This is a genomic window from Kribbella yunnanensis, from assembly GCF_039529655.1.
In the GTDB taxonomy this organism is placed as follows: Bacteria; Actinomycetota; Actinomycetes; order Propionibacteriales; family Kribbellaceae; genus Kribbella; species Kribbella yunnanensis.
In genome coordinates this window covers 1-50,948 of the sequence record NZ_BAAANF010000016.1, presented here as the reverse complement: position 1 = coordinate 50,948, position 50,948 = coordinate 1, and the positions used below count along the sequence as shown (strand labels likewise).

Below are 50,948 nucleotides of genomic sequence, written 5' to 3'. Positions count from 1 at the left end.
GGCGGGCCGTCACGCGGCCGGACTGGTGGACATACCCCCACTGGGAGTGTGGTCTCAGAACTCCTGAGTGCGAGGCCGTCCTGGGTCAGCCTGGAAGCATGACAGTTCTCGTACGCCCCCAAGCACCGCTGACCGCGCGGTGGGCCACTCTGCTGTGGCTGCTCGCGGTCGTCGCCGGAGTGGCGGAGTCAGTGGTCGGAGTCATCGGTGCGGTCCGTGACGACGTCCCGATGGGCAGCATCGCCGCCCAGATCGCCATCCGCGCCCTTGTCTACGGCGGCCTGTTCGTCGTCATCGAGCGCTACTTCCAGCACGGCGTCAGGTGGTCCCGCTACCTGCTGGCCGGCCTACTAGGCACCGTCGGCACCGCCTCACTCGTCATCGGCCCGATCGGCTGGCTACTCGACCACGACCTCGCCAGCATCGATTGGAGCGCACAGTTCGTGCTGACCGCGCTGCTGCGCAGTGTGCACCTCACCGCAGTCATCACTGCTCTCGTGCTGAGCTTCCACCCCGAAACCAACCGCTGGTTCCGTCGCAACGCAAAGACCGCCTGACCACGTCGGTGGTCAGGCGGTCTTCGGCGACAACTACTGGCCCTGCTGCTTCGGGGCCGGGAAGGCGTTCAGGATGTCGATGACCGCGAACGCGTTCACCGCCTTGCCCTTGGCGTCCTTGGTCGGCGGGAGCTCGACCAGCACGCGGCTGCCGATCGGGATGCCGGCGATACCGTCCAGGGCACCCTTCTGACCGCCCGGGCCGGGGCCGACCTGGAGCTGGTCGGTCGGCGCACCCGGCTGGGCCGGGCCGGTCTGGCTGGCGGGCTGGCCGTCCCAGGTGCTGGCCTGCTTCTTACCGGTGTAGTCGAAGACGACGTAGCGGCCGATCAGCTGGCTGCCCGCTGCGACCGGCTTGCCCTTGCCGAGCGCGATCACGACCGGCTTGCCCGGCTTCGCCGGCGGCTTGGTGCCGGCCGGAACGGTGACCTTCGGCTCGCCGTTCAGCTCGCCGGTGACCTTGATCTTGGAGTTCGCCGAGGTGGCCGGCTCCGCGTCCAGCTTGGTGTCGTTGGCGGCCGCGCCGACCAGGTCGACGACGAAGATCAGGGTGTCGTCGCCCTTGATACCGGCCTGCTCGTTGCCCTTCTCCTTGTAGCCCTTGTCGGACGGGATGGAGAGCATCACGCGGCTGCCGATCTTCTTGCCGACCAGCCCTTCGTCCCAGCCGCCGATGACGCCGCCGACGCCGATCGGGAACGACGACGGCGCACCGCGGTCGTAGGAGTTGTCGAAGACCTTGCCGTCGCGCCAGATCTGGCCGAGGTAGTTCGCGGTGAGCAGCTCACCCTTCTTCACCTCGGGACCGTCGCCCTCCTTGAGGACCTCGGTCACCAGGGCCTTGTCCGGCTCACCCTCGCGGTGCGTGATGGTCGGCTTCTGACCGAAGTCCGACGTCACCTTGATCCCACCGGCTCCGAACTCGGACTTCTTGTCGGAACCGCAGGCCGCCATCGAGGCCCCCAGGGCCACGACTGCAACCAGACTCAGCAACTTGCGCACGAACCAGCACCTCGAAACATCCCGGCGCGGTCTGCGCCATTCGATCGACGGGCAACAACGCGGACCACCCTAGCCTGCACACGCAACCACGCCAGCGGCCACCTGCGTCACCGTTAGGTCACACCACGTACAGTCACGCCGCTCAGAAGGCCATGGCGTTGTGGGGAGCCCGATCCGCGTCAGGCCGAGTCACTGCTCCAGATGTGTGCTCTGCCGTCCGCCTCTAGGGCGAGCGCGTCGGTTGCTGCGTAGGTGCGGGCTTCGAGTGCACGTTGTACGTCGAGGATGTTGAGCCAGAGGTTGTCACGCGTTCGGGCAAGCTTGAGTGCCCGTGGGTTCGCGAGCATCCAGCGCAGCGGCTCGTCCACTGGTCGCCGTGCGGCGACTACGCGTTTGGTGAGGTCGAAGTCGAGTAGTAGACCCCACAGTGCGCGATAGGCATCGACGGTGAGCGCCTCAATGGACGCCACGGCCAGTACGCCGGCGTCAGCTGGGTCCGGCGCCCACGGCACCTTGAAGATCGCTGCGCCGTCCACCTGACCAGCAGCGTTGCGATGCACGAGGTGGTGTGCCGGTCCGGAGCCGTCGGCCGGCAGTGCGCCCGCAGCGAGCCCGTCCCACCTGCCTGGCAGCGGACTGATCTCCCCGACCCGCTGTGCCCGCACCTGCTCATGCAGCACCGGCCAAATCGCCGCAGCGGTCGCACCGTCCACCAGATCAAGCGTGCCGGGGTCGGTGAACGGCGTACGGAACGCAGCGTCGGTACGGCGAACCTCCCACCGGTGCTGGAATGTCGCCGTACCGAATCCGTAGCGGCCGTAGATCGTGCCCTCACTCGCATGGAGGCCCGCCAAGAACTCACCGCGTTCGCGGCAGTCGTCGAGCAGCGCGCCCATCATCTGCCGCAGCAGACCGCGTCGCCGGTACGTCGGGAGCACGCCCGACCAGGTGAGTCCGCCCATCGGTACTTGCCGACCGCCGGGCAAGGTGATGTCCACCGACACGATCGCGGAACCGCCTGCCAGCTTGCCGTCCACGAAGGCTGCCTGCGGACGGAACCAGTCGGTCAGCAGACCAGCGGCGGCCTGTTCCAGCCGCTCGGCCGTGGGCTGCACGAGTGGCGGGAAGGCAGTGCGACCGGTGTACCAGGCGACCGGCTCGGGCTCCTCTTGCGGGAAGCCGCTCACCCACGGCATCACCCGCATGTACTCGACAGCCTCGCCCTGGGTGATCGGCCGGATCTCGATGGTCATCTCACCTTTATAGGCAGCCGAGACCGGCCTCGCGCTCGACTTGCCCCTTCGGGCCGTTCAGAAGCCCACTGCGTTGTGCGGTGCGCGGTCCAACTGCAGCAGCGCGTCAAGCCGAGTCGCTGCACCGCTCGTGTGCTCTACGATCCGCCCGGCGTCACGGAACTCGCTGGCGCGGACTCCGCCCAGGTACAGCGATCCCAGTTCGTTGACGGTCAGACTGACGTCCGCGGCCACCCCCGGCGCCGCCGTACAGGCTGCTCCATCGGGAGACGCGTCTAGCCGCCAGGTGACGCCGTCGACCCCCAGAACGAGCGCATCGGTTGCTGCGTACGTGCGGGCTTCCAATGCGCGTTGTACGTCGAGGATGTTGAGCCAGAGGTTGTCACGCGTCCGGGCGAGCTTGAGTGCCCGCGGATTCGTCAGCATCCAGCGCAGCGGCTCATCCACCGGCCGCCGTGCCGCCACCACTCGTTTGGTGAGGTCGAAATCGAGCAGTAGTCCCAGAGCGCCCGGTACGCATCGTGGTTGAGCGCCTCGAAGGCGTCGACCTGCAGCTCGCCCGCATAGTCCGGATCCGGCGACCAGGGCAGCCGGAAGATCGCTGCGCCGTCTACCTGGCCACCAGCGTCGCGGTGGATGAGGTGGTGCGCCGGTCCACGACCATCTGCCGGCAGTCCGCCGTCAGCGAGACCACTCCACTTCCCTGGCAGCGGGCTGACCTCACCAACCCGCACTGCCCGCACCTGCTCGTGCAGGACCGGCCAAATCGCCGCAGCGCTCGCGCCGTCCACCACATCGAGCGTGCCGGGGTCGGTGAACGGCGTACGGAACGCAACATCAGTACGGCGAACCTCCCACCGGTGCTGGAAGGTCGCCGGAGCGAACCCGTACCGCCCGTAGATCGTCGCCTCACTCGCACTCAACCCAGCCAGGAACTCACCGCGCTCCCGACAGTCGTCGAGCATCGCAGCCATGACCTTCCGGAGCAGACCGCGCCGCCGGTACGTCGGGAGCACGCCCGTCGACGTGACTCCGCCCATCGGGACCTGCCGACCACCCGGGAGAGTCAGGTCCACCGACACGATCGCGGAACCACCGGCGATCTTGCCGTCCACGAACGCCGCCTGCGGACGGAACCAGTCGGTCAGCAGCTCATCGGCGTACCGGTCCAGCTGCTCGGGCGTTGCCTTGCGCTGCGGCGGGTTGGCCGCGCGACCGGCGTACCAAGCCGAGGGCTCGGGCTCCTCCTGCGGAAGGCCGTTCGCCCACGGCAGGACCCTTAAGTAGTCCTTGGCCTCCGCGCGGGTGATCGGCCGGATCTCGATCGTCATGCCCTCTTTCTAGAAGGCATGACGCGACCGGTCACCCGATTTAGCAGCGGGCTACATGCTGGCGATGAGCTTCTCGACGCGCTCGTCGTGGGACTTGAACGGGTCCTTGCAGAGCACAGTGCGCTGCGCCTGGTCGTTCAGCTTCAGGTGCACCCAGTCGACAGTGAAGTCGCGGCGGCGCTCCTGAGCCCGCTTGATGAACTCACCACGCAGCCGCGCCCGCGTGGTCTGCGGCGGCACCGACTTGGCCTCGAAGACCCGCAGGTCGTCGACCACCCGGGTCACCGCACCGCGGCGCTCGAGCAGGTAGTAGAGCCCGCGCGGCCGGTGGATGTCGTGGTACGCCAGGTCGAGCTGCGCGACCCGCGGGCTGGCCAGGCCGAGGTTGTTCTGCTGGCGGTAACGCTCGATCAACCGGTACTTGATCACCCAGTCGATCTCACGCTCGATCCCGGACAGGTCGCCGGACTCGATCGCCTTCAGGCAGCGCTCCCACAGGTTCAGCGCGCGCTCGACAGCCGGCGTACCGAGCTCGCGGCGGTCGACGAAATCACGCGCCTTCGACAGGTACTCCCCCTGGATGTCCAGGGCGCTGGCCTCGCGGCCGTTCGCCAGCCGGACCTCGCGGCGGCCGGTCATGTCGTGGCTGATCTCCCGGATCGCCCGGATCGGGTTGTCCAGCGTCAGGTCGCGCATCACGATGCCGGCCTCGATCATCCGCAGCACGAGATCGGTGCTGGCCACCTTCAGCAGCATCGTCGTCTCGGACATGTTCGAGTCGCCGACGATCACATGCAGCCGGCGGAACCGCTCGGCATCCGCATGCGGCTCGTCACGCGTGTTGATGATCGGCCGGGACCGCGTCGTCGCGCTGGAGACGCCCTCCCAGATGTGCTCGGCCCGCTGGCTGACGCTGTACACCGCACCACGCGGCGTCTGCAGCACCTTGCCGGCCCCGCAGATCAGCTGCCGGGTGACCAGGAACGGAATCAGCACATCCGCCAGCTTGGCGAAGTCGCCGTGCCGGCTGACCAGGTAGTTCTCGTGGCAACCGTAGCTGTTCCCGGCCGAGTCGGTGTTGTTCTTGAACAGGTAGACGTCACCGAAGATGCCCTCGTCGTGCAGCCGCTTCTGCGCGTCGACCAGCAGCCCTTCGAGAATCCGCTCACCGGCCTTGTCGTGCGCGATCAGGTCGGTGACCGAGTCGCACTCGCCGGTCGCGTACTCCGGGTGGGAGCCCACGTCGAGGTAGAGGCGTGCCCCGTTGCGGAGAAACACGTTACTGCTCCGCCCCCAGGACACAACCCGCCGAAACAGGTACCGCGCCACCTCGTCGGGAGTCAGTCGGCGCTGACCGCGAAAGGTACACGTGACGCCGTACTCGTTCTCCAGTCCGAAGATTCGCCGGTTCACATCCACCACACTACGTCCCGCCTCCGACAACCGTGCGCTGTCTCAGGCGCGCCGCCGCCGGGCGTTACCCCTTTGTGGTCTCTTCAGAACCGGACACCGGACTCGCGCCACACGACCGAACGAGCAGGCCACCAACTCAGGGCGGCTTCGATTTTGCATACTCGAACAGTTGTTCTAATATAGGCGCATGACTCCGAGCCCAGCCTGCGTACCCGACGAGCACCAGCTCGCCGCGCGCACCGTCACGCAGACGAGGACACTCGGGGCCTACGAACAGCGGCCGGCCTTCACTCCGTGGACTGAGCCCGGGCCGCCGGACGACCTCATCGAGATCCCGGACGAGTTCGACATCACCGAGGACGACCTGTACGACGACCTTCCGCCGATGTCCAAGGTCGATGCGCTGGAGTGGGAACTGTGGTCCGGTGTGGACCAGGACGAGGCGGAGCGAGAGATGCTGCGCCGCGAGGCACCGGCCTGGGTGTTCCTTCCCCCGGGTGCTGACCTGGCTGCCGCGCTCGAGACCGTGCGTCCACAGTGCCTGTCCCCGATGGCCCTGATCGAGTTCATCAAAGCTACCGAGCGGCTGGCCGCCTGGTCCGCAGCAATGAAGGCCTCGGGTATGGCGTCGTTCTATCGTCAACGCAAGGCCGAAGCCGCCGAGCTGAGCCGCCCGGCCGTGATCGACTCCTCCGGCCGGCCCGTCGACCCCGAGCGTTCCTGGGCTGCGGAGATCGGAGCCGCCCTCCATCTCTCCACGAACACCACATTTCGGCACATGGAGACCGCCCTGCACTTGACCGGTCCCCTGGGCGCAACGCTCACCGCAGTGCGTACCGGTTCGCTGACCTGGTCCAAGGCCCTCGCAATCTCCGAGAGCACCCGTGGCCTGACCGACCAAGACGCACAAGCCGTCGAGTCCCACGTCCTCCGCCGTGCGTCCTCACAGACCAACGCCAACCTCCGCAAGTCGTTGCGCACCCAGGTTGCCAAACACAGCGCCGACACCGAGGCCGACGGCCACCGCGCCGCAGTCCAGGAGCGAACCTGCAAGATCGTGCCACTGGCCAACGGCATGGCCGGCCTGTGGATCGTGCACACCGCCGACAAGATCCAGGAGATGTACGTCGCCGTCCGGGCAATGGCCGACCTCGCCAAACGAGACGACTCCGTCAGCCGCGCCGACTCAGTTGACACCGTCGGCGCACCGACCGGTCCCCCGAGTCAGCGCGCCACCTCTCAGCCCGCCGCCTTGCAGCCGGCCCCCACCGACAACGGCGATCCCCAGCCGCCCGAGGACACCAACGGGCCCGATGAGCAGCAACCACCGAAGCGGACCGCCGAGCAATACCGCGCAGATGCAGTCGCCGACCTGTTCGGCCACATCCTGTCCAACGGCCTCGACTGGCTCGGCCGCCGACTACCTGATCAGCACCGACGCAAACCACACATCGAAGTCCTGATCCCAGCGAGCACCCTGCTCGGTCTGGACGACGACCCGTGCGAACTGTCGGGCTACGGTCCGATCCCCGCATCGTTGGCGCGGCAGATCTCGGCGGATGGCACCTGGCGTCGGCTCCTCACCGACCCGATGAACGGAACCGTTCTCGAGGCCTCCACCACCAGGCACGACCCGGGCGCACTGGTGAGCGAAACCCTGCTCGCCCGCCACCCCGTATGTGCCTGGCCCGGATGCAACCGGCCCTCCCGCGAATGCGACCGTGACCACGGCACCCCATTCGCAGCGAGCGGTCAGACCAGCCTCGCCGGTCTCGCACCCTTCTGCGAGTACCACCACGTCATCAAGGACACCCCCGAGTGGGGTTGGACCACCACCAACCATCCCGACGGATCCGTCACCCTGACAACCCCCACCGGACACCGCTACACCACGGTCCCACCTGCCCGCGGTCCCGTTGTCGGATCCGGACCGCCTGCCCGCGGCTCCCTTGTCGAGTCCGGATCGCCACCGTCGACCGGTACCGACCCGCCGCCCTTCTAGTACACGCCAGCAACCGGCGGCAGCCCGAACCAGCCGCCCAACCAGCCACACAGTCAGCCGCACGGTCGGAGACCGATCACCTGGCCACACTCTCCCCGGATCGGCCTCTGGCCACATCGCCAGAGGCCGGACTCAGAGATCGGCTCAGAGGTCGACGATGTCGAGGAGCTGACCGAGTTCCTTGGGGTCGAGTTCGCGGAGTTCGCCGGTGTGCAGGTTGCCGCGGCGGACCGGGCCGATCGCCGTCCGGGTCAGTCGCTTGACCGGGTGACCGATCGCGTCGAACATCCGCCGGACGATCCGGTTGCGGCCCTCGTGCAGGGTGATCTGGACAAGCGTGCGGCCGCGGATGCTGGACATTTCCTTGACGGTGTCCGCCTGGGCGGGACCGTCGTCGAGGTTGACACCGTCGAGGAGGCGGCGGAGGTTCCCCGGCTTCACGTTGCCTTCGACCTCGGCGACGTACGTCTTGGAGACCTCGTACGACGGGTGCGCGAGGCGGTGCGCGAACTCACCGTGGTTGGTGAGCAGCAAAAGTCCTTCGGTGTCAGTGTCGAGCCGGCCGATGTGGAACAGTCGTTCTGTCCGGTCCTGCACGTAGTCCGCGATACACGGGCGACCCTCGGGATCGGACATCGTGGTCACGACACCACGCGGTTTGTTCAGCACGAGGTAGGCGTGCGCACTGGTCGGCGGAATCCGCTCCCCGTCCACCCGAATAACCGAAACCGCCGGATCCACCCGAGTCCCGAACTCGGTCACCACGGCGCCATCCACCTCGACGCGTCCCTGCTCGATCAGAATCTCAGCATTCCGCCGACTGGCCACCCCAGCCTGAGCCAACGCCTTCTGCAGCCGGATCCCCTCGTCCTCACTCACCCCGCTCACGCAACTCTCCACCACTAGATACCGCGCCCGAGGACTCAATCTCCTCAGCCGTCTGGTCATACGGATACCACCGACTAGCTGCCTCACCAGCCCCGACCACGGAGTCGTCGGACACCACCTGCTCGGTCGCGGGGGCGTCGTCGTCTGCCTCGCCCGCCGAAACGTCCTCCGCGGACACGTCGGCTTCAGCCGACTCGTGCTCGGGGCGCGCGTGCTCAGACGACTCGGCTGCGGACTCGTAGGACTCCACCTGCCCAGTCGCGAAGGCGTCGTACTCGGACTCGCCGGACTCGCCGGACTCGACCTGCTCGGTCGCGTGGGCGGCGTACTCAGGCTCGCCTGCCTCGTCCGCCGTGACGTCGTCCCCGGACTCCTCAGCCTGGACCGGATCGTGCTCGGGGCGCTCGCCCTCGGACTCGACCTGCTCAGTCGCACGTGCGTCGTACTCCGACTCGACGGGCTCGCGTGCCGCGTCCGCCGACATGTCCTCCGCGGACACGTCGGCTTCAACCGACTCGTGCTCGGGGCGCGCGTGCTCAGACGACTCGGCTGCGGACTCGTAGGACTCCACCTGCCCAGTCGCGAAGGCGTCGTACTCGGACTCGACGGGCTCGGTCGCGGTGGCGGCGTACTCGGACTCGTCGTCCTCGTCGTCGTCTTCCGGGTCGGTCGGGGTGGCGACGGGCGGGGCCAGGTCGTTTTCGAGGGGGCCGCTCTCGTCTTCCGCCGGCTCGGCGGGGGCTGGTTCCTCGGGGACGGGCGGGAGGGACTGGGCGGCGAGTTCGTCCTCGATGTCGTCCATGTCGGGGAGGTACGGCGCGAGTTCGGGGAGGTCGTCGAGGGACTGCATGCCCATTCGTTCGAGGAAGAACGAGGTGGTGCGGTAGAGCGTCGCTTGGGATTCGGTGTCGGCGCCGGCCTCCTCGACCAGCCCGCGTGCGATCAGGGTGCGCATGACGCCGTCGACGTTCACGCCACGGATGGCGGAGACGCGGGCCCGGCTGACCGGCTGCTTGTAGGCGACGACGGACAGTGTCTCGAGTGCCGCCTGGGTGAGCCGCGCCTGCTGCCCGTCGAGCACGAACCGCTCCACGAACGCAGCCGCCTCCGGGCGCGTGTAGTACCGCCACCCACCACCGATCTCACGCAGGTCGAACCCACGCCCCTGTTCGGTGTACTCCCCCGACAACTCAGCCAGCGCCGCAGTCACATCCCCCGTCGGCCGCCCCACCGCCCGAGCCAACGTCAACACCGGCAACGGCTCATCCGTCACCATCAGAATCGCCTCGATAGCCCGCCGCATGGTGTCGTCATCGATCACCACCTCGTCCCCAACAGGCACCTCAGTCTGCCCCGGTGGCAAGTGATCCTCACCCCCCGGTACGTCGCCCTCTTCACCCAGTACGCCGCCCCTGTCGCCAGAAGCAGTCTCCGCCGGGGAGTCGTCGCCGTCCGAGGTGGTGTCCGCCGAGGTGGTGTCCGCCCTGGAGTCGTCCGCGGTGGTCGCATCTGGGGAGTCGCTCCCGGTGGTGTCTACCGAGGCGTCGTCCGAGGATGCGTTCTCCTGCGACTCCGCGTCCGCGCCCGAGGTGTCGTCCGCCGGCGCTTCGTCACCGGAGTCGGTGTCGACCGGCTCCGAGTTGACCGGTGGGGTGGACTCCAGGGTGGCGTCCGCGTCAGCTTCCGCAGCAGGGGTGGTGTCGACGCCGGAGTCGTCAGCCGACGAGTCCGTGGCGGCGGCGTCCTGAAGGTCGCGCTCGTCCGACGAGACGTCTGCGGCTGGGGTGGTGTCTGCTCCGGCGTCGACCGCCGACGTGGTGTCGTCGTCTGCGGTGGTGTCGACCGGCTCCGGGTCCGAGGGGGCGTCCACGTCGGAGTCGACCGCCGACGACGCGTCTACGGGAGTGGGGTTCTGGGGGTCCTGCTCGTCCGACGGGGCGGGGGTCGGGGTGGGGGGTTCGGTCACTGGGGCACCGTCTCGTGGGGTGGTTCGGGGTGGGTGGGGGCCTCAGGGTCTTCGGTGAGGGAGTCGCCGGGCTCCAGGAACGAGTCCTCGTCGGTGACTGTGGGGGCTTCGCCGTCGTCGGAGGGCGGGAGGTTCTCTTCGTCGAACTCGTCGCTGACGGCGATCTCGCCCTCGTCGGTTCCGGTCCAGCGGATGGTCAGCTCGCCTAGCGGGGTGACCTGGTCGAAGGAGACGTCGGCGGAGCGGAAGAGCTCCAGGAGCGCAAGAAAACGGCAGACCGTGGTCACGGTGTCGGGTGAATCCGCGACCAGCATGCGGAACGTCGTACTGCGCTGACGACGCAACCGGTCCACGATCACCAGCGCCTGCTCGCGGACCGTGACAGCCGGCGCGTGCAGGTGGGCGAGAGACACACCCTCGGGGATGTTGTCCTTCGGCGCGAGCGCCTTCTGTGCCAGCAGCATCAACCCATTCGGATCGATGCCCAGCAACACCTCAGGCAGCAACTCCGCGAACCGCGGCTCAACCCCAACCGACCGCGGGAAGCTCTTCGCCTGCTGCGCCATCCGCTCCTGCACCAGCGCCGCGATCTGCTTGAACGCCCGGTACTGCAACAGCCGGGCGAACAACAGATCCCGCGCCTCGAGCAGCGCCAGGTCCTCGTCGTCCTCGACCTCGCCCTTCGGCAGCAACCGCGCCGCCTTCAGGTCCAGCAGCGTCGCCGCGATCAGCAAAAACTCCGACGTCTGATCGAGATCCCACTCCGACCCCAGCGCCTTGATATGCGCGATGAAGTCGTCCGTGATCACCGACAACGCGATCTCGGTGATGTCCAGCTTGTGCTTGCTGATCAGCTGCAGCAGCAGATCGAACGGACCGTCGAAGTTCACCAGGTGAACCTCAAAACTCTTGCCCTCGGCAACAGTCGGTACGGCGGCGTCGCCACCACCACCGATGTCCAAGGGCAGGGAGTCCGCCACGGTCACTCCGACGCCTTGAGCCGCCGTACCAGCACCGAGTCCGGTCCGTGGTCGACGAAGTCGGCCAGCAGGACGTCGATCGCCTCCCGGACGATCCGGCCGCGGTCCGCGCTGAGGCCGTGTTCGGCCCGCAGCGCCAGCCGCACCTGTTCCAGTCCGAGCAGCTCTTCTTCCGTCACGTACACGGTGATCTTCGTGTCGTGACGGATCCGTCCACTGGACTTCCGGTCGTCGGCGACCGCCGTGCGGGAACGCACGGAGCTCGACGCCGGTCCGTCAGTGGTGGTGCGCTTCTCGGGTCTGGTCTGCTGCGGTGCCGCACCCCCGAAGAGTTCACTGGCACCTGGCAGGCTCACCCGGCGGGACAACGCGCCAGCACCTCCTTGGCAAGATCGCGGTACTGCGTGGCCGCGGACGAGGACGGGGCGTACGTCGTGATCGGTTCGCCGACGACCGTGGTCTCGGGGAACTTCACGGTACGCCGGATGACGGTGTGGAAAACGCGCTCGTCGAAAGCCTGGACGACGCGGTCGAGCACCTCACGCGCGTGCGTGGTGCGCCCGTCGAACATGGTGCCGAGGATGCCGACGATCTCCAGCTTCGGGTTCAGCCGGTCCTGCACCTTGCCAATCGTGTCGGTCAGCATGGCCAGGCCGCGGAGCGCGAAGAACTCGCACTCGAGCGGTACGACGATGCCGTTCGACGCGGTCAGCGCGTTCACCGTGAGCAGACCGAGCGACGGTGCGCAGTCGATCAGGATCACGTCGTAGTTGGGGATGATCGGCTCGAGGACGCGCTGCAGCGTGTACTCCCGGGCGACCTCCTGGACCAGCTGCACCTCGGCCGCGGACAGGTCGATGTTGGCCGGCAGCAGGTCGAGGTTCTCGACCCGGGTCGGCTGGATGACCTCGGCCGGCGTGATGTCGCGCTGCATCAGCAGGTTGTAGACCGACAGCTCCAGGTCGTGCGGCTGCACGCCGAGGCCGATCGAGGCCGAGCCCTGCGGGTCGAAGTCGATCAGCAGCACCTTGCGGCCGGTCTCGGCGATCGCGGCGCCGAGGTTGATCGTGGTCGTGGTCTTGCCCACGCCACCCTTCTGGTTGCACATCGCGATCACCTGCGCCGGACCGGTCTTGGTCGGCGGCAGGGGCTCCGGCAGGTCCGGCATCGGACGGCCGGTCGGCCCGATCTTCCTCGGGCCGCTGGGATCGCTCACAGGTGCAAGGTCCTCCGCGGTGAGCTTGGCCGTCGGCCTCGGCATCGCCGCATAGTTCTCGGGTGGGGTCAGGGTGCGCTGGGGCGGCGCGCTGGGTTCGGCAGGCGTCGCCGCCGGCCCAGACAGTTCGGTGCCGTGCTGTTCGGTACCGTGCTGGGCGCCGGCGTACTGCTCGAGATCATGCTGCTCGGTGCCCGGGAATGTCGACTCGTTCATGACTCGCCAAACCTTTCAACCGATACGGGCGACGCCTGCGACTGTAAGCGTGCATTCAAGCACTCTCAAGCGGCCACTCCGCACCCGGGTCGAGCGGTTTCCGGTCGGCATTCCACGGCAGGCCGATCACCTCGTTGCGGTGACCGACCGTGAGCAGATCATTGCACACCGTGCCGATCCGCCCTACACCGGGCCCTACCTTACGACAGTGCGCGCGGGTGGGACGTCGCATAGACCTCGCGCAGCTTGTCCACGGTGACAAGCGTGTAGACCTGCGTGGTGGTCACCGACGCGTGGCCGAGCAACTCTTGCACCACCCGTACGTCGGCTCCACCGTCCAGCAGGTGGGTGGCGAACGAGTGCCGCAACGTGTGCGGGGAGATCTCCTTGGCGATCCCGGCCCGCTGCGCCGCACGCCGCAGTACTGTCCAAGCACTCTGCCGCGAGAGCCGACCACCGCGCGCGTTCAGGAACAGTGCGTGCGTACCGCGACCCCGTGCGACCAGATCGGGCCGGCCACGCACCTGGTACGCCGACAGTGCGTTCAGCGCGTAGCTGCCGACTGGGACGACCCGCTCCTTGCTGCCCTTACCACGCAGCAGCACTGCACCGACCTCCAGGTCGATGTCGTCGACATCCAGCCCGACTGCCTCTGAGATGCGCGCACCGGTGCCATAGAGGAACTCGAGCAGCGCAGCGTCCCGAGTAGCCAGTACGGCGGGCTCCGCCTCCGCACCGGCGGCGGCAGCCAGAATCCTGGTCACCTCGTCCACGGAGAGTGCTTTCGGCAACCGCTGTGGCGGTGCCGGCGGTTTCACGGCAGCGGCCGGGTCGACCGCAGTCAGCCCTTCCCGCAGACAGAACTTGTGGAAACCGCGCACCGCGACGACTGTGCGCCCCGCACTGGACGCAGTGAGTGGCGGATGGTCCTCATCGCCCTCACGCAACCGCATCAGGAAATCGCTCACCACTGCCTCGGTGACGCGGCCTAGCTCGGAAATCCCGGTGGCGCTCAGATAACCGTCGTACCGGCGCAGATCACGCCGGTACGACGCCAGGGTGTTCGCGGCGAGGCCGCGTTCGACCGTCAAGTGGTCGAGGTAAGCACCAACCGCCCGGCTGATGCTCAGACCAGGACCTCGTCCAGCTTGAGCTGGGAGATGTCGTGGGCATCCGCAACCGGGCCGTAGGTGACGTGGCCGTCGTAGGTGTTCAGGCCGAGCGCCAGGCTGTGGTCCTGCTTCAGCGCCTCGCGCCAGCCGAGGTTGGCCAGCTCGATCGCGTACGGCAGCGTCACGTTGGTGAGCGCGTACGTCGACGTGTTCGGCACCGCGCCGGGCATGTTGGCGACGCAGTAGAACAACGAGTTGTGCACCTGGTAGACCGGGTCCGCGTGGGTGGTCGGACGCGAGTCCTCGAAGCAGCCGCCCTGGTCGATCGCGATGTCGACGAGCACACTGCCCGGCTTCATCCGGCTGACCAGCTCGTTGTCGATCAGCTTCGGCGCCTTCGCACCGGGGACCAGCACCGCGCCGATGACGAGGTCTGCCTCCAGGGCAGCGCGCTCGATCTCGTAGGCGTTCGAGGCGATCGTCAGCAGGTGACCCTGGTAGATCTGGTCGGCCTGGCGGAGCCGCGCGATGTTGCGGTCGAACAGCTGGACCTGGGCCTGCATCCCGAGCGCGATCGCGGCCGCGTTCATCCCGGAGACGCCGGCACCCAGGATGACCACACGGGCCGGGTGCGTACCGGAGACGCCGCCGAGCAGAACACCACGCCCACCACCGCTGCGCATCAGGTGGTAAGCGCCGGACTGCGGCGCGAGCCGGCCGGCGACCTCGCTCATCGGGGCCAGCAGCGGCAGTGAGCCGTCCGGCAGCTGAACCGTCTCGTAGGCGATACCGGTGACACCGGCGGTCAGCAGCGCGTCGGTGCACTCCTGACTGGCCGCGAGGTGCAGGTACGTGAACAGCACCTGGCCCCTGCGCATCCGGTGGTACTCCTCGGCGACCGGCTCCTTGACCTTCAGCACCAGGTCCGCTTCGCCCCACACCTCGTCGGCGGTGGGCACGATCCGCGCCCCGGCCGTGACGAACTCCTCGTCGGGGATCAGCGATCCGCTCCCCGCGTTCTGCTCGATCAGAACCTCGTGCCCGTGGCGCACGAACTCGTGCACACCGGACGGCGTGATGGCCACCCGGTACTCGTGGTTCTTGACTTCCTTCGGAACTCCGACCTTCACTGCTTGCCCTTCTTTCCTTCCAGGAGGACGGCGCACATCGTTGTGACCGCGGCCCGGCGGTGAGCGGATGATGCCAGGTCGCTGCCGAGTGTATGCCTGCCCAGGCCATACCACCTGACCGGTTGGTCTGATCTTCATGTAACTCGTAAGTAGGGTGCCCGAATGGACAGCGAGGAGCTTCTCCCCGGCGGCAACGTGGGCGGAGCAGTCCGTATCGGCACCACAGTTCGCCGCACCACCGGCCCCTGGACTCCAGCTGTGCACGCACTGTTGCGACACCTCGCCGACACCAACCTGACCGGCGTACCGCGGGTGCACGGCCTCGACGAAAAGGGTCGCGAGATCCTCGACTTCCTTCCGGGTACGGCGTACGGCCCGGAGGTCCCGGACGACGCACTGGCCGATGCGATGCGCTGGCTCGCGCAGTACCACCGCGTTGTCGCGTCGTACCGGCCTGTTGGTCCGGTGGTGTGGCGAGCCGGTACGGCGGCGCTCGCGGCCGGCGAGATCATCTGCATGCACGACTACGGGTACTACAACTGGATCGGCACGTCTGAGGGTTTCAGCGGAGTCATCGACTGGGATCTGGCCGGTCCGGGCGTTCCGCTCGACGACCTCGGCTTCACCGCGTGGAACACGGCTCCACTCGCCGTAGCGATGGACCCGGCGTACCAGGCTCATCGGCTGCGACTGATGGCCGAGGCGTACGGCGGCGGGGTCACAGCGCTCGAGATTTTGGAGCGTGCACCGGTTAGCGCGCGGCGGTCGGCGCGGGTGATTCGGGCGGGGCAGGCGGCTGGTGACGCGGGCATGGTGAATCTGGCGAAGGTGGATGAACCGGGGCGCACCGAGGCGCGACTACCGGGGCTGTTAGCACGCGTCACGCAGGTGGCTGGTCACCTTTGACGTGACAACCATCATTGACGTGACCACCGTGCCATCAGAGATGCTTCTCCTTGCAAGTACCGCCCGACCGCCCCGGGTGTGCGCCTGACAGTGGGATGACGAGAGGGGTACGACGTGGCGATCGAACTGGGACGCTTCGGGGTCTGGCACGGTGCGCAGCACTGGGGTCCGGAACTCGCGGCCGGGCTGGAGCAGGCCGGGTACGGCGCGCTGTGGCTGGGCGTGTCCCCGGGAGCCGGTCTGCGCGACGCCGAGGTGTTGCTGGCCGCAACGAATTCTGTTGCTGTCGGCACCAGCGTGGTGAACATGTGGAAGTCGCCGGCCGAGGAGGTGGCGGCTTCGTACCACCGGCTCGAGGAGTCTGCGCCGGGGCGGTTCCTGCTGGGGGTGGGCATCGGACACCGGGAACGCACCGCGGAGTACAAGTCGCCGTACGAGACGATCGTGTCCTACCTCGACGAACTGGACGACGCGAAGGTGCCGGCCGATCGACGCGCGCTCGCAGCGCTTGGTCCGAAGGTGCTGCAGCTGGCCGGTAGCCGCGCTGCGGGCGCACTGCCGTACCTGACCACTCCTGAGCACACTCGGGAAGCACGCCGGAGTCTCGGTGGTGGCGTGCTGCTCGCGCCAGAGCAGAAGGTGGTGCTCGAGACCGATGCGGACATCGCGCGGACCACGGCCCGCGACTACCTGGCGACGTACCTTGCGTTGGGCAACTACGTCACGAACCTGAAGCGCCTCGGGTTCACCGACGACGACATCGCCGACGGCGGCAGCGACCGGTTGATCGACGCGCTCGTCCTGCACGGGTCGGCGGTCGAGATCGCCGAGGGGCTGCAGGCCCACCTGGAGGCCGGGGCCGACCACGTCGCGATCCAGCAACTGGGTCGCGAGGGCATCGACCTGCTGCCCGGATACGAGGCCTTGGCAACCGTTCTCCAATAGGGGTTGACGACACCTCTTGACGGCTGGCCTAAGCGGAGGAATATCAGCAGTAGACGCACCACATTTCGTGGTGCGCACACTGGAGGTGTTTCCCCATGACTGAGCGACACGAGTTGCGGTGGGGTGGCTTCGCCGGGCTGGCTTTCGTCGTCCTGGCTCTCCTGGGCAGGTTCCTGCCCGGCAACCCACCGAACATCGACGAATCACAGAGCGCCATCACCGCCTGGATCGCCGACAACCGCGACATGCTGCTGACCAGTGCGCTGATGTGGGCCGCGGCCGGCGGGTTGGTGATCTGGTTCGCGTCCGCCTTCGCCGAGGCGATGCGGGAGCGGGACGAGCGCAGTGACGTGCATCTGGCGTTGCTGGCCGGCTCGGTCCTGGTCGGTGGTGCGATCTTCGTGAACGCGGCGATGTCCGGTGCGATGGCGTTCGGGATCGACGGCCGGGACGCCGCGCTCACGATGATGCTGTTCCAGATGACGTCGGTGATGACCACGATGATCGGGTTCGCGGCAGCACTGCCGTTGGCCGCGGCCGGCATCGGAGTCATGCGCACCCACCTGATGCCGAACTGGCTCGGCTACCTGGCCCTGCTGGCAGCAGTGGTGTCCATCGCCGGCTCGTTCGGCATCTTCGCCTCGACCGGCTCGTTCGCTGCCGGTGGCTTCCTGATGACAGGTGTCCCGTTGCTGCTCTCGGCACTGTGGATCGCCTGCGCCGGCGGCTACATGGTTCGCGAGCACCTGCCCGAAATGACGACCGGGGAGGCCGCCGTACCGCAGATGTGACGTCTCAGTCGCCCGGCAGCATCTCGAAGTCCGTGAAGTCGAAGCCGGGCGACACCACGCACGACACCAGCACTGCCTGATCTCCGGCCGGCCGCGCAGCCTGCCACGCGCCGGCCGGGATCACCACCTGCGGCTGCTCACCAGCCGCCACGTCCGGCCCCAGCGTGAAGGACTCGGCCTGCTCCGGACTGTCGCCGTACTGGAGTGTCAGCGGCCCACCGGAGTGCCACAGCCAGATCTCCGCCGACCGCACCCGGTGCCACTGCGACTCCTCCCCAGGTGCCAGCAGGAAGTAGATGGCCGTCGCACTGGCCCGCTTGCCGTCGTACCCCTCCGGCTCGAAGCTCACCTCGGACCGCCACGTCTCGCGGTACCACCCGCCCTCCGGATGCGCCTCGAGTCCCAGCAGCTCCGCCAAATCCGGTTTCGTCATGCCCCAATCCTCCGGCACAGTGCAAGGCATGACAGAACTGCCTTCTGACTACCACCGCAACCTCCCGTACGGCGAGCGGATGTCGGCCGAGCCATTCATCGGCGATCCGATGTTCCCGTTCGAAGGCGACCTGCAGGTCGACCCGCTGGATCGGTCGGCTCGATGCGGTGGGTCGCACGCACTTCAACCGGTGGGGCGATGGGAGCGAGCACTTCCACCTGTGGTTCCTGGCGCGGCCGGTGGGGCAGATGCAGTTGCGTGGCGCGATGATCGCGCTCTGGGACGACATGCTGCCGAACGTCCCGTCGGAGCAGCACAACGAGTACGTACGGGTGGTCGCCGCCGCCCTGGGTGAGGGCGGCGGCGAGGCGGTGCTACCGGCCGCCGAGTGAGCGGGCGATCAGGATGTCGGTCTTGCGAACCGGAGGACCGTCGAGGTTGTCCGGGTTGTCCTCGCTGACGACGGTGCCGCCGGCGGCGACCTTGTCGAGCGTCCTCAGGCCGGTGCGGTCGACGGTGCCGAAGACGGTGTAGTTGGGACGCAGCCGCGAGTCGGCGAAGACCAGGAAGAATTGGCTGCCGTTGGTGTTCGGGCCTGCGTTCGCCATGGCGAGCACACCGCGGGCGTAGACCTTGCGGGTGCCAGTGGTGTCGCCCGGCCAGTTCGGCAGGTCGGTCGGGAGCTCGTCCTTGTAGGAGTAGCCCGGACCGCCCTCACCGGTACCACTGGGGTCGCCGCACTGCAGGACCTTGAGAGTCGGGTACAGCGTTAGCCGGTGGCAGGTGGTGAAGTCGTAGAACCGGCTCTTGGCCAGGTGCAGGAAGCTCTGCACCGTGCACGGCGCCTTGGCGCGGTCCAGCGACAGAAGCATCGGCCCCTGGTTGGTGGCGATCAGCACCTTCACCACGCCCTTGTCCGGCGTGTGCTGCGGGTCAGGTGGCAGCGAGACCGGCCGGGCCGGCGGCTCGTCCGGAGTCGTCGTGTAACCGCACGGGCCCTTGGTGCTGGTCGGCGGTGCGGCGTGCGCCGGAGTGGCCACCAGCAAGCTGGCCACCAGCACCGTTGCACCTACGATCGCTGCCTTCATCAGTTTCCTCCCACTGCCACAGTGAACAGCCGCAGGTCGCGGTTCTTCGGAAGCGTCATACTCACCGGCGTCCGGGTCAAGCTCACAGGCGCCGTGGCAAAGATGTGCGTGGTCACGTTGTCGCGGCCGCCACCAGCCTCGTTCCGGTACGGCGTGGTGGCGACGATGACGTTGCCGAAGTGCACGGTGTCGCCGCCACCGCCGAGTGTCCAGTCGCTGAAGGACAGGTCGATCGGCTGCGTACTGCCGTCGCTGAAGTTCAGCGTGGCGGTGGTTTGCTGGTTCCCGTTCACCGCGCTGCCGATGAACGACAGCTTCGTCGTACCAGCCGGCAGGTTGAGGTTGAGCAACTGACCGTCGGCAGGCACGTTGTCAGGGTCGCCGACCGGTACGTCGGGCCAGGTGAACGTCAGCCCCTGCACGGTGCCACTGCCACCTGGTGTCAGACCGGCCGCGGCCAACGCCTGGCGCGAGTAGCTCACTCCCCCACCGTCGTAGTCGGCCTCGTTGTGGTCGCCTGCGTCGTCAGAAGCGGCCGTGCCCTCGCGCAGCACGAAGAACGAGTTCGGTAGTCCAACGACCACAGTGAAACCCACCTGCGGTAGCGCAGTGCCGTCCGCGGCCTTGACGGACACAGTGACCGGGTAGCGACCATCCGGCGTACCAGCCGCAGCCGTGATCGTCACCGGCGCACTGCCGTCCTGCTCGACGCGGAAGGAGCCAGTGGCCGGGTTCGGAGTCAGACCAGGCGGCGTCTTCACCGTGTAGGTGACGTCTTGCGGTGTGCCGCTCAGCCGGTGCGCCTTGATCGACACTGCGGCGCTCGTGGTGCCCGGTGCGACGACCACTCGGCTCTGATCGGTTGACGTCTGGAATGGGATCTCACCGGCACGCCACGACGGCGGTGCGTCCGACGGCTTCGAGCCCCACGACACGTTGGCCGACGTACCGAGTTTGAAGTCGAGAGTGCCGCCGTACCGGACGAAACTCTCCGGCAGCCACGGCTTGGTCGACGTACGCCCGTTGACCTTCAAGGACTGCACGTACGGCGCGTCTGCGCCCGGAGCGTTGATGCGGATCGCCCGACCGCCGTCGCGGTGGATGACAGCGCGCGGGAACAGCGGTGCGGCCACCTGGAGCTCAGAACGGCTCGGGACGTCGGGGTAGAGCCCGAGCGCGGTCCACACGTACCAGGACGACATGGCGCCCAGGTCGTCGTTTCCAGGGATGCCACCGGTGCTGGTGTTCCACAGCTGCGTCATGGCTTGGCGCAGCGTCTCCTGCGTCTGGTACGGCTTGCCGGTGAAGTTGTAGATCCACGGTGTGTTGATCGACGGCTCGTTGTCCATCTCGGCGTGCAGCTCACCGGCCCTGGTCAGCGCCCAGGTGCCATCCGGGTTCTTGAAGAACGCATCCAGCCGCTGGTTCGTCTTGTCGACTCCACCGATCGCATCGACCAGTCCGGCGCGGTTGTGCGGAACCATCCACGTGTACTGCGCACTACTGCCCTCAGCGAAGCCATCACCAGTCGACGGGGTGAACCCGGGCCAGGCGCCGTTGTCGTCGCGGTTCTGGATGTAGCCGCCGTTCTCCGGGTTGAACACGTTCTGCCAGTACTGCGACCTGTTCAGGAACCGCTTGTACGTCGACAAATCACCAGTCCGCTGAGCCAGCTGCGCCACCGCGAAGTCAGCAGTCACATCCTCGAGCGTTTCGACCGCACCGCCCCAGGCGTTGGACTTGGTCGGGATGTAGTGCAGCGCAAGGTACTTGTCGAGCGAAGGCCGCTGCCCGATCGACATCACTGGCTTACCGGCCGAGCTGAGGTCCTTCTCGGTCGGAACCGTCGCCGCCTGCACCAGCGACTTCAGCGCACTCCGTACGTCGAAGTTCGTGCCACCGAACGCGTAGATGCCAGCCACCGCCGGTGCGGCCGGGTCACCGGTCATCACCGCCGTACTGCCAGAGGCGTGGGTCCAGCGGTCCCAGACACCGCCGTTCTGATCGGCCTGGTTCAGCAGCGACTGCGCGACGTCACCTGCCTTGTCCGGTTCCAGCAACGCCAGCAACTGCACCTGCGACCGGTAAATGTCCCAACCCGAGAAGGTCGCGTACTGCGCCTGCTGACCACGCGCAACGCGATGCACCTTCTGGTCGAAACCCCAGTACTGGCCGTTGACGTCACTGAACACGTTCGGATGCAGCAGTGCGTGGTACAGCGCCGTGTAGAAGGTAGTGCGCTGGTCGGTGCTCCCACCGGTGATCTCGATCCGGTTGAGCTGCTTTCGCCAGTCCTGCTTGGCTTTCGCAGCAGTAGCGCTCACCGAAGTGCCACGCGGGTTCTCAGCACGCAGGTTGGCCAGTGCGTTCGCCTTGCTCACGTACGAGATGCCGATGCGCATCGTCACCGTGCTGCTGTCGAAACCGACGTACCCACCCGACCCCTTGTTCGCCGGCATCCACCCATCCGCGCCGTACGTCGTACCGCCGCGTGCGCTCGTGCTGTCCGGAGTGACCGTGCCGTCGGTCCAGGTGCCGGTGTTCTTGAAGGGCTGGTCGAATTCGGCGACGAAGTGCAGCTTGTAGTAGCTACGGCGACCAACACTCGCCAGGTAACCGCAGAAGTTGCCACTGGTCACCTCACCGGAGACGGTGCGCGTCTTCGCGTCGATACTGACCTGCGCATCACTAGAGCCGACCTCGGAGTTGGACGTCCGGAACAGCAGTGACTTCGCCTTGTCCGCCGGGAACGTGAATGCAGCCGACCCGGTCCGCGTCGTCGCACTCAGCTCCGCAGTGGCACCAGAGTCCAGTCCGACCTTGTAGTACCCGGCCTTGGCCACCTCATTGGCGTGGCTGAACGTGCTGGCGTAGACCTCGTCCTTCGCATCACTCTGCGGCGAACTGGTGACCTCACCGACGTACGGGAAGATCGGAATGTCCCCCGACCCACCAGCACACCCTGTGCCGCTCATGTGCGTCAGGCTGAACCCACGGATCTTGCTGGCCGAGTACAAGTACCCACCGGGCGCGGCCGTCCGGTAGGCATTCCCCCGACTGGTCTCCGGACTGAACGAGAACATCCCGAACGGCGACACCGCCCCAGGGAACACATTCCCCAGGTTCGACGTCCCGATCAGCGGATCCACGTGCTCAGCCGGGTCAACCGACGTACTAGCGATCCGGGTGGGTCCAACCACCTCCCGGATATCCAGCGGAGGCTGCGGCGTCGCCTGAGCCGACAGGCTCGTTCCAAGACCAGCAGCCAGCGTTGCGAGCACAGCAGGCAGAGTTATGAGCACAGCAGTACGGCGGCGCAGGGCGGTGCGCGACATAGGTGTTCCCCACCTTCGACATCAAAATTGGGCGGCGTGACATCGTTGTCAGCAAGAAATACCTGTAGTGACCGCACCTCGTCAAGCGTTACGGCAGAGTCCAGCTCTGGGCCGGGCTGCTGTTGCAGTCGAACAGCTGCAGCTGGACGCTGCTGTCAGGCTTGCCGCCCGGCACGTCCAGGCAACGGCCGGACGGAACGTTCATCAGCACCCCACCCGGCCGCGGCCACCACTGCTGTGCCCCACTGCCGTTGCACGACCACAGCTGGATCTTCGTGCCGTTTGCTCGGCCGCTCGAGGAGGCGTCGAGACAGTGGCCGCGTGCTCGCATGGTCCCGTCAGATGCCAGCGTCCAGGTCTGGTTGATCGTGGCGTTGCACTCCCACAGCGCCACTGGCGCTCCAACGCTCGGCGCGTCCCCCTGGGCGTCGAGACACTTCCCCGCGACCCCCTTCACCGCCGTACTGGTCCGCGGCTGCGTCGGCCCCACGTCGTACGACGGCGGCGCATCGGCCGCGGCGCTCGCCCACGTCGTACTGGCTGTCGCACCGAGGGCGTAGTCGAGCGTGCCGCCGGCCGCAACGAAGTCCTCTGACAGCCAGGCCCGGTTGGAGGCCTGCCCGTTGACTCGCAGGCTCTGGACGTACTTCACGCTGTCAGAAGCGTTCGGTGCGTTGATGGTGATCGTCTTGCCGTTGCCCCGGTCGATTCTGACGGTCGGAAACTGCGGACTGGCCAGCACGAGCTCAGACCGCCCCGGTACCTGCGGATACATCCCGATAGCCGCCCAGACCGCCCAGGACGACATCTGACCGAGGTCGTCGTTTCCGACCAGACCGTCCGGCGTCGGCTTGTACAGCGACGTCAGCACGCGCCGTACGACGTCCTGGGTCTTGTACGGCGTTCCGGCGTACAGGTAGGCCCACGGGATGTTCGCGGACGGCTCGTTACCCAGGTAGGCGAAGGCCTTGTGCGGACCGGCGTTGAGCTGGCTGAAGAAGTTGTCGAGGCGGGAGTTGACCGTGGCGTTGCCGCCCATCATGTCGAACAGACCGCGGTAGTTGTGCGGCACCATCCACGTGTACTGCGCAGCGTTCCCCTCGACGTAGGAGTCCTCCATTTCGGGGGAGAACGGCGGAAAGCTGAGGTCGGCGTTCCGCGGCTGGATGATCCCGTTGATGTGCAGGTTGCGCCAGCCCTGCGACCGGCGCAGGAACTTCTCCGCCTCGGGTTTGTGCCCGAGCCGCGACGCCAGCTGGGCCACAGCGAAGTCGGCGACGTCGTACTCGAGGGTGCTGGCCGTCGCGCCCAGCACACCCGGCTGGCCGTGCGGGACGTAGCCGATCGCGTTGTACTGCTCGAATCCCGGCCGCTGTTTCGGGTCGGCAGCGCCGGCGACCATCCGCCACCAGCCCTCGTTCGCGTCGAACGACGTCGCGCCGAACGCGTACAAGGTCGACAGCACGACGGGTATCGGGTCGCCGTTCATCACATCGGTCGGGGAGTTCAGGAACGTCCAGCGATCGTAGTACCCGGTCTGCTCGGCCTGGTTCACCGCGGACTGTGCGATGTCCGACGCCTGCTCCGGCGCGATCAGCCCGAGCAGCGCGACCTGCGAGCGATAGATGTCCCACCCGGAGAAGTTCGCGTACTGCGTCTGTCCCGCCGGCGCGGTGTGCACCTCCTTGTCCATACCGACGTACTTGCCGTCGACATCACCGAAGACGTTCGGGTGCAGCAACGAGTGGTAGAGCGCGGTGTAGAAGGTCTTCAGCTGACTGTCCGTGCCACCACCGACGTCGATCCGGCCGAGCAGCGCATTCCAGTCGGCCCGAGTGCCGTCGCGCACAGCGTCGAAGCCCCGGGTCCCGGTCTCGGCCGCGAGGTTCGCCTTGGCACCGTCGAGGCTGACGAACGACACGCCAACCTTGGCGGCCACCGTGCGATTCGTGCTGGTGTCGAAGGAGACGAAGGCCGTGGCCCCGCTGGTGTTCACGGAACTGAACGGACGGTCGAAACTCAGGTGGAAGTAGAGCCGGTACCTGGTCGACGTGAAGCAGAACCCACCGCTGTCGGCCCACCCCGAGATCGTGTCGGTCCCAACCGTCACCGACCCCGTCCCGCCCATCGCAGATTTCGCCGCGTCCACCGACAGCGACGCCTGCTGACCGGCCGGATAGGTGAAGCGAGCACCGCCACTGCGCTGCGTGGCCGTCAGCTCGGTCCGCAGCCCGTTGTCGAACGTGACCGCGTAGGCACCAGGAGCGGCCGACTCGTTCGCATGACTGAACGTCGAATGCTCCACCGGAGCACTGCCGAGAACAGGCATGATCGGCACGTTCCCCAACGCCTTACAGCCGGCCCCGGACAGATGCGTGAGGCTGAATCCCGCGATCCGGTTGTCGCCGTACTTGTACCCGCCTTGCGTCGGCTCGGCGGTGTCAGGACTCCACTGCACCATCCCGAACGGCGCGACCGCCCCCGGGTACGTGTTGCCCGCTCCCCCACCATGCCCGAAGTCCGGCCCGCCGTCCTGCGTCCCCACGAACGGATTCACATACTGCGCAGGATCAGCAACCTGCGGTATCACCTGAACCACCGGCTGAGCCGCCTGCACGACCGGCGGAGCAACTGCGACAACGAGGGCGAGCGCGAGTGCACGAACGAACATGGCGGCCTCCGGGCGGTAGGCCGCCATGATTTCCCGCCCAGCCGACGCCAGCCACGCTTTCCATCCACGTCGAACCGGCCCGCGTTATCGTCGGCAAGTGATCAACGGAGCCCACGTCATCATCTACAGCCAGAACGCCGAAGCCGACCGAGCGTTCCTGAAAGACGTCCTCGGCTACCCCCACGTAGACGCCGGCCACGGCTGGCTGATCTTCAAACTCCCACCCGCCGAAGTCGCCGTACACCCAACCACCACCACCGAGTCCCACGAGCTCTACCTGATGTGCGACAACCTCGACCAAACAGTCGCCGACCTGACCGCCCAAGGCGTCGAGTTCCCCCACCCACCCGAAGACCAAGGCTGGGGCATCCTCACCACAATCCGCCTCCCCGGCGGCAGCAACCTAGGCCTCTACCAACCCCGCCACCAACCGGCCCACAACCTCTGACGAGCACTCGCCGACCCGCCGGTTCACGGGGTCGATCCGCCGGCCGTCAACGCATACGCGCCGGTCTCGCGCTTCAGGCGCGACGCCTTGGTTTCGCCACCTCCCACCGCACTCAGGTGGGCATGCGTCGGTACGACGATCACGGGGATGTCGCGACGGTTGACCACCTTCACAAGCGCGTCGAAGGCGGCCGGATCAGTGGCGAGGTGTTCCACGAAGACCTCGCGCAGGACGAGGCCTCGCCGGTGCGCGAAGAGCGCCAGTTGCTCTGCTGTCTGCTCGAGCTGCGCACAGGTCATCGATGGGTACTGCCGCAAGTAGCCGACCGCCGATGTGAGCTGGGCGGGACAACCGCTCGATCCAGTGCTGCTCATCGCTTACTCCCTCAGGGTGACATCGAGAGCGAATATTCCAGATTCAAGATGGAATATCAATCCAAAAGATGCGTCTCTTGATGAGATATTCCATCTCGACCGGCATCGCGCTAGGCTTCCGCTGTCATCGCCCCTTGACCGAAGGAGAACCCCGATGTCTCAGCTACGGCGGATCGCTGGAGATTGCCCGGACAACAAGACATGTCCGGCGGCCTGGACGATGGACACCGACCCCGACTCGGTCTACGTCGTCGGCTCGATCGTCGAGGACCTTCAGGACCTGCTCGCGAAGGCCGGCCCGGGCGAAGCAGTGGTGCGCGTCCCTCGAAGCCTGTGGGAGCGCCGTTGATGTTGCCCGAAGAGCAGGTGGACGCGATCTTCGAAGGGTTCTCGCACAGCGCGTTTCGCCTTGAGACCCTTGACTATTACCACGTGGGGTCGGACGGCGGTGACGTCGCGCGCTATCTCGCCGGCGCACCCGAACCGGATCCGGATCGCAAGGGACCGTGGCTGAACCAGCTTCGCGCCGAACGGGCGGCCGGGAAGCTCAGGCACCGCGTCCACGTCCTCCGTACGCCGTTGAGCGACTACCTTCGCTACGAATGCGAGTGGGGGTATCTGCCGAACGCTGCCGCCGGGGAAGAGATCCACATCCTCGATCTCTCCGAGCACCCACTGCCGACCGAGGTCGAACGGCTCGAGGACTTCTGGCTCATGGACGACGAGACGGTCCTGCGTATGCACTACGACGAGCTGGGCGTGTATCTCGGCGCCAGCCTCGCCGAGGACGTCGTACCGTATCGTCGGAGCCGCGATGCCGCCCTCGCTGCCAGCACAACCTTTGGCACCTGGTGGAGCGATCATCCCGAGTACTGGCGTGCCAACCAACAAGAATCGGAGAAGCCGAGCCACGCATGACTGGTGCGGACGACACCTCGGGTGCTCTCGATCTGGCCGCGGTACTGCGTGAGTTCCGGCGCCGTGCCGGTCTCGGCGGTATCGAAGCCGCCCGCCGGGCCGGCGTCAGCCAGTCGAAGATCTCCAAGCTCGAGAACGGCGCGCTTCGAGCAAGTCCCGAGGACGTCCGCTCGCTGTGTGACATCTACAGTGTTCCCGCCGCTGAGCGCGAGAACCTGGTCAGGCTGGCCGCCGAGCTGAAGGCCGAGAGTCGCCTGTCCAGAGTCGTCATGACCCGAGGCGCTGCGCGGCTCCAGCATCACATCGGTCAGCTGGAAGCGAAGGCAACGCTACTGCGCAGCTACCAACCCGCGATGATTCCAGGCCTCCTGCAAACGCGCGCCTATGCGAGGCTCGTCTTCGGTGGTGGCCTGTCGGACGACGAACGCGACGCGGCAGTCGATGCCCGCTCGAACCGGAGCAGCGCCCTGGACGACGACACCAAACAGTTCAAGCTCGTAATCACTGAGGGCGCACTGCGATGGCAGGCCGGCAACCCGCAGGTGATGGCTGATCAGCTCGACGCCATCATCACCGCGTCGCGCCGCCCGAACGTACGTCTGGGTGTGGTTCCGTGGACGACGCCGGTCGAGGTCTTCTGCACGCACGCCTTCCACCTCTACGACTCCGCCGCCGTGCTCATCGGAACCGAGATCGCCTCAGCCATCCTCGATTCCAGCGACGACGTGAGCGTGTACGACGAACTCTTCGATCGACTCGAGCTCGTCTCGTCCACAGGTGACGACGCCCGCCGAGAACTACTTCGAATCAGAAGCGACTACCAGCTACTCGGCCGATGACAGGTAACCGCACTCTGCTACTCGTGACCTGTGGGGCTCCGCTTGCGGCGCGTCTCGAGGACGGCGTACGTGTTGCCCGTGAACTGGGCTGGACGCCGTACGTCGTTCCTACCGACTCGGCTATGCCGTGGCTCGACGAGCTGGACCTGGGTGATGTGCCGATTGTCGTGGGCAATCGAACGCCTCATGAGCCTAGGCGCACACCGCCTGCAGATGGTGTTGTCGTTGTCCCTGCAACGTTCCATACGCTCAATGCCTGGGCGAGTGGGATCGCCAGCTCGTATGCATTGACCACGCTGTGTGCGGCTCTTGGCTCTCGGACACCTACGGTTGCTGTGCCGTACGCCAGCGCCGAGCTCACCAACCACCCTGCCTGGTCCGTGTCGGTTGCCATGCTCCGGCAAGCAGGTGTGCGAATCGTTGACCCTCAGACTGGCTCGACCGAGTCGCTGGAACCAGTGGAATCAGGCACGCGTGGGCGAATCGTCGGGGAGTTCCGCTGGGACTGGGTGTTCGGCTGCCTCGCGCCGCGGAGGTAAGCAGGCATGGCCAGCCACCGGGGGTTCGGGCTGCGGGCGGTAGCCCGCAGGGTCCGGGCGGTAGCCCGGGAGGGAAGTAAGGGCGGGCGGGTGCGCGCGTAGCTGGCGCGACGAAGGAGCGACTGCGTAGCACGCGGGGGAAGAACTCCCTACAAATCCTTTGCCGGCCAGGGGGAGTCGGCTGGGCGGAGGGTTTCGAAGCCGGGGCCGTTGAGGGCGGTCCAGGCGGCTAGGGAGCCCATGACGAGGATGGGGTTCTGGAGGTGGCCGGCCAGGACTGCGCCTACTACTTCGACGAGGGGGGCCCAGACGGTTTCCATGTCCGCTTCCTCGTGGAGGCGGGTGTAGGCCTCGTCGGCGGGTGAGAGGTCGCGGGCCAGGAAGATGCGAACGGCCTCGTTCGTCAGGCCGGGTGACGTGAAGGCGTCGACGAGGATTCGCCAGTCGGCGGCCTTGGTGCCGGTTTCTTCCCAGAGTTCGCGTTCGCCACCTAGGCGGTACTGCTCGCCTTGTACGTCGAGGAGTCCGGCCGGCGGTTCGAGCAGCCGGTAGCCGACCGGGTGCCGGTACTGGCGGACCAGGAGCATGCGGTTCTTGTCGTCGAGGGCAACCACACCGACCGCACCTGGATGCACGACGACGTCGCGGACGAAGGCGTCGCCGCCCGGAGGTTCGATGGTGTCGCGACGGACCGAGATGACTCGGCCCGTCGAGTGCACCGTCTCGGACGACGAGACCGGCCACTTCTCCGGTACGTCGGCCAGTCCGGCGCCGAAACGCAGTTCGGGGTGGTCCATCAGGCCTTGACCGTCTCGGCCTTGGCCTTGGCAGCGGCGGGCTTCTTCGAAGGAGCAGGCTCTTCGACCGGGAGGCGGGACTCGCGCTGGCGGACCAGGGCGGCGGCGACCAGGCCGGCGAACAGCGGGTGCGGCTTGGTGGGGCGCGAGCGGAGCTCGGGGTGCGCCTGCGTGGCGACGAAGTACGGGTGCTGGGCGCGGTCGAGCTCGATGAACTCGACCAGCTCGCGGTCCGGGGACAGGCCGCTGAAGACCAGGCCGGCGGTTTCGAGCTTGTCGCGGTAGGCGTTGTTCACCTCGTAGCGGTGGCGGTGCCGCTCCTGGATCGTGGCGGCGCCGTACAGGCTGCGGACGATCGAGCCGTCCGCCAGGTTCGCCGGGTAGAGGCCGAGGCGCATCGTGCCGCCCATGTCGCCGCCACCGGCGACGATGTCCTTCTGCTCCTCCATGGTCGCGATCACCGGCTGCTCGGCATCCGGATCGAACTCGGTCGAGTTCGCCTCCGTCAGGCCGGCCAGGTCGCGCGCCACCTCGACGACCATGCACTGCAGGCCGAGACACAGACCAAGGATCGGTACGCCGTTCTCGCGGGCGAACCGGATCGCGCCGATCTTCCCCTCGATTCCACGCACCCCGAACCCACCCGGAATGCAGACCGCATCGACATCGCCGAGCAGCTTCGCAGCACCCTCCGGAGTCGCGCACTCGTCGGAAGCGATCCACCGCAGGTTGACCTTGGCGTCGTTGCCGAAACCGCCGGCCCGCAACGCCTCGGCGACCGACAGGTACGCGTCCGGGAGGTCGATGTACTTGCCGACGAGAGCGACCGTGACCTCGTCCTTCGGGTGGTGCACGACCTTCAGCAGCTCGTCCCAGCGGGTCCAGTCGACATCGCGGAACGGCATGTTCAGGCGACGGACGACGTACGCGTCCAGGCCCTCGGCGTGCAGCACCTTCGGGATGTCGTAGATGCTCGGCGCGTCGACGGCCGCGACCACGGCTTCCAGGTCGACGTCGCACATCAGCGAGATCTTCTTCTTCACACCCTCCGGGATCGGCCGGTCGGCGCGGCAGACGATCGCGTCGGGCTGGATACCGATCGAGCGCAGCGCGGCCACCGAGTGCTGGGTCGGCTTGGTCTTCAGCTCACCGCTCGGGGCCATGTAGGGCACCAGCGAGATGTGCAGGAAGAAAACGTTGTCGCGGCCGACGTCGTGCCGGACCTGCCGCGCCGCTTCGAGGAACGGCAGCGACTCGATGTCGCCGACCGTGCCGCCGATCTCGTGCAGGACGACGTCGACATCGGGGCCCGCCATCGCGAGCATCCGTTCCTTGATCTCGTTGGTGATGTGCGGGATCACCTGGACGGTGTCGCCCAGGTACTCACCGCGGCGCTCCTTGGCGATCACGCTGGAGTAGACCTGGCCGGTCGTCACGTTCGCGACCTGCGACAGGTCGCGGTCCAGGAACCGCTCGTAGTGGCCGATGTCGAGATCGGTCTCGGCACCGTCGTTGGTGATGAACACCTCGCCGTGCTGGAAGGGGTTCATGGTGCCGGGATCGACGTTGAGATACGGATCCAGCTTCTGCATGGTCACCCGGATGCCCCGTGCCGTCAGCAGACTGCCGAGGCTTGACGCCGTCAGCCCCTTGCCGAGACTGGAGGCCACGCCACCGGTGACGAAAACGTGCTTGGTCTGCTGCGAGCTCGAAACCCTGTCCACGGGCCTCCAGCCTACCTGTTGTCAAGGGGTGGTCGCGACGAGACCCGCGTAGATGTCGAGCAGATTCTTCGCAGCCCCGTCCTCGTCCGGCCACTTCGCGGCCAATTCCCGGCCACGCGTCCGCATAGCGTTCGCCGTACCGGGCTCGGCGAGGATCGCCCGGACCCCGTCGGCCAGTCCGTCCGCGTCCCCGGGGAACGCCAATACGGCGCAGTCCTCGACCAGCTCCGGGATACCGCCGACCGCGGTCGCCACCACCGGGACGCCGACCTGCATCGCCTCCTGTACGACGAGCGCCCGCGCCTCCCAGTGTGAAGTCAGCAGGAAGACGTCAGCCGCTCCGAGTAGGTTCGCCACGTCGCTGCGGTGTCCGAGCAGGCGCACCGGCAGTTGCTCGGCGTCGATCCGCGCCTGCAGGTTGTCACGCAGCGGACCGTCACCGACCACCACGAAGACCGCGTTCGGGGTCGACTCGTGCACTCGAGCGGCTACGGACAGCAGTGTCGGGTAGTCCTTCTGCGGGGCGAGTCGGCCGACGGTCAGAACCAGCGGCTGGTCAGTCAGGCCGAGTTCCGCCCGGATGTCAGCGGCTGGGACGGTCGGCTTCGACAGTGTGGGCGCAGCGACGGGTGCCAGGCGGACGTCGCGCGCTCCGAGGCTCTTGGCGAGCTCTACAAGGTCGCTGGAGGCTCCTAGGGTCACGTCCGCACCCCTGGCGACCAGACGCTGTCCCAGTCGCATCACGAGGCCTTTGGGGCCCGGAGCGATCACTGCGTTGTGCCAGGTGACGACCAGCGGGCGCAGCTTGGAGCGGTCACGCAGAGCGGTCATCCCAGCGCGGTAGCCGTGCGCATGGATCACGTCCGAGCCGCGCAGCGCCGGTGCCTGAGTGACGACAGTTGCCGCACCGAAGTCGAAGTGCTCGGCGGTACCGGGCGGTGCACAGACAACCACCTCGTGACCGGCTGCGAGGAACCGCGGTACCAGGGAAGCGACGTGCTGCCCGATCCCGCCGCGCGACTCTGCGAGCAGGAGACCGATCCTCATGCCACAACCTTTCGACGAAGCAGCGCGCGGGTGTCCGCACGATCCAGTACGACGGCGATCGCGGCGTACACGATGACGACGGCCAGGCCGGACAGCACGGCGTACAGGACCGCACTGCCCACCCCGGCGTCGTTGGCCGGCAGTGCGATGACCCAGCCTGCTGCACCGGCCAGTACGGCGCCGACTAGCGCAGCCAGCGTGGCACGGGTCAGCCCGGCCAGTGCGCCAGCCCCTGCGTCTCGGCGCAGCACCACGAGTAGCGCAACCGCTCCGAGGACCATGCCGATGGACATGGCGGCCGCTAGTGCGGGCACTGCGTCCCACTGCGCTGTCAGGACGACGGCTGACACAGCGACGAGGACCCAGGCAGCTGACGTGACGATCGCGACCTGCCGACCGGAGTGCCGCGCGTAGAGCACGCGGCCGATATGCATCAGTACGGCGAACCCGATGGCGGCTGGGGCGAACGCGATCAGCCCGTTGCCGAGTGAGGTCGCTTTCGCTTCCTGTACGGCGCCATCGTCGTACGCGAAGATCCGTGCGACCGGTACTGCGGTTCCGACGAGCAGTGCGGCACCAGCGCCGCCGGCCAGCATGACTGCGCGGGACGAAGCGGCGGCGTACAGGTCGAACCGCTCCCCTGCCTCGTACGCCGCAGCCAGCCGCGGGAACACCGCAGTGGTGATCGGTACGGCGAGGACCGCGTACGGAAGCAGGTAGACCGCGTTAGCCCAGGTGTAGACGGCGATACTGCCCGCAACACCGCGGTGATTGGCCAGGTATGTCGTGACGACGAAGGTGAGCTGCTGAGCGATCAGCACCGCCAGCCCGGCCAGTGCGAGCTTCCGCAGTACCGGTCCGACGCCGGGGTCGAGTCTGAGCGTCAGTCTGATCGGTAGTCGCAGTAGCAGCATCGGAATCAGCACTGTGAACGCCAGTGCAGCAACGCCTGCCGTGGTTCCCCAGGCGAGCAGGTCGTTGGCGCTACCCGACGCCCGATCCGCATCCGGAGCCATGGCCGCGAACACCAGGTAGGTGCCGACCACAACCAGGCTCGACACCAGCGGAGCCCACGCACCCGCCCCAAACTTCTTGTGTGACTGCAGTACTGCGGTGGCGATGACGGCCAGCGCGTACCCGAACACCTGCGGCACGAAGATCATCAGCATCCGAGTAGCAGCCGCCGCCGACCCACCACAGTCCGCACCGGGATCCAGCAACGCGTCCGTGTACTGCCCCGCCAGCAACCACGACAACACCGCAAAAGGCGCCAGCAACACAAACGACCACGACAACAGCGCGCCGATGATGCGCCCCTGCGCAACCCGATCCCCCCGAGCCACCGGCCCAGCCAGCACCGGAATCACCGCACCGGCCAACGCACCACCAGCCACGATCTCAAACAGGATGTTCGGCAACTGGTTAGCCGTCGTATAAGCCTCAGCCAAACACCCCGCACCCACAGTCTTAGAAAAGACAAGCCACCGCCCAAACCCAACCACCCGGGCAAGGACGGTGACACCGGCCACCAAGAGAGCGGCCTGCGCAATGCGCGATCTCACCGGGGGCGTCGGCCCCACTGGTCGATCTTGTCGAGGACGGGGGTGTCGGCGATGACCTTGGTGAAGCTGACTTTTTCGCTGGCCAGGTTGAGGCCTACGACACCGGCCAGGACGAGGGTCTTGAGCCAGCGCGGGAGGGAGGCGGCTAGCGCCGTACCAGTGATGGCGCCCAGGCCGTTGGCTCCGCAGTCGCCGAGCATGGAGCGTTCGCCTAGGTCGGAGGGCGCAGAGGCTACGGCTGCACCGACGACCGCACCGGCTGGGCCGTTGACTACGGCGAGGGGTGCGTTGACTGCGGCAACTGCCTTCAGCGCGCGGCCGGGGCGCAAGTCGAGCAGGTTGGTCAGGTTCGCCGTACCGGCGATGAGAGCGCCGTCAGCGACTACCCCGGCGAGTGCCTTCACTCCGGTTGACTTGCGCGGTAGCAGCGCCGCAGCGGCCAGGCCGGCGGCACCTACGCCGAGGATCTTGACCGCACCGCTCGTCACCTCACCGCGCTTCAACGCGGACAGGTGTCCGCGGAAGCCCTTGGCCTGCGTGGTTCCGCGCAGGTCGTCGTACGCGCCGACTGCACCCGACACCGAGCCGGCCAGCAGCGCAGCGGCCTTCACCTTGCTTGGAGTCGACGGTGCGGCGAGCACACCGGCCAGTGCGCCGAGGACCGCGACCGGGCCCTCCAGGAGCGTGACCGGCTCACCCCGGTGGTTGGTGCGCTCGAACGGCTGCCGGTTCTCCTTCGGCAGCTTCTCGGCGGCCTTCTCCAGTGCAGCAGTCGCAGCCGCCGCTACAGCAGCGCTCAGAATTCCCACGTCAGTTGTCCTTCACCTGTACGGCGGCCGGCGCGATGCCGTCCTTCGCGTCGAAGGCACCGTACTGGCCGGCCTTACCGGTCGTCTGCTCGACCAGCGCGAAGACGACGGTCATCTGCCCGGCGGGCAGATCGGCCACGTCCACCGAGGAAACGATCTTGGTCGCGTCGGAGTCACTCCGCAAGGCCTTCAGGAGTCCACCGTCCTTCGCGGTGTCCGGCGTACCGGCCACGACGACACCGCCGCTGCCCTGGTCCAGACCCTCGATGAAGTCCACCGCGTCCGTGTACGACGAGTTGGCCGGCGCGGGTACCGCCGGCTTGCCGGCGACCACCACGATCAGCGTGGCCCGGTCCTTGATCTGCGACGGCTTCAGCGACACCAGCTCGGAGCTGGTCAGACCGCTGAGGATCTTGTTCGCCTCGTCGTCGACTGTGCGCGCCGGGTCCTTGGCCGCGACGCCGCGGGCCAGGATCAGCCCGGCCCGCTGGTACGTCGTGGAGTCCTGCGGGACCGTGATGTCGGCCGTGATCAGCTGCGTGACGAGGGGTTCGACCAGCTGGCGCTGACCGGGGTCGAGCAGCTTGGCGTTCACCGAGACCCGCACGGTGACCTGCGCGCCGGCCTTCTGCAGCTCGTCGTTGACCGAGTTGACCAGGTCGCCGTCGGCGTTCGGCATCGTGACGAGCGCGACCTTGCGGTCGGTCAGCTTGCCGGTGGCCAGCCCGGCCGTCACCTTGGCCTCGTAGTCCTGGTGGTACTTGTTCAGCGCCTTCAGCTGGGTGATCTCGTCGCGCGCGGCGACGAGGTTGGCCCGGTCCACGTTCGCCTGGTTCTGGATCAGGTCGCTGCCGGTGCCCTTCAACGGGCCGGCGCCGAGCACCACCCCGGCGCCCAGGGCGAAGAAGATCGCCACGATCGAGACGATGTGGTAGCGAAAGTCGATCACGTGAACAGCTCCCGGATCCAGTAGACGAAGTCGCTCCAGCGCGCCCGCAGGATCGACCACAGCACTTCGTCGGCGTCGATGGCGACCATCGCCATCCCGAGCGCGAACAGGCCGGCCACGACCAGCGCGATGATCTGGAACGTCGACACCCGGCTGCGGTACAGCCGGCCGACGCCCTTGGCATCCACCAGCTTGGCGCCGACACGCAAGCGGGTGATGAAGGTGCTGGCCATTCCGGAACGGCCCTTGTCGAGGAACTCCACCAGCGAGTTGTGGGTGCCGACCGCAACGATCAGCTGAGCGCCCTTGGAGTCGGCCAGCAGCATCGCGACGTCCTCACTGGTACCGGTCGCGGGGAACTCGATCGACTCCACCCCGAGCCGCTCCAGCCGCTCCGATCCCGGCGCCCGGCCGTCGCGGTACGCATGCACGACCACCTCGGCGCCGCTCTTCAGCGTCTCGTCGCTGACCGAGTCCATGTCGCCGACGATCAGGTCGGGCGCGTAACCGTTCTCCACCAAGGCATCCGCGCCACCGTCGACACCGATCAGCACCGGCCGGTACTCGCGGATGTACGGCCGCAGCGCGACCAGGTCCTCGCGGTAGTCGTAGCCACGTACGACGATCAGCACGTGCCGGCCGTCCATCGGAGTGTGGATCTCAGGTACGCCGACACCGTCGAGCAGCAGGTCGCGTTCGCGGCGCAGGTACTCCAACGTGTTGGCGGTGAACGCCTCGAGCTGCGTCGACAACCCGGCCCGGGCGTCGTCCATCAACTCGGCCACCGTCTGGCTGTCCTGCGCAACACCCTTCGCGACGACCTCGTCACCGCGGTACAAGGAGCCTTCGTGCAACCGCACGCGCTCACCTTCGTGCAGGATCGAGAAGACCTCGCGACCGACACCGTCGACCAGCGGAATCCCGGCCGCGACCAGGATCTCCGGGCCGAGGTTCGGATAGCGGCCACTGATCGAGTCAGCGACATTCACCACCGCGGTGACCTTGCAGTTCACCAGCGCCTCGGCGCTCACCCGGTCCAGGTCGACATGATCGATCACCGCGATCTCACCCGGCTTCAGCCGTTTGGTGAGATTCTTGGTACGCCGATCGAGCCGGACCACACCGGTGGATCCGGGCAGTTCAGTCGGGCGTGCTCTCCGCAGGCTGGGCAGTCTCATCGCGCTCTCATCCTGCCACGTCACCAGCCCGGTTCCCGCCCAATACCCCTCCGCCCACCCGAATCATCCTTTGGAACGACCGTTTGACGTACATTTGCAGTCCATGAAACCTGCGCGTTTCCTGCTGTTGGTCATCGCCCTTGCCCACCTGGTGATTCCGGTGGTGATGTTCGCGCGCTCGAGCACGTTGCGTGCGGAGGTTGCGGCTCAGCACCCGGACTTCACGCCGAGCGAACTGGACGCCTCCGTCCGCGTTGCGCTGACGTCCGCAAGCGTCTTCCATCTCCTGCTAGCGGTGCTGTGCGTCGTTCTGGCCTGGAAGCTCCAACGGCGGTGGGCATCCCGGCTGACCGTCGTGTCTCAGGCGTTGTCGATCGTGTTCAGCGTGGTGTCGTGGTCGACGTCCGGGATGTTCCATGCGGTCATCCCGGTCGTCATCGCGCTGCAGCTCGCCGTGATCGCGCTGGTACTGCGATCCCGTCGTACCTAGCGCTTCTTCTTCTTGGGTTTGTTGTGACGTTCTGCCGCCAGCGCGAGTAGCTCCTCGGCGTGTGCCTGGGCGGCATCGGAGTTCTCCAGGCCGGCCATCATCCGCGACAGCTCCTTCAGCCGGGCGTCATCGTCCAGAGCGACCAGACCACTCGTGGTCACCGAACCGTCGTCACTCTTCAGTACGACGGCGTGCCGGTCGGCGAACGCGGCCACCTGCGGCAGGTGGGTTACCACGATCACCTGTGCCTTCTCGGCCAGCCGGGCGAGCCGTTTGCCGACCTCGACCGCAGCGCGACCGCCAATACCGGCGTCGATCTCGTCGAAGACCAGTGTGGGCACCTTGTGCGTGTCGGACAGGATCACCTCGAGTGCCAGCATCACGCGGGACAACTCACCACCGGACGCCGACTTCTGCAGCGGGCGAGCCGGGCTACCCGGGTTCGCCGCGAAGCAGAACTCGATCTCGTCGATACCGAACGGTCCAGCCGACGTCTCGTGCACCTCGACCGTCAGCGTCGCGTGCGGCATCGCCAGCCCAGTCAGCTCCTCGGACACCAGTACGCCGAGCCGCTGCGCCGCCTCGATCCGGGCCTCCCGCACCTGTCGGCCGAGCTCAGCCAACGACGCATCCAGCTCGGCCAGCTCACCGGTCAGCAGCTCGACGCGCTCATCGCTGCCATCCAGCTCGGCCAGTCGCTCGGCAGACCGCTTGGCCCAGTCGAGCACCTCATCGACAGTGCCCTGCTCGGCGCCGTACTTGCGGATCAGGTTGGTCAGCAGCGCCCGCCGCTCGCTCACTACGGACAGCCGGGCCGGATCGGTGTCCACATCGGCCGCGTACGACGAGAGCTCGCCAGCCAGGTCTGCAGCCAGGTACCCGAGCTCGCCGGCCCGGTCCGCCAGCTCAGCCAGCTTGGCGTCGTGCTCGCGTTCACCGTCGAGCAACTGCTTCGCCAACGCCAGCAAACCCAGTACGTCGCTCGGTCGCGTGGACTCGAGATCCTCGGACGCCAGTGCGTCAGCCGCGTTCGTGGCCGCGGTCCGCAGACCGTCGGCGTACGCGAGCCGCTCCTCCTCGGCCGCCAGCTCGGTGTCCTCACCGGGCAGCGGCTCCGCCTTTGCGACCTCCTCCAGCCCGAACCGCAGCCGGTCCGCCTCGGCGAGCCGATCGCGCTGCCTGGTGGTCAGCTCCGTCAGCTCAGCCTCGACCTCGCGGTGCCGCTTGTACGACGTCGAGTACTCCTGCAGCGGCACCAGAACCGGCTTACCCGCAAAGGTGTCCAGCGTCTCGCGCTGCCGGGCCGGCTGTAGCAGCCGCCACTGATCGGCCTGCCCATGAATCGCGACCAGGTCGCCGGAAACCTCACCAAGCACCGACACCGGCACCGACGCCCCGCCGAGGAACGCCCGCGAGCGACCCTCCGACGACAGCTCGCGCGCGATCAGCAGCTCTTCGTCGTCCAGCTCGCCGCCGCGGTCCTCGGCCTGCTGCACAATCGCCTTCGGCACGTTGGTCGCCCGCCCTTCGACGCGCGCCCGCCGCACCCCGTGCCGCACCAGCCCGCTGTCGGCGCGGCTGCCGAGCAGCATGTTCACACCGGTCACGACCATCGTCTTACCGGCACCGGTCTCACCGGTCACGGCGGTGAACCCGGGGTCGAGGTCCAGTGTCGCGTCCTCGATCACACCCAGGCCGATGATGCGGATTTCCGAAAGCATCAGGTCTCCTGTTGACCGTTGGGATTGCGTTTGCGTTCGGCGGCACCACGCCAGCCGAGCACCGGAAGGTCGAACTTGGCCACCAGCCGATCGGTGAACGGCGCCTCGTGCGCCCGGGCCAGCCGGACCGGACGAGCACCGCGCCGCACCACGATCTCAGCACCCGGCGGCACCTCGACCATCCGCCGGCCGTCGCACCACAGCACACCACGGCCGTTCCACGACGGCACCAGCTCGATCGACAGCCGTGACGAGGGCGCGACCACGATCGGCCGTGAGAACAGCGCGTGCGCACTCACCGGCACCAGCACAATCGCCTCGACCTCGGGCCAGACAATCGGGCCGCCGGCGGAGAACGCGTACGCCGTACTCCCGGTGGGCGTCGCGACCACGACACCGTCGCAGCCCCAGCGGGACAGCGGGCGGTCATCGACCTCGACCAGCACCTCGAGCATCTTCTCGCGGGCAGCCTTCTCGATACTCGCCTCGTTCAGCGCCCAGGTCTCGAAGATCAGCTGATCGTCGTGGCGGACATCGACGGCCAGCGTCATCCGCTCCTCGACCGTGTAGCTGCGGTCCACGACCACCTGGACGATCCGCTCCAGGTCGTCGACCTCGGCCTCGGCCAGGAAGCCGACATGCCCGAGATTGACGCCCAGCACCGGCGTACCGTGTGGTCGGGCCAGCTCGGCGCCGCGCAGGATCGAACCGTCGCCGCCGAGCACGATGATCAGCTCGACATCGAGCGCGGCCTTGTCGGGGTCGACGGCGATCTCGACCGGGTCGAGGTCGAGGTCGTCCGCCTCGATGGCGAGCAGCCGGACCAGCAGACCGGCATCCGTCAGCAGCCGGTGCGCCTCGCGCGCCACCCCGACCGCCTGCTCACGACCGGTGTGCGTCACCACCAGCACGCGCCGCGGCTCGGCGTCAGCCACTCCTACCGCTCCCTCCATACTTTTCCCACCCCACCGCCCCGGTCACTGCGGTCCACGCTCAATCGCGTCCTGCAGCATCGTCTCATCCAGCGGCGGCGCCGAACGCCGTATCCACAGGAAGTACTCGACATTTCCGGACGGTCCGGGCAGCGGACTGGCCGCCACCCCCGCAATCCCCCAGCCCAGCTGCTGCGCTTTTTGAGCAACTCCCCGTACGGCGTCCGCCCGCAGCTCGGGGTCGCGAACCACCCCGCCCTTGCCGAGCCGCTCCTTGCCGACCTCGAACTGCGGTTTCACCATCAGCATCAGCTCGCCGTCCGGTTTCACCACTTGGAGAAGTGCGGGGAGCACCAGCGTCAGGGAGATGAAGCTCAGGTCGCTGACCACGAGATCAACCGGTTCACCACCGATCTGCTCGACCGTGAGCGTGCGGACGTTGGTCCGGTCCAGCACCGTCACCCGCTCGTCGGTCTGCAACGCCCACACCAGTTGCCCGTAGCCGACATCGACCGCGAACACGTGCTTGGCCTCGTTGCGGAGCAGTACGTCGGTGAATCCGCCGGTGGACGCACCCGCGTCGAGCGCGACCCGGCTCTTCACCTGAACCTCGGGGAACGCCTCCAGCGCACCGATCAGCTTGTGCGCACCACGACTCGCATAGCCGGGGTCGTCGGTCTCGGAGGTGTCGACCACGATCGGCGCATCGGTCCCGACACCGGTCGCCGGCTTCGACGCGACCGCGCCGGACACCTTCACCTTGCCGGCCGCGATCAGCTCACTCGCCTGCTCACGCGACCGCGCCAGCCCACGCCGTACCAGCTCAGCGTCGAGCCGCGCGCGCTTCGCTGCTCCCTTGGCCACTTACCGGCTGTCGCCCTGGTCGGAGTCCGCCTCCACCAGCGCGGTCTGCAGCCGCTCGTGCAGGTCGGCGTACACCTCGGCGTGCTCACCGACCGGCTTCTCCCGCAGATCGTCCAGCCGAGACATCACCTCATCCACCAACGGATGCCCGGAGTCGTCCGCCGCCGATTCGGCCTCGAACGGCTGCTCATGCTGTTCAGCAGGCTCCCGAGCGAACTCCGGACCGAACTCAACTTCCGCCGGGTCCACCCGCGCCGGCTCCGGGTCGTACTCCGGCTCCGCCTGCTCTTGGGACTCCTCGCCGTACTCGAGGTTCTGGGAGCCGGGCTCGGCGTCGTAGTCGGGCTCGGCCGGGGGCTCCTCGCCCTGCTCCGGCGTGTAGTCCGGCTCCACGTCGGGGTCGACGTCCGGGGGGAACTGCTCGCCAGGGTGTTCGGTCACGTCAGGCCTTCTTCGCTGCCGTCTTCTTGGCCGGTGCCTTCTTCGCAGGTGCCTTCTTCGCGGGCGCCTTCTTGGCCGCAGCCTTCTTCACAGGTGCTTTCTTCACCGGCGCCTTCTTGGCGGGAGCCTTCTTCGCAGCTGCAACAGGTGCCGGTGCGGGGGCTGCAGCTTCGGCCTGGGCCTCGGCCAGCTCGGTCTCCAGCTGCTGGACGCGCCGGGTCAGCGCCGCGACCTCTTCGGAGCGGACGAACCCGAGCCGCGCGACCGCGCCCTCGACCTCGTTCGTCACGATCGCCGTCAGCAGCTGACGGTTGCTCTTGCTGGTGGCAACGATCTCGTCGGCCAGGTCGCCCACCTTCGTGGTCAGCCCGGACGTCAGCGCATCCGCACCCGTCTGCTGCAGCAAAGCCTTCGCCGCCGCCTCGGCCTTCTGCCTGCTGACCTCGGCCAGACCGTTCGCCAGCTGTACGTAGCCGCGCAGTGCGTCCATCACCATGACTGCCTCCTCGCTTCGTTCCAGCAACGGTAGCGCTTCGGGTTCACTTGTCCAGGCCGACCCGGTGGAGCGCACCGTTGATTGCGATCGTGCCGAGAGCCGGTGCGGGCTTCGGCAACGGACGGCGGCTGCTGCGAGTCGCTGACTTGGCAGTCTTGGTGGCCGTCTTCGCTGGTGCGTCGACAGCGGTCCAGACAGCAGACAGGATCGCGCGCAGCCCGTCGTACGGCTCGCCTTCGCCCTTGACCGCCACAGCGTTGTTCACGACCTCAGCAGTCCAGCCACCGCAGCTGTGCTTGCTGCCGTCAACCGTCACACCAGGCTGCTTCTGTGCCAGTGCAGCCAGGTCAGGTGCAATGTACGTCGGCCGCTGGTCCTTCGGCGCCTGTGCGAGGTCATGTGCGTCGTGGACACCGGTTGCCACCCACAGACTGGCGATTCCGACCGCGTGGGCCCCAGCGATGTCGGAGTCCAGCCGGTCACCGATCATCAACGGCTTCTTGGCGTTGAGCCGCTCAATACTCGTCTCCAGCAACGGAGGCTCCGGCTTGCCGGCCACTACCGGGTCCACCTCGACCGCAGCGCGGACTGCGGCCACCAGCGTGCCGTTCCCGGGCGCCATCCCGGCCGCAGTGGGGATTGTCAGGTCAAGGTTGGTCGCAAACCACTTGGCACCCTCGTTGATCGCGTGCGCACCATCCGCGAGCATCACCCAGTTCACATCCGGGTGGAAGCCCTGTACGACGGCCACCGGGTGCGCGTCGCTGCTGCGTACCGGCGTCAGCTCGTACTCCTCCAGGGCAGAAATCAGCCCCTCGCCGCCGATGACGAGCACCGGAGAGCCTTTCGGGTACTGCGACGCGATCAGCTTCGCTGCGGCCTGTGCGGACGTCACCACGTCGTCGGCGATCACATCCAGCCCGAACGACGCCAGGTGCTCGGCCACGATTCTGGCCGGCCGGCTGGCGTTGTTGGTGATGTAGCCGATCCGCATGCCTTCCTTGGCCGCCTTGCGCAGGTGCTCGGGCGCATCCGGTACCGGGTCCGGGCCGACGTACACGACGCCGTCCAGGTCCAGCAGGGCGACGTCGTACCGGCTCGCGAGCGGTTCATCACACTCCGACAGCGGCGCGGGCGCTTCGCGATGCGGGCTCATGAGCGCGCCCGTACGATGCGGCTCATGCGGGATTCGAGGGCGAGCGTGCTGCGGCTGGACCCGTTACGGGCCTGGCGGTTCGTGGCGGGCATGGTGAGCGGCCTGGGCGCGGTCACCTCACCGCCGTACGACGTGCTGGAACCCGCGCTGGTCCGGCGGCTGACTGCGTCTGATCTGCACAACATGGTGAGGCTCATCCTTCCACGCGACCCCAACCTCGGTCCGAGCCGGTACGACGAGCCTGCCGAGCGGCTGGCCGGGTGGCAGGCCGCCGGTGTGGTCATCCAGGACCCGCGGCCCGCGCTGTACGTGTACGAGCAGCGCCTGGGCGACGCCGTACTGTGCGGTCTGGTCGGTGCGCTGGCCCTGGATCCGCAGCGCCGCGTGGTGCTCCCCCACGAGAACGTGATGCCGCACTGGGTCGACGACCGCCTCGAACTGATGGAAGCCACCGATGCGGACCTGGAGCCCATCCTGCTCGCGTACGGCGACGGTGGCGCGGCCAGCGACGCAGTGGACGCCGCCCGGACCGGGGTGCCGTGGGTAGAGGCTGAAACCGAGAACGGCGCCGAACACCGCATCTGGCGGATCGAAGACCCCGAAACGCTCGCAGTGATCGCCACCGAGATCGCCAAGCACGAGGCGCTGATCGCCGACGGGCACCACCGCTACGCGGCGTACCTGGAGCGCAACCGCCGCGAACCGGACCGATCCAGTACGTCGGTCGGCCTGGCGATGCTGGTCGACTACAACCGGCACCCGCTGACCCTGGACCCGATTCACCGCGTGGTGCCCGGCCTGACGCTGGAGATGGTGCAGTCCCGGACCCCGTCCGGCTGGAACGTCCTGCCTGGGCGCTCGGAGCAGCTCCCCGTCCACCACCTCGTAGTGACAGACGGCACGGACTGGCTCACGATCCGCCCGGCCAACGGCCTGACCGTCCCCGTCGTCTCATCGCTCCACGAGCACCTCCTCCCCGCCTGGGGCGCTCCGGTCGACGACATCACCTTCCACCACACCTGGGCCGACGCGTTGGCCCTGGCCAGCCCTTCACAGGCAGCCATCGAGCTGACCGCTCCACACCTGGACCAGGTACTCGGCTCGGCGATCCAGGGCGTCGTACTGCCGCAGAAGGCGACCTCGTTCGGCCCGAAGCCGCGTGTCGGGCTGCTGTTCAGGATGCTCTAGCGTCAACCTCGCTACGCGTCGGCGCGGTCGCTGGCCCGCTGCGAGTCACCGCGATCGCCGCGGCGATGTTGGCCCGCCGGGCGGCCTCCAGAACATCGGTACCGCGGAGGAGCTCCGCAGCGAACCAACCGCAGTGCGCGTCACCGGCACCGTTGGTGTCCACCACGTCCACCGAGATGCTCGGCACCTCCTGCACTGTGCCGTCCTGAGCCACTACGCAGCCGCCTGCCCCGATCCGCACCACGACAACGGCTTGCGACGGCAGTCTGGTGGCCAGCTCCCGTGCTGCGTCCAGGGGATCCGAGAGGCCCGTCAGTAGCTGAGCCTCGCGGTCGTTGCAGCTCAGCACCGCAGTGCGGGCCAGCGTGCGGGCCCAGACGTCAGGATCGATGTCAGCGACCAGGGGTCCGGGGTCGACCAGTAGCGTTCCGCCCCGCATCGCCAGCACCTGCTCGGCTTTCTCCGCGACCACTAGGCTGTAGCCGGAGACGTATCCGATGTCAGAAGCGTCCAGATCAGGGAGCGGGTCGCCAACAGCAGTCTCGGCTCCGCTACCGGTGACGAACGTGCGCTCCCCAGTGTTGTCGAGCAGCACCACGCAGACGCCGGTGTCGATCGCAGTGGTGATCGGCTGGGCGACTTCGACTCCCTCAGCGGCGAGTTCGGCCCGCACCCGCTCGCCACGTGGTCCGGTGCCATGTCCACCTGCGTAGACAACAGTCGCACCAGCCCGGGCCGCGGCGGCCATCACGTTGAAGCCACCACCGACGTACTCGACTGTGGAGAGCGCCAGCATGTCACCGCCAACGGGTGGCAGAGCCGGCACCTGCATGACCAGGTCGATCAGCACCTGTCCGGTGTGCACAAGCCGCCCAGTCATTCACCCACCTCCAGCGGTACGCCCGGCACCGGACGAGCACCACCGAGTACGGCGTACGCCCCGGCTCCGACCACGAACGTGATCACCCACGCCAGCCCGTTCTCGCCGAACCAGGTGTCAGCGAGCGGTCCGGTGAACCATGGATCCGCTGCCGGCCCCACAGTCGCGAACAGGTAGCCGACCACGATCGCCAGCGCCCAAGCCCCAAACGCGCTCCAGGCAACGCCACCCCGGTACCAGTAGGCGCTGGTACGACGCGTGTCCAGCAGCGCGTCAGGGTCGTAGTGCCGGCGTCGCAGCATGTCGACGGCGAACACACCGACCCACGCAGTGATCGGTACCGCGAGCGCACTGATGAAGGCGATGAACGGACCGTAGAACCCGTCGGCGATGAGCAGGAAGTAGATCGCGCCGGCGAAGGTGACCGTCACGTCGACGACCACGGCGTACACGCGGCGCACCCGCACTCCGAGGGTCAGTGTGGTGAGTCCAGCGGAGTAGACCGAGAGGTGGTTGGACAGCAGCAGTCCGCCGAACGCTGCGATCAGATACGGAACAGCCATCCAGCTCGGCAGCATCGCGCGGATCGCTGCGACGGGATCACCCGCATCGGCGAGCGTTGGGTCACCTGCGGCGAGCAGACTGCCCAGCGAGATCAGCAGTACCAGGGGTATGCCCGCACCGGCCGCGGCCGACAGCACCAGCGAACCGCCGCGCACGGCCGGAGCCTGGTAGCGGGACATGTCGGCCGATGCGTTCGCCCAGCCGATACCTGTACCTGCTGCGATCACACCGATCCCAGCCACGACCACACCGACAGGTGCCGGCGAGGCAGCTCCAACAGCCGACCAGTCGACGGTCGCCACCAGGAAGCCGCCGACCAGAATGTTGAGCGCCCCGAACACCCAGGTCGCCCACCGCTGCACGGCCACCAGGAAGGCGTGACCGAGTCCGGCGACCAGCACGGTCAGCAGCTCGAACACCGCGATGGCGACGACCGTGAGTACCGGATGATCCTTCGCCGCCGGGCTGGTGCCGAACAGGATCGTGGCCAGCGAGAGCAGCGCGAACGCAGCCGTCGTGGTGTTCACGGTCTCCCAGCCCAGCCGGGACAACAGCGAGACGAGCGTCGGACCAATGTTGCCGCGGGCACCGAACGTCGCGCGGGACAACGTGAGACCGGGTGCACCACCGCGTCGACCGGCGATCGAGATCGCACCGACGATCGCGAACGAGCCGACCGAGCCGACGACCGCTGCGATGACGGCCTGCCAGACCGTCATCCCCATCGCGACCAGCGTCGCCCCCAAGGGCAGACCGAGGATGGAGATGTTGGCGGCGAACCAGACCCAGAACAGCTGGCCTGGCCGGCCGGTGCGCTCGGCGACCGGGACCGGTTCGATACCTCTGTTTTCCAGCGTGGACTCGCGGGATTCTGTTGCCTGGCTTGCAGTATCGGTGGCCATGGCGGCCTCCTTCAGTTGGTGGAACGCAGCGCGAGCAGCCCGTCGACAGTGGCGTCGAGGTCGAGCCGATTGACCTGGCGGACCTGTTCGAGCAGATCGGCCGGCAGTCTGGACATGCCGTGATGTGCACCCAGTACGGCGCCACAGATCGCGGCAATGGTGTCGGTATCGCCACCGAGTGACGCGGCCGTGGTGAGCGCGGCGCGGACGTCGTTGCCGAGCACCTCGACCAGGGCGAACGCAGCAATGACGGATTCGTTGGCAGCGACCGACGTACCGACGACTTCGTCGAGGGCCGGGACAAGTTCGGCAGGAGCGAGGTCGTGGACCCAGCCGCGGACCCAGCGCAGCCGTGCGGCGATGCTGCCGCCGGCAACCCAGTGCCCGCGCTGACCGCCAGTTGTTGCAGCTTCCTCGGCCGCAGCAACAGCCTCAGGCAGCGCGACCCCGGCGACGCCGGCCGAGACAGCCGCCGCCACTGCGGCGGCTGCTCCGATTCCGAGACCGGTGTTGTGAGTGACGCGGCACGACTCGACCACCGCGTCCAGCAAGGTGTTTCCAGCAAAGGCGATGCCGACCGGGGCTACCCGCATGGCGGCGCCATTCGTCGTACCGTCTCGGCCGGTCTGCTCTGCCGGCTCACCGGCGGCTAGGCGGTCCAGCGCGCGTTTGGTGGATGGTCCGAGCAGGTCGAGGGAGCCGCGGCGGATCATGTCCTGTTCCCAGGACTGCAGGGCCCCGGCAAACACATGCGGGTCCAGCTTGCCGTCACCCTCGACCAGAAGCCGTGCCAGCAGCAGCGCCTGCTCGGTGTCGTCGGTGATCGTCCCGGCCGGCATGTCCGGCGCAATGGGCTGGTCTGGAGCCCCAGGCAGCAGCCGGTCGACCACGCCGTACCGCTGTGCGATGTCGGCGCGGGACAGCGACTGCGTGGGCATCCCCAGTGCGTCACCGATCGCCAGCCCGTACAGGGCGCCGAGTGCCCGGTCGCGGGTGCTCATCGGGCCGCCGGAAAGCTCAGGTGGAACCGGAACCGCTGGGGATCGAGCCAACTGACGACGTACTCGACCAGGTCGCCGTTCTGATCGCGAGTGACCCGGATCGCGCGCAGAAACAGCTCACCGGCTGTTCGCTCGAGCAGAGCGGCATCAGCGGCGTCCAGCGGTTCGACCGAGATCCACTGCTCGCCGCCAACGCCTTGGCGGCCGGCTGCGCGCAGAGTCGCAGTGATCGAGTCATCGACCAGTCCGGTCGTGGGCAGGTCGGCCAGCGCTCCGACAGCCGGTAGCGCCGAGACCTCGATCGAGACCGGCTGACCGCCTGCGCGCCGCAGTCGCCGTACCGTGACGACCGGACCGTACTGCTCCTCGACCGCTGGATCCCCACCGGCCGCGATACCCAGCAGCTCGGTGCCGACATCTGCGCCACCCTCGGCCAGCGCGCGAGCCCAACCGATCTGCTGGTCGAGCTCCTTGCCGTCGAACGTGACGAACGAACCGACCCCGGTCTCGGTGGTGATCAGCTCCCGCCGCTGCAACTCGGCCAGCGCGCTGCGGACCGTGCCGCGGGAGACCTGGTAGCGGGTCGCGAGCTGGTTCTCGCCCGGCAGCCGCTCACCATGGCCGAGCCGCCCGGTCCGGATCTCCGTGGCAATCTCCGCGACCAGCTGGGATCGCTTCGAACGACCTACCTGTTCAGACATGTACATACATGTACAACCAGGCAGTCAGCCTGTCAAGAGCGGTGGTACAAGCTGAGGAACTCCGCACGCAGCGGTTTCCGGGCCGCCCGGTGCCGCTCGACGAGCCGTCCGAGCGTGAATGCCCGCTCCGGCCCAGCGTCCGTCACAAGCGCAGTCAGCGCGTCCGCAGCCGCGCAATGGTCCTGATGCTGCCCGAGCAGCTCCTGGTACCGAGCAGCCTGTACGGCGGTCGCCTTCGCCTCGTCACCGAGCACAGTCGCGCAGGTGTTGGCGGCGTACCGGACTCGCTTCGCCAGCAACCGCACCTCGTGCCAGTCGTCGTCCTGTGTCCACGGCTCCAGCTTGTCGGCCTCGCGGGCGAACAGCCGCACCGCACCGTCCAGCAGCTGGGGCAGAGCCTCGCCGCAGGGTGTCTCGGCCTTCGGTGAGAGCTCGGGTGCAGCCGCAGTCGTCTCAAGCGTCCGCAGGAGCGTGGCGGTCCCCTCTCCGAGCACCACCTCCGCTGACCGCGCCGCTGCCTGCTCCAAACCGGCTGTCAGCGTGCTGAGGATGTATTCGACGTGCTCGGCGTCATCCTCGCCGTGCGCAGTCTCCTTCACCAGGGCCGCGATCACCTCGAGGTCCCGAGCCTCACCGCACGCCTGCGCGAGCGCAGCCAGATCCGCCCGCAGAGCGCCGGCCCACTCCCCCGCCAGCATCTTCTTGAACAGCTTCAGATCGCTCCGCAGCCGCCGACAGGAAACCCGCACCTGATGGATGGCGTCGTCTTCGCCTTTCTCCACCATCCGCACAGCCTTCTGCAGTCGCCGCGCCCCCTTGGCGACCGCATTCCCCACCAATAGTCCAACAGGATCGTCCGCCAGCGGCCTCACACTCGCATCCATCACCCGATTCTCCCCTAAACGCACAGAAGCCGCCGGGGATCCCGGCGGCTTCTTCAGCGCGACTTCGTTCTACTGCTCGGACTTCTCCGGCTTCTCCTCGGCGTCGTCCGCTTCGGACTCGTCCGGGTCACTGAAGTCGTCTTCGTCGTCCACCTCGTCGACCTCGACGACGGTCGCGGCGTCGTCGGTCTCCTTGGCCTCTTCGATCTCGTCGTCCTCGTCCTCGAGGTCTTCGTCGAGGTCGGTGAACTCGAGGCCTTCGAGCTCGGCAGCCCGCTCAGCGGCTCCGGTCGAGCCATCGGCGTCAGCGCCGGCAGCACGGTGGAACCAGACCAGCGCCTCTTCGGTGCGGTCCGCAGCGGCCAGCGCGTCGGCGTATGCGTAACGCAGGCGCGGCAACCAGTCCGCCCGGGTGCGCTTGGTGAGCTCCGGTACCTCGAGCACCTGGATCGCGGCCGCGGTCTGGCCCATGTCCCGCCGCGCACCGGCCGTCACGATCAACAGCTCGATCTGCGTCGGCTCGGACAGGTCCCGAACGTGCTTGTCCTGCGCGAGCGCCAGCGCCTTCTCCGGCCGTCCGAGCGCACGCTCGCAGTCGGCCATCATCGCCAGCACTTCGTGGTTCCCAGTCATCCGCCGTACGGCGCGGAACTCAGTCAGCGCCTCGTCGTAGTGCTCAGCCAGGTACGCCGTGATCGCGACCGCCTCGCGGACACCGCCCAGCCGTGCGGCCAGCCGTCGAGCCGTCCGAGCGTGCAGGTACGCAAGCTCCGGCTCGTCGTCCAGGAATCGCCCGGACGCCACCAGGTGCTGTGCGACCAGGTCCGCCAGGCTGCGCGGCAACGAGCGCAGCTCGGCCTTCACGCCGCGATCCAGCTCCGCACCGGTGATGCCCTCAGGAATCACCGGGTCGTCGCGCCGCGGACCAACCTTCTCTTCGTCATCCCGCCGCGGTCCCCCACGACGGTCGTCCCGTCCACCGCGCGCACCACGCGAGTCCCGATCATCCCGCTTGAACGCGCCACGCTCACCACGAGCCGGCCCAGCACCACGAGCCCCACCCCGTACGCCGCCCCGGTCATCCCGAGCCGACCGCTGATCCCGCCGACCCTCACCCCGCTCATCCCGCCGGAACCCACCACCCCGCTCATCCCGAGCCGGCCGAGCACCCCGGTCATCCCGAGCAGGCCGGTCGTCACGGTTGTACCCGCCCCGGTCATCCCGAGCCGGCCGCGCATCCCGGTTATACCCACCGCGGTCGCCACCAGAGCGGTCGTCGCGGTTGTAGCCGCCGGTGGAGCGGTCATCACGCCGGAAGCCGCCGCGGTCATCACGCGCAGGGCGGTCGTCGCGGTTGTACCCACCACGCTCGTCGCGTGCCGGACGCTCATCGCGACGGAAGCCACCGCGGTCGTCGCGCGCGGGTCCACCGGTACGCCGAGCGGGTCCGCGGTCGTCGCGGTTGTAGCCACCGCGGTCATCCCGCGCCGGACGGTCGCCACCACGGAAGCCACCGCGGTCGCCGCCGGAGCGGTCGTCGCGGTTGTAACCGCCGCGGTCGCCGCCTGTGGAGCGGTCGTCGCGACGGTATCCGCCGGAGCGGTTGTCTCGGGAGTCGCCACCGCGGTCGTCACGACCGGCGAGCTGGCCTCCGAAGGGGTCGCGGCGACCCTTGTCGTCACCACGGGAGCCGGCGAACCCACGCCGGTTCTCCGTGCGGTCATCCCGGTTCCCACCACTGCGCGGAGCGCCGGTCCGCGGGCTGTCGCCACGACTCGAGGCGCCACGACTCGAGCCATCTCGGAAGGCACCTGAGCTCCGCTGTCCACCACCAGAGCCCGAACCACCGCCTGAGCCACCTGACCCCGAACGGTTGCCGCCGTACCCCGACCCACCACCGGAACCGGAGCCGGACCGCTTACCGCTGTAGCCGGCACCACCGGATTCGGGACGTCCCCCACCGCTACGGCCGGAACGTCCGCTGTTCCCGGAGGAACCGCGTCGGTCCCCCGAGCCGGACCGGGGATTGCGAGGTGGCGTCGCCACTGTGACTCCTAACGATGCTGTAGTGCGGGGTAACCGCACAAACCTACCGCCCCGGGCCCCGGACACCCGCATCGAGCGGCCCGGAGACCACCCAGCGAGCATCGCCCAAGGATCGGGCGCAGAGATCGGCGCAGCGACAAAAATGTTCCGGACATATGTTAAGGGCCACCCCTCGCGGGGTGGCCCTTAACAGTGTGAAAGTCCGGCGGCGTCCTACTCTCCCACGACCTCCCGGTCGCAGTACCATCGGCGCTGAAGGGCTT

Annotated in this window: 50 protein-coding genes; 13 read left to right on the top strand and 37 right to left on the bottom strand. The window is 67.7% G+C overall.

The features are described from left to right. Positions 1–98: 98 nt before the first annotated feature. Complete coding sequence (locus ABD231_RS21175) at positions 99–557, top strand: hypothetical protein (RefSeq protein WP_344154505.1); 459 nt, start codon at positions 99–101, stop codon at positions 555–557. A 33-nt stretch (positions 558–590) separates the two neighbouring features. Here the strand turns inward: ABD231_RS21175 and ABD231_RS21170 are convergent, their stop codons facing one another. From ABD231_RS21170 to pafA, 5 genes are all read right to left on the bottom strand, one after another. Further along, positions 591–1,559, bottom strand: coding sequence for an FKBP-type peptidyl-prolyl cis-trans isomerase (locus tag ABD231_RS21170; RefSeq protein WP_344154502.1), 969 nt, complete (start codon positions 1,557–1,559; stop codon positions 591–593). Positions 1,560–1,738: 179 nt separating this feature from the next. Beyond that, positions 1,739–2,812, bottom strand: coding sequence for a GNAT family N-acetyltransferase (locus ABD231_RS21165; protein ID WP_344154499.1), 1,074 nt, complete (start codon positions 2,810–2,812; stop codon positions 1,739–1,741). A 57-nt stretch (positions 2,813–2,869) separates the two neighbouring features. Then, positions 2,870–3,259 carry a sterol carrier protein domain-containing protein gene (locus tag ABD231_RS21160; RefSeq protein ID WP_344154496.1) on the bottom strand — a complete coding sequence of 130 codons (390 nt, stop codon included), beginning with the start codon at positions 3,257–3,259 and terminating at the stop codon, positions 2,870–2,872. After that, positions 3,232–4,143 (bottom strand): GNAT family N-acetyltransferase, encoded by a 912-nt coding sequence (locus tag ABD231_RS21155; protein WP_344154493.1) that lies wholly within the window; start codon positions 4,141–4,143, stop codon positions 3,232–3,234. The genes ABD231_RS21160 and ABD231_RS21155 overlap by 28 nt, the downstream gene beginning before the upstream one ends. Positions 4,144–4,194: 51 nt before the next feature. Continuing rightward, positions 4,195–5,556, bottom strand: coding sequence for a Pup--protein ligase (gene pafA, locus ABD231_RS21150; protein WP_132409872.1), 1,362 nt, complete (start codon positions 5,554–5,556; stop codon positions 4,195–4,197). A gap of 187 nt (positions 5,557–5,743) precedes the next feature. Between pafA and ABD231_RS21145 the strand changes: the two genes are divergently transcribed. Next, the gene (locus tag ABD231_RS21145) at positions 5,744–7,558 is read left to right on the top strand and encodes an HNH endonuclease signature motif containing protein (RefSeq protein WP_344154487.1); all 1,815 of its coding nucleotides are present in this window, start codon (positions 5,744–5,746) and stop codon (positions 7,556–7,558) included. Between the two features lie 144 nt (positions 7,559–7,702). Here ABD231_RS21145 and ABD231_RS21140 read toward each other — a convergent pair whose 3' ends face one another. The 7 genes from ABD231_RS21140 to ald all read right to left on the bottom strand — a co-directional run bounded on the left by ABD231_RS21140 (position 7,703) and on the right by ald (position 15,066). Then, complete coding sequence (locus ABD231_RS21140; protein WP_344155826.1) at positions 7,703–8,437, bottom strand: pseudouridine synthase; 735 nt, start codon at positions 8,435–8,437, stop codon at positions 7,703–7,705. Further along, complete coding sequence (gene scpB / locus ABD231_RS21135; RefSeq protein WP_344154484.1) at positions 8,430–10,412, bottom strand: SMC-Scp complex subunit ScpB; 1,983 nt, start codon at positions 10,410–10,412, stop codon at positions 8,430–8,432. Before scpB ends, ABD231_RS21140 begins: the two co-directional genes overlap by 8 nt. Continuing rightward, entirely contained in the window at positions 10,409–11,392 is a 984-nt protein-coding gene (locus ABD231_RS21130) for a segregation and condensation protein A (protein WP_380156204.1), read from the bottom strand. The genes scpB and ABD231_RS21130 overlap by 4 nt, the downstream gene beginning before the upstream one ends. Positions 11,393–11,394: 2 nt before the next feature. After that, complete coding sequence (locus tag ABD231_RS21125; RefSeq protein ID WP_132407981.1) at positions 11,395–11,760, bottom strand: hypothetical protein; 366 nt, start codon at positions 11,758–11,760, stop codon at positions 11,395–11,397. Continuing rightward, on the bottom strand, positions 11,745–12,653 hold the full coding sequence (locus ABD231_RS21120) for a ParA family protein (protein WP_344155819.1): 909 nt from the start codon (positions 12,651–12,653) through the stop codon (positions 11,745–11,747). The genes ABD231_RS21125 and ABD231_RS21120 overlap by 16 nt, the downstream gene beginning before the upstream one ends. A 371-nt stretch (positions 12,654–13,024) precedes the next feature. After that, positions 13,025–13,954, bottom strand: coding sequence for a site-specific tyrosine recombinase XerD (gene xerD / locus ABD231_RS21115; RefSeq protein WP_344155816.1), 930 nt, complete (start codon positions 13,952–13,954; stop codon positions 13,025–13,027). Continuing rightward, on the bottom strand, positions 13,951–15,066 hold the full coding sequence (gene ald, locus ABD231_RS21110) for an alanine dehydrogenase (RefSeq protein WP_344154479.1): 1,116 nt from the start codon (positions 15,064–15,066) through the stop codon (positions 13,951–13,953). Before ald ends, xerD begins: the two co-directional genes overlap by 4 nt. 162 nt (positions 15,067–15,228) lie before the next feature. On the opposite strand from ald, the gene ABD231_RS21105 reads away from it, so the two are divergent. From ABD231_RS21105 to ABD231_RS21095, 3 genes are all read left to right on the top strand, one after another. After that, positions 15,229–15,972, top strand: coding sequence for an aminoglycoside phosphotransferase/kinase family protein (locus ABD231_RS21105; RefSeq protein ID WP_344154476.1), 744 nt, complete (start codon positions 15,229–15,231; stop codon positions 15,970–15,972). 114 nt (positions 15,973–16,086) lie between these two features. Beyond that, positions 16,087–16,917, top strand: coding sequence for an LLM class F420-dependent oxidoreductase (locus ABD231_RS21100; RefSeq protein ID WP_344154473.1), 831 nt, complete (start codon positions 16,087–16,089; stop codon positions 16,915–16,917). Positions 16,918–17,012: 95 nt separating this feature from the next. Next, on the top strand, positions 17,013–17,708 hold the full coding sequence (locus ABD231_RS21095) for a DUF4386 family protein (RefSeq protein WP_344154470.1): 696 nt from the start codon (positions 17,013–17,015) through the stop codon (positions 17,706–17,708). A 4-nt stretch (positions 17,709–17,712) separates the two neighbouring features. Here the strand turns inward: ABD231_RS21095 and ABD231_RS21090 are convergent, their stop codons facing one another. Then, entirely contained in the window at positions 17,713–18,141 is a 429-nt protein-coding gene (locus ABD231_RS21090) for a cupin domain-containing protein (protein ID WP_344154468.1), read from the bottom strand. Positions 18,142–18,308: 167 nt separating this feature from the next. Between ABD231_RS21090 and ABD231_RS21085 the strand changes: the two genes are divergently transcribed. Continuing rightward, complete coding sequence (locus ABD231_RS21085; protein ID WP_344154466.1) at positions 18,309–18,533, top strand: hypothetical protein; 225 nt, start codon at positions 18,309–18,311, stop codon at positions 18,531–18,533. On the opposite strand, the gene ABD231_RS21080 is transcribed toward ABD231_RS21085, so the two are convergent. The 3 genes from ABD231_RS21080 to ABD231_RS21070 all read right to left on the bottom strand — a co-directional run bounded on the left by ABD231_RS21080 (position 18,516) and on the right by ABD231_RS21070 (position 25,262). Further along, entirely contained in the window at positions 18,516–19,229 is a 714-nt protein-coding gene (locus ABD231_RS21080; RefSeq protein ID WP_344154464.1) for a peptidylprolyl isomerase, read from the bottom strand. The genes ABD231_RS21085 and ABD231_RS21080 overlap by 18 nt on opposite strands. Further along, entirely contained in the window at positions 19,229–22,564 is a 3,336-nt protein-coding gene (locus ABD231_RS21075) for a GH92 family glycosyl hydrolase (protein WP_344154462.1), read from the bottom strand. The genes ABD231_RS21080 and ABD231_RS21075 overlap by 1 nt, the downstream gene beginning before the upstream one ends. A gap of 88 nt (positions 22,565–22,652) precedes the next feature. Next, on the bottom strand, positions 22,653–25,262 hold the full coding sequence (locus ABD231_RS21070) for a GH92 family glycosyl hydrolase (RefSeq protein WP_344154460.1): 2,610 nt from the start codon (positions 25,260–25,262) through the stop codon (positions 22,653–22,655). Between the two features lie 70 nt (positions 25,263–25,332). Here ABD231_RS21070 and ABD231_RS21065 point away from each other — a divergent pair, with 70 nt between their 5' ends. Next, positions 25,333–25,683 (top strand): VOC family protein, encoded by a 351-nt coding sequence (locus ABD231_RS21065; RefSeq protein WP_344154458.1) that lies wholly within the window; start codon positions 25,333–25,335, stop codon positions 25,681–25,683. Between the two features lie 23 nt (positions 25,684–25,706). On the opposite strand, the gene ABD231_RS21060 is transcribed toward ABD231_RS21065, so the two are convergent. Next, on the bottom strand, positions 25,707–26,057 hold the full coding sequence (locus tag ABD231_RS21060) for a thioredoxin domain-containing protein (protein ID WP_344154455.1): 351 nt from the start codon (positions 26,055–26,057) through the stop codon (positions 25,707–25,709). Positions 26,058–26,211: 154 nt separating this feature from the next. On the opposite strand from ABD231_RS21060, the gene ABD231_RS21055 reads away from it, so the two are divergent. From ABD231_RS21055 to ABD231_RS42210, 4 genes are read left to right on the top strand one after another with little or no spacing between them, the layout of a single operon-like run. Next, a complete protein-coding gene (locus ABD231_RS21055) occupies positions 26,212–26,406 on the top strand; it encodes a hypothetical protein (RefSeq protein ID WP_344154452.1) in 195 nt (64 codons plus the stop codon). Between the two features lie 17 nt (positions 26,407–26,423). Further along, entirely contained in the window at positions 26,424–26,975 is a 552-nt protein-coding gene (locus tag ABD231_RS21050; RefSeq protein ID WP_344154449.1) for a DUF6879 family protein, read from the top strand. Next, positions 26,972–27,814: a helix-turn-helix domain-containing protein gene (locus ABD231_RS21045; RefSeq protein ID WP_344154446.1), complete on the top strand. Its 843-nt coding sequence runs from the start codon at positions 26,972–26,974 to the stop codon at positions 27,812–27,814. The genes ABD231_RS21050 and ABD231_RS21045 overlap by 4 nt, the downstream gene beginning before the upstream one ends. Further along, positions 27,811–28,353, top strand: coding sequence for a flavoprotein (locus ABD231_RS42210; RefSeq protein ID WP_380156231.1), 543 nt, complete (start codon positions 27,811–27,813; stop codon positions 28,351–28,353). Before ABD231_RS21045 ends, ABD231_RS42210 begins: the two co-directional genes overlap by 4 nt. A 149-nt stretch (positions 28,354–28,502) precedes the next feature. On the opposite strand, the gene ABD231_RS21035 is transcribed toward ABD231_RS42210, so the two are convergent. The 7 genes from ABD231_RS21035 to steA form a co-directional block, all read right to left on the bottom strand. Then, positions 28,503–29,150 (bottom strand): NUDIX domain-containing protein, encoded by a 648-nt coding sequence (locus ABD231_RS21035; protein WP_344154442.1) that lies wholly within the window; start codon positions 29,148–29,150, stop codon positions 28,503–28,505. Next, positions 29,150–30,874, bottom strand: a complete 1,725-nt coding sequence (gene pyrG, locus ABD231_RS21030) for a CTP synthase (protein WP_344154440.1) — start codon at positions 30,872–30,874, stop codon at positions 29,150–29,152. The genes ABD231_RS21035 and pyrG overlap by 1 nt, the downstream gene beginning before the upstream one ends. Before the next feature lie 21 nt (positions 30,875–30,895). Then, on the bottom strand, positions 30,896–31,921 hold the full coding sequence (locus tag ABD231_RS21025; RefSeq protein ID WP_344154438.1) for a glycosyltransferase family 4 protein: 1,026 nt from the start codon (positions 31,919–31,921) through the stop codon (positions 30,896–30,898). After that, positions 31,918–33,384: a murein biosynthesis integral membrane protein MurJ gene (gene murJ, locus ABD231_RS21020; protein WP_344154435.1), complete on the bottom strand. Its 1,467-nt coding sequence runs from the start codon at positions 33,382–33,384 to the stop codon at positions 31,918–31,920. Before murJ ends, ABD231_RS21025 begins: the two co-directional genes overlap by 4 nt. A gap of 95 nt (positions 33,385–33,479) precedes the next feature. Further along, positions 33,480–34,292: a hypothetical protein gene (locus ABD231_RS21015; RefSeq protein WP_344154432.1), complete on the bottom strand. Its 813-nt coding sequence runs from the start codon at positions 34,290–34,292 to the stop codon at positions 33,480–33,482. A 1-nt stretch (position 34,293) separates the two neighbouring features. Beyond that, the gene (locus tag ABD231_RS21010) at positions 34,294–35,241 is read right to left on the bottom strand and encodes a copper transporter (RefSeq protein ID WP_344154429.1); all 948 of its coding nucleotides are present in this window, start codon (positions 35,239–35,241) and stop codon (positions 34,294–34,296) included. Then, positions 35,238–36,419, bottom strand: a complete 1,182-nt coding sequence (gene steA, locus ABD231_RS21005; RefSeq protein WP_344154426.1) for a putative cytokinetic ring protein SteA — start codon at positions 36,417–36,419, stop codon at positions 35,238–35,240. The genes ABD231_RS21010 and steA overlap by 4 nt, the downstream gene beginning before the upstream one ends. Positions 36,420–36,522: 103 nt before the next feature. On the opposite strand from steA, the gene ABD231_RS21000 reads away from it, so the two are divergent. Then, positions 36,523–36,909 carry a hypothetical protein gene (locus tag ABD231_RS21000; RefSeq protein WP_344154424.1) on the top strand — a complete coding sequence of 129 codons (387 nt, stop codon included), beginning with the start codon at positions 36,523–36,525 and terminating at the stop codon, positions 36,907–36,909. Here ABD231_RS21000 and recN read toward each other — a convergent pair. The 6 genes from recN to ABD231_RS20970 are packed head-to-tail and all read right to left on the bottom strand — an operon-like array spanning position 36,906 to position 42,519. After that, positions 36,906–38,630: a DNA repair protein RecN gene (recN, locus tag ABD231_RS20995; RefSeq protein ID WP_344154421.1), complete on the bottom strand. Its 1,725-nt coding sequence runs from the start codon at positions 38,628–38,630 to the stop codon at positions 36,906–36,908. The genes ABD231_RS21000 and recN overlap by 4 nt on opposite strands. Next, positions 38,630–39,565: an NAD kinase gene (locus ABD231_RS20990; protein ID WP_344154418.1), complete on the bottom strand. Its 936-nt coding sequence runs from the start codon at positions 39,563–39,565 to the stop codon at positions 38,630–38,632. Before ABD231_RS20990 ends, recN begins: the two co-directional genes overlap by 1 nt. Positions 39,566–39,607: 42 nt before the next feature. Next, on the bottom strand, positions 39,608–40,426 hold the full coding sequence (locus ABD231_RS20985; RefSeq protein ID WP_344154415.1) for a TlyA family RNA methyltransferase: 819 nt from the start codon (positions 40,424–40,426) through the stop codon (positions 39,608–39,610). After that, the gene (locus tag ABD231_RS20980) at positions 40,427–40,867 is read right to left on the bottom strand and encodes a hypothetical protein (RefSeq protein WP_344154412.1); all 441 of its coding nucleotides are present in this window, start codon (positions 40,865–40,867) and stop codon (positions 40,427–40,429) included. Between the two features lies 1 nt (position 40,868). Beyond that, a complete protein-coding gene (locus tag ABD231_RS20975) occupies positions 40,869–41,363 on the bottom strand; it encodes a polyhydroxyalkanoate synthesis protein PhaF (RefSeq protein WP_344154409.1) in 495 nt (164 codons plus the stop codon). A gap of 43 nt (positions 41,364–41,406) precedes the next feature. After that, positions 41,407–42,519 (bottom strand): HAD-IIA family hydrolase, encoded by a 1,113-nt coding sequence (locus ABD231_RS20970; protein ID WP_344154406.1) that lies wholly within the window; start codon positions 42,517–42,519, stop codon positions 41,407–41,409. A gap of 24 nt (positions 42,520–42,543) precedes the next feature. On the opposite strand from ABD231_RS20970, the gene ABD231_RS20965 reads away from it, so the two are divergent. Beyond that, positions 42,544–43,707, top strand: a complete 1,164-nt coding sequence (locus ABD231_RS20965; RefSeq protein WP_344154403.1) for a DUF1015 domain-containing protein — start codon at positions 42,544–42,546, stop codon at positions 43,705–43,707. Here ABD231_RS20965 and ABD231_RS20960 read toward each other — a convergent pair. The 7 genes from ABD231_RS20960 to ABD231_RS20930 all read right to left on the bottom strand — a co-directional run bounded on the left by ABD231_RS20960 (position 43,694) and on the right by ABD231_RS20930 (position 50,363). Continuing rightward, positions 43,694–44,587, bottom strand: coding sequence for a PfkB family carbohydrate kinase (locus ABD231_RS20960; protein ID WP_344154400.1), 894 nt, complete (start codon positions 44,585–44,587; stop codon positions 43,694–43,696). The genes ABD231_RS20965 and ABD231_RS20960 overlap by 14 nt on opposite strands. Next, on the bottom strand, positions 44,584–46,053 hold the full coding sequence (locus ABD231_RS20955) for a purine-cytosine permease family protein (protein ID WP_344154398.1): 1,470 nt from the start codon (positions 46,051–46,053) through the stop codon (positions 44,584–44,586). Before ABD231_RS20955 ends, ABD231_RS20960 begins: the two co-directional genes overlap by 4 nt. 11 nt (positions 46,054–46,064) lie before the next feature. Then, on the bottom strand, positions 46,065–47,054 hold the full coding sequence (locus ABD231_RS20950) for an ADP-ribosylglycohydrolase family protein (RefSeq protein ID WP_344154395.1): 990 nt from the start codon (positions 47,052–47,054) through the stop codon (positions 46,065–46,067). After that, positions 47,051–47,755: a GntR family transcriptional regulator gene (locus ABD231_RS20945; RefSeq protein WP_344154393.1), complete on the bottom strand. Its 705-nt coding sequence runs from the start codon at positions 47,753–47,755 to the stop codon at positions 47,051–47,053. The genes ABD231_RS20950 and ABD231_RS20945 overlap by 4 nt, the downstream gene beginning before the upstream one ends. Positions 47,756–47,787: 32 nt before the next feature. Next, positions 47,788–48,639: a CHAD domain-containing protein gene (locus tag ABD231_RS20940; RefSeq protein ID WP_344154390.1), complete on the bottom strand. Its 852-nt coding sequence runs from the start codon at positions 48,637–48,639 to the stop codon at positions 47,788–47,790. Positions 48,640–48,708: 69 nt separating this feature from the next. Further along, on the bottom strand, positions 48,709–49,545 hold the full coding sequence (locus ABD231_RS20935) for a tetratricopeptide repeat protein (protein WP_344154387.1): 837 nt from the start codon (positions 49,543–49,545) through the stop codon (positions 48,709–48,711). Then, the gene (locus tag ABD231_RS20930) at positions 49,542–50,363 is read right to left on the bottom strand and encodes a hypothetical protein (protein ID WP_344154384.1); all 822 of its coding nucleotides are present in this window, start codon (positions 50,361–50,363) and stop codon (positions 49,542–49,544) included. Before ABD231_RS20930 ends, ABD231_RS20935 begins: the two co-directional genes overlap by 4 nt. Between the last annotated feature and the right edge of the window lie 585 nt (positions 50,364–50,948).

Coding starts and splice junctions, on each gene's coding strand:
- ABD231_RS21105 (WP_344154476.1), top strand. CDS start 15,229: ATGGACAGCGAGGAGCTTCTCCCCGGCGGCAACGTGGGCGGAGCAGTC.
- ABD231_RS20970 (WP_344154406.1), bottom strand. CDS start 42,519: ATGAGCCCGCATCGCGAAGCGCCCGCGCCGCTGTCGGAGTGTGATGAA.
- ABD231_RS20975 (WP_344154409.1), bottom strand. CDS start 41,363: ATGGTGATGGACGCACTGCGCGGCTACGTACAGCTGGCGAACGGTCTG.
- recN (WP_344154421.1), bottom strand. CDS start 38,630: ATGCTTTCGGAAATCCGCATCATCGGCCTGGGTGTGATCGAGGACGCG.
- ABD231_RS21025 (WP_344154438.1), bottom strand. CDS start 31,921: ATGAGGATCGGTCTCCTGCTCGCAGAGTCGCGCGGCGGGATCGGGCAG.
- ABD231_RS21060 (WP_344154455.1), bottom strand. CDS start 26,057: ATGAGCAGCACTGGATCGAGCGGTTGTCCCGCCCAGCTCACATCGGCG.
- ABD231_RS21090 (WP_344154468.1), bottom strand. CDS start 18,141: ATGACGAAACCGGATTTGGCGGAGCTGCTGGGACTCGAGGCGCATCCG.
- ABD231_RS20965 (WP_344154403.1), top strand. CDS start 42,544: ATGCGGGATTCGAGGGCGAGCGTGCTGCGGCTGGACCCGTTACGGGCC.
- ABD231_RS20945 (WP_344154393.1), bottom strand. CDS start 47,755: ATGTCTGAACAGGTAGGTCGTTCGAAGCGATCCCAGCTGGTCGCGGAG.
- ABD231_RS21080 (WP_344154464.1), bottom strand. CDS start 19,229: ATGAAGGCAGCGATCGTAGGTGCAACGGTGCTGGTGGCCAGCTTGCTG.
- ABD231_RS21075 (WP_344154462.1), bottom strand. CDS start 22,564: ATGTCGCGCACCGCCCTGCGCCGCCGTACTGCTGTGCTCATAACTCTG.
- ABD231_RS20950 (WP_344154395.1), bottom strand. CDS start 47,054: ATGAGCACCCGCGACCGGGCACTCGGCGCCCTGTACGGGCTGGCGATC.
- ABD231_RS21070 (WP_344154460.1), bottom strand. CDS start 25,262: ATGGCGGCCTACCGCCCGGAGGCCGCCATGTTCGTTCGTGCACTCGCG.
- ABD231_RS21055 (WP_344154452.1), top strand. CDS start 26,212: ATGTCTCAGCTACGGCGGATCGCTGGAGATTGCCCGGACAACAAGACA.
- ABD231_RS20955 (WP_344154398.1), bottom strand. CDS start 46,053: ATGGCCACCGATACTGCAAGCCAGGCAACAGAATCCCGCGAGTCCACG.
- ABD231_RS42210 (WP_380156231.1), top strand. CDS start 27,811: ATGACAGGTAACCGCACTCTGCTACTCGTGACCTGTGGGGCTCCGCTT.
- ABD231_RS21045 (WP_344154446.1), top strand. CDS start 26,972: ATGACTGGTGCGGACGACACCTCGGGTGCTCTCGATCTGGCCGCGGTA.
- ABD231_RS21155 (WP_344154493.1), bottom strand. CDS start 4,143: ATGACGATCGAGATCCGGCCGATCACCCGCGCGGAGGCCAAGGACTAC.
- steA (WP_344154426.1), bottom strand. CDS start 36,419: ATGAGACTGCCCAGCCTGCGGAGAGCACGCCCGACTGAACTGCCCGGA.
- ABD231_RS21145 (WP_344154487.1), top strand. CDS start 5,744: ATGACTCCGAGCCCAGCCTGCGTACCCGACGAGCACCAGCTCGCCGCG.
- ABD231_RS21165 (WP_344154499.1), bottom strand. CDS start 2,812: ATGACCATCGAGATCCGGCCGATCACCCAGGGCGAGGCTGTCGAGTAC.
- ABD231_RS20930 (WP_344154384.1), bottom strand. CDS start 50,363: ATGACCGCACGGAGAACCGGCGTGGGTTCGCCGGCTCCCGTGGTGACG.
- ABD231_RS20940 (WP_344154390.1), bottom strand. CDS start 48,639: ATGGATGCGAGTGTGAGGCCGCTGGCGGACGATCCTGTTGGACTATTG.
- ABD231_RS21000 (WP_344154424.1), top strand. CDS start 36,523: ATGAAACCTGCGCGTTTCCTGCTGTTGGTCATCGCCCTTGCCCACCTG.
- ABD231_RS20960 (WP_344154400.1), bottom strand. CDS start 44,587: ATGACTGGGCGGCTTGTGCACACCGGACAGGTGCTGATCGACCTGGTC.
- ABD231_RS21175 (WP_344154505.1), top strand. CDS start 99: ATGACAGTTCTCGTACGCCCCCAAGCACCGCTGACCGCGCGGTGGGCC.
- ABD231_RS21035 (WP_344154442.1), bottom strand. CDS start 29,150: ATGGACCACCCCGAACTGCGTTTCGGCGCCGGACTGGCCGACGTACCG.
- ABD231_RS21095 (WP_344154470.1), top strand. CDS start 17,013: ATGACTGAGCGACACGAGTTGCGGTGGGGTGGCTTCGCCGGGCTGGCT.
- ABD231_RS21120 (WP_344155819.1), bottom strand. CDS start 12,653: ATGCCGAGGCCGACGGCCAAGCTCACCGCGGAGGACCTTGCACCTGTG.